The sequence below is a fragment of the Mesorhizobium sp. 2RAF21 genome, assembly GCF_052115345.1.
Taxonomy (GTDB): domain Bacteria; phylum Pseudomonadota; class Alphaproteobacteria; order Rhizobiales; family Rhizobiaceae; genus Mesorhizobium; species Mesorhizobium terrae.
This window is the reverse complement of the sequence record NZ_JBFRGM010000007.1, coordinates 168441-224764: the sequence shown is the minus strand read 5'-3', so window position 1 is coordinate 224764 and position 56324 is coordinate 168441. Positions and strand designations below refer to the sequence as shown.

The 56324-nt window shown below is 64.1% G+C and carries 54 protein-coding genes (2 of these 54 cut by a window edge); 32 read left to right on the top strand and 22 right to left on the bottom strand.

Going from position 1 to position 56324, the window contains the following annotated elements; all coding sequences use genetic code 11:
• The 8 genes from sigJ to AB4136_RS13635 form a co-directional block, all read right to left on the bottom strand.
• Positions 1–779: the 5' portion of an RNA polymerase sigma factor SigJ gene (gene sigJ / locus AB4136_RS13670; protein WP_024924750.1), read on the bottom strand. 133 nt of this gene lie to the left of the window's left edge; only the first 779 of its 912 coding nucleotides appear in the window; the start codon lies at positions 777–779; its stop codon lies off the left edge, out of view.
• Positions 772–1350 carry a hypothetical protein gene (locus AB4136_RS13665; RefSeq protein WP_024924749.1) on the bottom strand — a complete coding sequence of 193 codons (579 nt, stop codon included), beginning with the start codon at positions 1348–1350 and terminating at the stop codon, positions 772–774. Before AB4136_RS13665 ends, sigJ begins: the two co-directional genes overlap by 8 nt.
• Entirely contained in the window at positions 1350–1727 is a 378-nt protein-coding gene (locus tag AB4136_RS13660) for a hypothetical protein (protein WP_024924748.1), read from the bottom strand. Before AB4136_RS13660 ends, AB4136_RS13665 begins: the two co-directional genes overlap by 1 nt.
• Before the next feature lie 118 nt (positions 1728–1845).
• Entirely contained in the window at positions 1846–3558 is a 1713-nt protein-coding gene (locus tag AB4136_RS13655) for a SulP family inorganic anion transporter (RefSeq protein ID WP_137901153.1), read from the bottom strand.
• A gap of 103 nt (positions 3559–3661) precedes the next feature.
• The gene (locus AB4136_RS13650) at positions 3662–3913 is read right to left on the bottom strand and encodes a helix-turn-helix domain-containing protein (protein WP_024924746.1); all 252 of its coding nucleotides are present in this window, start codon (positions 3911–3913) and stop codon (positions 3662–3664) included.
• Positions 3914–4000: 87 nt separating this feature from the next.
• Positions 4001–4705 carry a phosphatase PAP2 family protein gene (locus tag AB4136_RS13645; protein WP_024924745.1) on the bottom strand — a complete coding sequence of 235 codons (705 nt, stop codon included), beginning with the start codon at positions 4703–4705 and terminating at the stop codon, positions 4001–4003.
• 67 nt (positions 4706–4772) lie between these two features.
• A complete protein-coding gene (locus AB4136_RS13640; protein WP_210271180.1) occupies positions 4773–5096 on the bottom strand; it encodes a hypothetical protein in 324 nt (107 codons plus the stop codon).
• Positions 5097–5296: 200 nt separating this feature from the next.
• Positions 5297–5485, bottom strand: coding sequence for a hypothetical protein (locus tag AB4136_RS13635; RefSeq protein ID WP_024924743.1), 189 nt, complete (start codon positions 5483–5485; stop codon positions 5297–5299).
• Positions 5486–5639: 154 nt separating this feature from the next.
• Between AB4136_RS13635 and AB4136_RS13630 the strand changes: the two genes are divergently transcribed.
• Positions 5640–6470, top strand: coding sequence for an alpha/beta fold hydrolase (locus tag AB4136_RS13630; protein WP_024924742.1), 831 nt, complete (start codon positions 5640–5642; stop codon positions 6468–6470).
• 222 nt (positions 6471–6692) lie between these two features.
• Here the strand turns inward: AB4136_RS13630 and AB4136_RS13625 are convergent, their stop codons facing one another.
• A complete protein-coding gene (locus AB4136_RS13625) occupies positions 6693–7823 on the bottom strand; it encodes a flavin-containing monooxygenase (RefSeq protein ID WP_024924741.1) in 1131 nt (376 codons plus the stop codon).
• A gap of 205 nt (positions 7824–8028) precedes the next feature.
• Here AB4136_RS13625 and AB4136_RS13620 point away from each other — a divergent pair, with 205 nt between their 5' ends.
• Positions 8029–9069: a phosphatidylglycerol lysyltransferase domain-containing protein gene (locus AB4136_RS13620; protein ID WP_024924740.1), complete on the top strand. Its 1041-nt coding sequence runs from the start codon at positions 8029–8031 to the stop codon at positions 9067–9069.
• Between the two features lie 331 nt (positions 9070–9400).
• On the opposite strand, the gene AB4136_RS13615 is transcribed toward AB4136_RS13620, so the two are convergent.
• Both AB4136_RS13615 and AB4136_RS13610 read right to left on the bottom strand, forming a co-directional pair.
• The gene (locus tag AB4136_RS13615) at positions 9401–10162 is read right to left on the bottom strand and encodes an ABC transporter permease (protein WP_024922264.1); all 762 of its coding nucleotides are present in this window, start codon (positions 10160–10162) and stop codon (positions 9401–9403) included.
• On the bottom strand, positions 10159–11085 hold the full coding sequence (locus AB4136_RS13610) for an ABC transporter ATP-binding protein (protein WP_024922265.1): 927 nt from the start codon (positions 11083–11085) through the stop codon (positions 10159–10161). Before AB4136_RS13610 ends, AB4136_RS13615 begins: the two co-directional genes overlap by 4 nt.
• A gap of 239 nt (positions 11086–11324) precedes the next feature.
• On the opposite strand from AB4136_RS13610, the gene AB4136_RS13605 reads away from it, so the two are divergent.
• From AB4136_RS13605 to AB4136_RS13590, 4 genes are all read left to right on the top strand, one after another.
• Positions 11325–11585, top strand: coding sequence for a PepSY domain-containing protein (locus tag AB4136_RS13605; protein WP_024922266.1), 261 nt, complete (start codon positions 11325–11327; stop codon positions 11583–11585).
• 133 nt (positions 11586–11718) lie between these two features.
• Positions 11719–13080, top strand: coding sequence for a cytochrome ubiquinol oxidase subunit I (locus AB4136_RS13600; protein WP_024922267.1), 1362 nt, complete (start codon positions 11719–11721; stop codon positions 13078–13080).
• A 59-nt stretch (positions 13081–13139) separates the two neighbouring features.
• Positions 13140–13661 (top strand): hypothetical protein, encoded by a 522-nt coding sequence (locus AB4136_RS13595; protein ID WP_024922268.1) that lies wholly within the window; start codon positions 13140–13142, stop codon positions 13659–13661.
• A 59-nt stretch (positions 13662–13720) separates the two neighbouring features.
• Positions 13721–14725, top strand: coding sequence for a cytochrome d ubiquinol oxidase subunit II (locus tag AB4136_RS13590; protein ID WP_024922269.1), 1005 nt, complete (start codon positions 13721–13723; stop codon positions 14723–14725).
• 138 nt (positions 14726–14863) lie between these two features.
• Here AB4136_RS13590 and msrA read toward each other — a convergent pair whose 3' ends face one another.
• From msrA to AB4136_RS13570, 4 genes are all read right to left on the bottom strand, one after another.
• A complete protein-coding gene (msrA, locus tag AB4136_RS13585) occupies positions 14864–15604 on the bottom strand; it encodes a peptide-methionine (S)-S-oxide reductase MsrA (protein WP_024922270.1) in 741 nt (246 codons plus the stop codon).
• Between the two features lie 227 nt (positions 15605–15831).
• Positions 15832–16119: a hypothetical protein gene (locus tag AB4136_RS13580; protein WP_137901152.1), complete on the bottom strand. Its 288-nt coding sequence runs from the start codon at positions 16117–16119 to the stop codon at positions 15832–15834.
• Between the two features lie 107 nt (positions 16120–16226).
• A complete protein-coding gene (locus AB4136_RS13575) occupies positions 16227–16916 on the bottom strand; it encodes a DUF1223 domain-containing protein (protein WP_036254948.1) in 690 nt (229 codons plus the stop codon).
• Between the two features lie 213 nt (positions 16917–17129).
• Positions 17130–18167, bottom strand: coding sequence for a TadE/TadG family type IV pilus assembly protein (locus tag AB4136_RS13570; protein WP_024922273.1), 1038 nt, complete (start codon positions 18165–18167; stop codon positions 17130–17132).
• A gap of 149 nt (positions 18168–18316) precedes the next feature.
• On the opposite strand from AB4136_RS13570, the gene lepA reads away from it, so the two are divergent.
• A complete protein-coding gene (gene lepA / locus AB4136_RS13565) occupies positions 18317–20125 on the top strand; it encodes a translation elongation factor 4 (protein ID WP_137901151.1) in 1809 nt (602 codons plus the stop codon).
• A gap of 327 nt (positions 20126–20452) precedes the next feature.
• The gene (locus AB4136_RS13560; protein ID WP_441931248.1) at positions 20453–22393 is read left to right on the top strand and encodes an NAD(P)-binding protein; all 1941 of its coding nucleotides are present in this window, start codon (positions 20453–20455) and stop codon (positions 22391–22393) included.
• Positions 22394–22471: 78 nt separating this feature from the next.
• On the opposite strand, the gene AB4136_RS13555 is transcribed toward AB4136_RS13560, so the two are convergent.
• From AB4136_RS13555 to AB4136_RS13540, 4 genes are all read right to left on the bottom strand, one after another.
• Positions 22472–22888, bottom strand: coding sequence for a hypothetical protein (locus AB4136_RS13555; RefSeq protein WP_137901149.1), 417 nt, complete (start codon positions 22886–22888; stop codon positions 22472–22474).
• A gap of 200 nt (positions 22889–23088) precedes the next feature.
• Complete coding sequence (locus tag AB4136_RS13550; RefSeq protein ID WP_441931247.1) at positions 23089–23910, bottom strand: endonuclease; 822 nt, start codon at positions 23908–23910, stop codon at positions 23089–23091.
• Entirely contained in the window at positions 23870–25255 is a 1386-nt protein-coding gene (locus AB4136_RS13545) for a DNA cytosine methyltransferase (RefSeq protein WP_137901148.1), read from the bottom strand. The genes AB4136_RS13550 and AB4136_RS13545 overlap by 41 nt, the downstream gene beginning before the upstream one ends.
• A gap of 9 nt (positions 25256–25264) precedes the next feature.
• Positions 25265–25777 carry a very short patch repair endonuclease gene (locus tag AB4136_RS13540; RefSeq protein ID WP_441931246.1) on the bottom strand — a complete coding sequence of 171 codons (513 nt, stop codon included), beginning with the start codon at positions 25775–25777 and terminating at the stop codon, positions 25265–25267.
• Between the two features lie 388 nt (positions 25778–26165).
• Between AB4136_RS13540 and AB4136_RS13535 the strand changes: the two genes are divergently transcribed.
• The 14 genes from AB4136_RS13535 to trmB all read left to right on the top strand — a co-directional run bounded on the left by AB4136_RS13535 (position 26166) and on the right by trmB (position 42481).
• On the top strand, positions 26166–27176 hold the full coding sequence (locus AB4136_RS13535) for an acyltransferase family protein (RefSeq protein ID WP_441931245.1): 1011 nt from the start codon (positions 26166–26168) through the stop codon (positions 27174–27176).
• Positions 27177–27281: 105 nt separating this feature from the next.
• Positions 27282–29336: a hydantoinase/oxoprolinase family protein gene (locus tag AB4136_RS13530; protein WP_024922278.1), complete on the top strand. Its 2055-nt coding sequence runs from the start codon at positions 27282–27284 to the stop codon at positions 29334–29336.
• Between the two features lie 125 nt (positions 29337–29461).
• The gene (locus tag AB4136_RS13525; RefSeq protein ID WP_024922279.1) at positions 29462–31648 is read left to right on the top strand and encodes a malate synthase G; all 2187 of its coding nucleotides are present in this window, start codon (positions 29462–29464) and stop codon (positions 31646–31648) included.
• 87 nt (positions 31649–31735) lie between these two features.
• Positions 31736–32410, top strand: coding sequence for a tRNA (adenosine(37)-N6)-threonylcarbamoyltransferase complex dimerization subunit type 1 TsaB (tsaB, locus tag AB4136_RS13520; RefSeq protein ID WP_024922280.1), 675 nt, complete (start codon positions 31736–31738; stop codon positions 32408–32410).
• Positions 32410–32901 (top strand): ribosomal protein S18-alanine N-acetyltransferase, encoded by a 492-nt coding sequence (gene rimI, locus AB4136_RS13515; RefSeq protein ID WP_024922281.1) that lies wholly within the window; start codon positions 32410–32412, stop codon positions 32899–32901. Before tsaB ends, rimI begins: the two co-directional genes overlap by 1 nt.
• A gap of 27 nt (positions 32902–32928) precedes the next feature.
• A complete protein-coding gene (locus AB4136_RS13510; protein ID WP_024922282.1) occupies positions 32929–33723 on the top strand; it encodes a lysophospholipid acyltransferase family protein in 795 nt (264 codons plus the stop codon).
• A gap of 99 nt (positions 33724–33822) precedes the next feature.
• Positions 33823–35217, top strand: a complete 1395-nt coding sequence (gene miaB, locus AB4136_RS13505; RefSeq protein WP_024922283.1) for a tRNA (N6-isopentenyl adenosine(37)-C2)-methylthiotransferase MiaB — start codon at positions 33823–33825, stop codon at positions 35215–35217.
• A gap of 26 nt (positions 35218–35243) precedes the next feature.
• A complete protein-coding gene (locus tag AB4136_RS13500; protein WP_036254947.1) occupies positions 35244–36293 on the top strand; it encodes a PhoH family protein in 1050 nt (349 codons plus the stop codon).
• 35 nt (positions 36294–36328) lie between these two features.
• The gene (gene ybeY / locus AB4136_RS13495; RefSeq protein ID WP_024922285.1) at positions 36329–36817 is read left to right on the top strand and encodes an rRNA maturation RNase YbeY; all 489 of its coding nucleotides are present in this window, start codon (positions 36329–36331) and stop codon (positions 36815–36817) included.
• A 26-nt stretch (positions 36818–36843) separates the two neighbouring features.
• Complete coding sequence (locus tag AB4136_RS13490; protein ID WP_137901146.1) at positions 36844–37923, top strand: hemolysin family protein; 1080 nt, start codon at positions 36844–36846, stop codon at positions 37921–37923.
• Between the two features lie 219 nt (positions 37924–38142).
• The gene (gene lnt, locus AB4136_RS13485) at positions 38143–39732 is read left to right on the top strand and encodes an apolipoprotein N-acyltransferase (RefSeq protein ID WP_024922287.1); all 1590 of its coding nucleotides are present in this window, start codon (positions 38143–38145) and stop codon (positions 39730–39732) included.
• Between the two features lie 141 nt (positions 39733–39873).
• Positions 39874–40293 carry a helix-turn-helix domain-containing protein gene (locus tag AB4136_RS13480; RefSeq protein WP_024922288.1) on the top strand — a complete coding sequence of 140 codons (420 nt, stop codon included), beginning with the start codon at positions 39874–39876 and terminating at the stop codon, positions 40291–40293.
• Between the two features lie 206 nt (positions 40294–40499).
• Positions 40500–41765, top strand: a complete 1266-nt coding sequence (gene metK, locus AB4136_RS13475) for a methionine adenosyltransferase (RefSeq protein ID WP_024922289.1) — start codon at positions 40500–40502, stop codon at positions 41763–41765.
• Positions 41766–41779: 14 nt separating this feature from the next.
• Positions 41780–42481 (top strand): tRNA (guanine(46)-N(7))-methyltransferase TrmB, encoded by a 702-nt coding sequence (gene trmB, locus AB4136_RS13470; RefSeq protein ID WP_024922290.1) that lies wholly within the window; start codon positions 41780–41782, stop codon positions 42479–42481.
• Here the strand turns inward: trmB and AB4136_RS13465 are convergent.
• Positions 42468–43895, bottom strand: coding sequence for a sensor histidine kinase (locus AB4136_RS13465; RefSeq protein ID WP_051504848.1), 1428 nt, complete (start codon positions 43893–43895; stop codon positions 42468–42470). The genes trmB and AB4136_RS13465 overlap by 14 nt on opposite strands.
• Before the next feature lie 24 nt (positions 43896–43919).
• Positions 43920–44585, bottom strand: coding sequence for a response regulator transcription factor (locus AB4136_RS13460; RefSeq protein ID WP_036254946.1), 666 nt, complete (start codon positions 44583–44585; stop codon positions 43920–43922).
• Positions 44586–44722: 137 nt separating this feature from the next.
• Here AB4136_RS13460 and AB4136_RS13455 point away from each other — a divergent pair, with 137 nt between their 5' ends.
• From AB4136_RS13455 to AB4136_RS13440, 4 genes are all read left to right on the top strand, one after another.
• On the top strand, positions 44723–45787 hold the full coding sequence (locus AB4136_RS13455; protein ID WP_024922291.1) for an ABC transporter substrate-binding protein: 1065 nt from the start codon (positions 44723–44725) through the stop codon (positions 45785–45787).
• Between the two features lie 320 nt (positions 45788–46107).
• Positions 46108–47052 (top strand): Bug family tripartite tricarboxylate transporter substrate binding protein, encoded by a 945-nt coding sequence (locus AB4136_RS13450; RefSeq protein WP_024922292.1) that lies wholly within the window; start codon positions 46108–46110, stop codon positions 47050–47052.
• On the top strand, positions 47049–47534 hold the full coding sequence (locus AB4136_RS13445; protein WP_024922293.1) for a tripartite tricarboxylate transporter TctB family protein: 486 nt from the start codon (positions 47049–47051) through the stop codon (positions 47532–47534). Before AB4136_RS13450 ends, AB4136_RS13445 begins: the two co-directional genes overlap by 4 nt.
• A 25-nt stretch (positions 47535–47559) precedes the next feature.
• On the top strand, positions 47560–49074 hold the full coding sequence (locus AB4136_RS13440) for a tripartite tricarboxylate transporter permease (RefSeq protein ID WP_024922294.1): 1515 nt from the start codon (positions 47560–47562) through the stop codon (positions 49072–49074).
• An 81-nt stretch (positions 49075–49155) separates the two neighbouring features.
• Here the strand turns inward: AB4136_RS13440 and AB4136_RS13435 are convergent, their stop codons facing one another.
• Positions 49156–49320: a hypothetical protein gene (locus tag AB4136_RS13435; RefSeq protein ID WP_162835313.1), complete on the bottom strand. Its 165-nt coding sequence runs from the start codon at positions 49318–49320 to the stop codon at positions 49156–49158.
• A gap of 265 nt (positions 49321–49585) precedes the next feature.
• Here AB4136_RS13435 and rimP point away from each other — a divergent pair, with 265 nt between their 5' ends.
• The 6 genes from rimP to truB form a co-directional block, all read left to right on the top strand.
• On the top strand, positions 49586–50206 hold the full coding sequence (gene rimP / locus AB4136_RS13430) for a ribosome maturation factor RimP (protein WP_024922295.1): 621 nt from the start codon (positions 49586–49588) through the stop codon (positions 50204–50206).
• A gap of 44 nt (positions 50207–50250) precedes the next feature.
• On the top strand, positions 50251–51843 hold the full coding sequence (gene nusA, locus AB4136_RS13425) for a transcription termination factor NusA (RefSeq protein ID WP_024922296.1): 1593 nt from the start codon (positions 50251–50253) through the stop codon (positions 51841–51843).
• Between the two features lie 32 nt (positions 51844–51875).
• The gene (locus AB4136_RS13420) at positions 51876–52526 is read left to right on the top strand and encodes an RNA-binding protein (protein WP_024922297.1); all 651 of its coding nucleotides are present in this window, start codon (positions 51876–51878) and stop codon (positions 52524–52526) included.
• Positions 52523–55123 (top strand): translation initiation factor IF-2, encoded by a 2601-nt coding sequence (gene infB / locus AB4136_RS13415; protein ID WP_024922298.1) that lies wholly within the window; start codon positions 52523–52525, stop codon positions 55121–55123. Before AB4136_RS13420 ends, infB begins: the two co-directional genes overlap by 4 nt.
• Before the next feature lie 205 nt (positions 55124–55328).
• The gene (rbfA, locus tag AB4136_RS13410) at positions 55329–55745 is read left to right on the top strand and encodes a 30S ribosome-binding factor RbfA (RefSeq protein WP_137901145.1); all 417 of its coding nucleotides are present in this window, start codon (positions 55329–55331) and stop codon (positions 55743–55745) included.
• On the top strand, positions 55745–56324 hold the 5' portion of the coding sequence (truB, locus tag AB4136_RS13405) for a tRNA pseudouridine(55) synthase TruB (RefSeq protein ID WP_137901144.1). 377 nt of this gene lie beyond the right edge of the window; the window shows 580 of its 957 coding nt (coding positions 1–580); it begins with the start codon at positions 55745–55747; its stop codon lies beyond the right edge, outside the window. Before rbfA ends, truB begins: the two co-directional genes overlap by 1 nt.

Here is a 56324-nt window from a genome sequence, read left to right as displayed (position 1 = left end):
TGGCCGGCGATCGAGACGACCAGCCCCGGTGCACCGTTGATGATGGCGGGCGCCACCACGGTACGCGCCGGGTCGGGGTTCTTGCGCACCACGCCGAGCATGAATTTCACGACGACATCGCTGCCGGAAAGCACGTTGATCGCCGCAAGCACCTTGCCGCCGCCATCGGCGACATATTCGACGTCGCTGGCCAGCAGCGCCTTCAGCGGCTCGACATCGCCGCCGAGGGCGGCCCGCTCGAATGCCGCCACGAAACGCGCCACGTCCTCGCCGGTGGCCGGGAAACGGTTCTGGTCTTGCCTGAGCATCTTGCGGGCGCGCGAGGCCATCTGCCGGCAGGCCGCCGGCGTGCGCTTCAGCGTTTCGGCGATCTCCTCGAACGGCACGTCGTAGAGGTCGTGCAGGAACAATGCCGCCCGCTCCAGCGGCGACAGCCGTTCCAGCGCCCGCATCACCGAAAAGGAAATGTCGAGTGCGGCGTCGTTGGCGTCCGGTTCGACCGCGCCGGCCTTTTCCACGATCGGCTCCGGCAGCCATGGCCCGACATAGGTTTCGCGCCGCGCCTGCGCCGAACGCAAACGGTCGAGGCAAAGATTGGTGACGATGCGCGACAACAGCCTTGCCGGGTGCTCGGCTTCCGCAGTCGCTGAAAACCGCAACCAGGCATCCTGCACGATGTCCTCCGCCTCGCTGGCGGAACCGAGATAACGATAGGCGAGCCGGATCAGCCGGGGGCGTTCGCCAAGATAGGCGGCCAGCCGGTCCTGTTCTTCAACCATGGGTCATCCTGGCCATTGATCTGCCCGGCACTTCGTCGGCTCTCTTCGTTTCGGCGGCAAGCCACGCCAGAACGGGCTCGCAGGTATTGCCGTGGCCGAGCCCGCGTTTCAAGAGCGGGTAGAAGGAGCCCGAAACCGTGGCCGCAGCAAGCCCCGCCAGGCCACGCTTGCCCCAGCGCGCCTCGCAGGCCCCGACGATCTGCGGCAGCGTCGGGTCGTTGGCCAAAACCGCTTCGGCATAGTGACGGGCAAGCGCCATCTCGCGCGGCGCTCTGCTTGCGTCATCCGAAAGCATGGCGCTGATGGCGGCCATCGGCACGCCGGCCTCGCACGCCCTGGCGATGGCAAGGCGCAGGCAGGAGCCGCAGTCGGTGTGTCGCACCGCGGTGATGCGGGCGGCGAAATAGGGCGCGGCCTCCAGCCCGAAGCGGTGGTCGGTGAAGTACGAGACCAGCGCCAGCTTGAAGCCGCCGCCGGCGTCGAGGTCGACGAGTTCGGTGAGATAGGCGGTGTCGTAGCCGTAGCGGGCGCCGAAGCGGCGGAAGGCGTGTTTGAGCAACGGGCCGAGCATCAGGCGGTCCTCTTTTGTGGGTCGAAGGCGGGAATGGCGGCGAGCGGCAAGAGGCCGGGCAGCACGATCAGCGCGATGTCGCGCAGCGCGTCGGCGAATGTCGTGCCGTGTTGCATCTCGGCGAGATGCAGGAGCGCATGGCCGCCGAGGAAGATCGAGGCGACGATGAGCATCCAGCGGTCGCGCTTCAGTGCGCCAATGATGAGGCCGGCAGCCGCAGCGATGAAGGCCAGCCCAATGTCGCGGATGAAATGCGGGTTGGCCGGGCCGGTGGCGGTGACGCCGGGAATGGTGACGTACCAAAGCGCCGGTGCCGCCAGCATGAACAGGCCGTTGGCGCCCTGGTAGAGGCCGATGAGGATGAGCAGGGTTCGCATGTCGTTTTTCTCCTCAGCCCATGACGGGACAGGGTGGAGAGGTGTGACATGAGGCGGGAGATTTTTTGGGGGGCGGGCGACGGCTTTCCTTCTCCCGCAAGGGGAGAAGGAAGGGCGCTCACCCCATCCTTAGCTGTGCCTTTGCGTCCTTCACTGACGCGGCAAAGGTCACCAGCGGGCGCTTGACGCCGTGGGTGATCAGCATGCGCCTGGTTTGCGGCGAGGCACCGGCGATGATGAAGCGCACGCCGGCTTTCTTGGCCTTGTGCGCGGTGCTTTCGATGACATTGGCTGCGGTGGAATCGAACAGCGGCACGCGGGAACAGTCGAGGATGAAGTTCTTGCGCTGGTCGGCGATGCGGTCGAGCACGGCGGCAACGGTCGAGGCCGCGCCGAAGAAGAAGGCGCCGGAGATGTGGTAGACGACCGTGTCGGGATCGCTGGCCTCGCTGGCGTCATAGGCGCGGCGGTCGCCATTGGTGGCGTCGGCGACATCGTCGGCCACCAGCGGCTGCTCGCTTTCGGCGATCGCCACCGCTTTCGCCATGCGGTCGATGAACAACACCGCGCCGAGTGCAAAACCGACGACGATGCCTTCGGTGAGATCGCGGAAGACGACGATCAGGAAAGTGGCGCCGAGCACCACGGCGTCGGCCGGCGAGGAGCGCAGCAGCGCGGCGATGGCCTGCTTCTCCACCATGTTCCAGCACACCACGGCCAGCACGCCGGCAAGGGCGGCCAGCGGGATGTAGCTGGCGAGCGGCGCGGCCACCAGCATGAAGACGAGCAGGAAGGCCGAATGCAGCATGCCGGAGACCGGCCCATGCGCGCCGGCCCGCACATTGGTGGCGGTGCGGGCAATGGTGCCGGTGGCGCAGATGCCGCCGAACAGCGCCGAGCCGATATTGGCGAAACCCTGCGCCACCAGTTCGCAATTGGAGCGATGACGGCGCCCGGTCATGCCGTCGGCGACCACCGCCGAGAGCAGGGATTCGATGGCGCCGAGCAGCGCGAAGGCAATCGCGTCCGGCAAGACGGCGATGGCCTTGTCGAGGCTCATCGGCGGCAGCGCCGGCAGCGGCAGGCTGCGCGGAATGCCGCCGTAACGCGAGCCGATCGTGTCGGCCGGCAGCGCCAGCAGCGCCACGACCAGCGAGGCGAGCGCCACCGCCACCAGCATGCCCGGCCAGTGCGGCCGCCATTTCTTCAACGCCACCACGGTGACGATGGAAAGAAGCGCGATGCCGGCGGCGGACGGGTTCAGCGTGCCGCCTGCCTGCCACAATGCCATCAGCTTCGGAACGAAGGGGCCAGGCTCCTTACCGGGCAGTTTGAGGCCGAGCAACTCGACGATCTGGCCGGAAAAGATGATGACGGCGATGCCGGCGGTGAAGCCGACCGTGACGGGGTAGGGGATGTATTTGATGTAGGTGCCGAGCCTTAAGTATCCGATGGCGAGCAGGAACACGCCGGCCATCGTGGTGGCCAGCAAAAGCCCGTCCACGCCCTGCCGGTCGGCGGTGGAAGCCACCAGAACGATAAAGGCGCCGGCCGGCCCGCCGATCTGGAAGCGGCTGCCGCCGAGCGCGGAGACGATGAAACCGCCGACGATCGCCGTGAACAGGCCGCGCTCCGGCGTCACGCCGGAGGCAATCGCAATCGCCATGGACAGCGGCAGCGCCACGATGGCGACGGTGAGGCCGGCCAATGCGTCGGCGCGCAGCTGCGGCAGGCCGTAGCCTTCGCGCAGCACCGTCACCAGCTTGGGCGTGAACAGTTCGGAAAATGTCGGCGCTGCTCTGTGGGCCTGCCGGCGCTGGACCTGTTCCATGGCGTGCCTTCCGCAAAAGCGGCGGCATCGTCGGCATCGCAATGATCTTGCGTAACGTCGGCGGTCGCCGTCGCGAACCAAAAAGCCGGCCCTGGCGGGAATCCTACATGGAGCCCTTGAGCCGCACGCCCCTGCCGCCGCGTTCGCTGGCCTGGTTGTCGCCGATCAATTCCACCCCGGCCTCGTCGAGCGCCTGGATGACCTTCATCAGCGTATCGACCACGCCCCGCACCACGCCGTCGCTGGCCTCCATGCGCTGGATGGTCGGCAGCGAAACGCCGGCGCGTTCGGCGAGCGTCTTCTGGTCGATGCCGGCCAGTGCCCGCGCCGCACGCATCTGAGCTGCGGTGATCACCGGTCAGAACTCCCGTCTGAGTCTGCAATATGAATGTATGATACCTTCATAGTGATGTGTCAAACATGAATATGGGTTGAAAATACCTTAACTCGGCTCTTCGTCGCCGTTCTTGCCGCGCGGCAGGAAGCGGGCCGCCAGCCAGCACAGCATGGCCCAGGCGAAGCCGGCGCACCAGCCCGCCAGCACGTCGGACGGCCAGTGCACGCCGAGATAGAGGCGCGACACGCCGACCATCAGCGTCACCAGTACGGCCAGAACGAAAACATAGATCTTGGTGACGCGGCCGGGCAGGAAGCGCGCCGCCAGCGTGCCGAGCGTCAGATAGGTGACGGCGGCTAGCATGGCGTGGCCGGAGGGGAAGGACAGCGACGTCTCGACCGCGAGCTTCGAGACCAGATCGGGGCGCGGCCGGTCGATGCCGATCTTGAGCAGGCTGGACAGGATTTGGCCGCCGCCGACCGTTGCCAGCACGAAGAAAGCGGTGCCCCATCGCTTGATGAGCAGGAAATAGATGATGGTGGCGGCGGTGATCAGTATCAGCACTACGGCGCTGCCGAGCGCTGTGATGTCGCGTACCGCACCCTCCAGCCGAGGCGAACCGATCGGATTGCTCGGGTTGCCGGCTTCGCGGAAGGCGAGCAGGATCTGCGTGTCGAATGTGTGCGGGGCGACGTCGCGGGCCACCTCCATCAGTTCGAGAAAGCCCCACAGCCCGCCGGCCACGACGATGCCGGCCAGAAGAACGGGGAACTCGATCTTGTCGAAGAGGGAAGAAAGGGTCTTTCGCATCAATCCTGCCGCTATTGCCGCGCCGGCTTTCGAGGTGGGCGGGCTTTAGCCAATCCCGGCGCTGGTGTCATCGGCCCTGCAAATAGGGCCCAAGCGTGACCAATGCCACTGCCACGATGGCGAGAGCGACACCCGCGCCCTGTATGGGGGTAAGCCGTTCGCCGAAGAAGGCCAGCGCCACGGCATTGACCGCGACCAGCTGGATAACCGCCGAGAGGCTGAGCGAAATCGACATGCCGAAGTCGCGGATCAGCTTCAGCATGATCAGGTTGCCGAGGGTGTAGAGGGCGAGCGTGATCAGGATCTTGCCGAGGCTCGGCGCCAGCGCCCAGTGCTTGGCCGCCGTCGCGGCGAGCAAAAAAATCACGGTGGAAACACCGAGTTGCGCCATGCCGAATACGTTCACCGATTGCCTCCGCCAAGCCCTTATGCCCTGCGCAAGCTTGTTTCCGAATGGTGGACGCCGGTCAAGGGGTGGGAGCGGTCCGCATGAGCGGACGAAAAGCCGAGGGTCTGGCTTTGTGCTTCGAAGGTTACGAGCCCGCGAGCGGCTGGCGCATGTCGGCGCCGACCGGTTTCCGGGCCAATGCGCTAGCGCACCAGAACCGTCTTCGGAAACTCGATCACCTGGCCCTTCGGCTTGGCGTGCTGGGCCGTGACGATGGCCTCGATAAGGATGTCCAGCGCCTCGCAGGCCTTCCTGCTGGTTTGGTCGTTGCCGCGCAGATAGTGGCTTGCCCGCTCGAGATGCAGGCGCGCGGCGGCAAAATCACTGTTCATCGAATACTCCGTTTGGCCCACCGCTCGACAAAGCATGGAACGATTCGGTTGCGGGAACAGAAATTCCCGCAGTGGCATTTGATTCAAAATTGCTGATTTTGACGGTCTCGCGGGCCCTTGCCGGCGGCGGCGCGAACGCTGCAAGATGGCCTCCATGTCGTGGAACCTTGATGAGACTGTGGCGACGTCCGCGGGAGTTGTGGCGGCGGGCCGGGCGGGCAGCGGGCCGGCCCTGGTGCTGGCGCATGGCTGGCCGTGGTCGTCCTTCTCCTGGCACCGGCTCATCCCGGCCCTTGCCAGGCACTACCATGTCCACTGGTACGACATGCCGGGCTATGGGCGCTCGGAAAAGCGGGCGGCGCAACGCACCGGGCTCGATGTGCAGGGGCAGGTGTTCGCCGAGATGCTGGCGCATTGGCGCTTGGAGAACCCGGCCGTTGTCGCCCATGATTTCGGTGGCGCGACTACGCTGCGCGCCCACCTTCTGCATGGCTGCGACTTTGATCGTTACGTGCTGATGAATGTCGTTGCCATGCGCCCCTGGGGCTCGGCGTTCTTCGACCATGTCGGCCGCCATGTCGAAGCATTCCTCGGTCTGCCGCCGCACATCCACCGGGCGGTGGTGGAGGCCTATATCAAGGGCGCGCTGGTGACCGAGCTGGCGCCGGGCGATTTCGAACGGCTCGTCGAACCCTGGTTGAGCGAGGAAGGCCGGCAGAGCTTCTACCGGCAGTTCGCCGAGGCCGACGAACGCTATACGGCCGAGGTCGAGCCGCTGTTCGGCGAAATCCGTTGTCCGGTGGCGATCATCTGGGGCGAGGACGACCCCTGGATACCGCTGGAACGAGGCCGGGCGCTGCATCGCCTCGTCCCGCAGGCATCGTTCGAAACGCTGGCCGGCGTCGGCCACCTGCCTCAGCTCGAGGCGCCGGATCGTGTGCTGGAGCGGTTGGGGGTGTTTCTCTCTGGCGGCGATGCGGGATGAGGGGCGTCATCCCGGAAGCCGGAGTGCAGCGAAGGCTATCCCGGACCCATTGGCTGCATCATCGTCGTGAACGGCCCAGTCCTTGTGCTGAGCCGTCTGCGTTTCCCTGATCGTGCCTTTCGCCGTCGACTGCCCGAACTTTGATCCCGGCCGCGCTGCTCAATGGGTTCCGGGTCGGCGCTCGCTTTGCTCGCTTGCCCGGAATGACGGGCGAGGGGCGTGCTACCCCTTGCCCGCAATCTTCGCCGCGATGGCCTTGGCTTCCTGGCCGGCGGTGTAGAAATGGCCGAGCACGCTCGGGCGCATGGAAATGAACCACAGGCCGGGCTGGTTGCCTGGCTCGGCGCCATTGGTCTTCGGCGCGCCGTTGCTGTTCAGCACGCCGAGCCCGTCCAGCATCGGCTCCAGCCCGGTGCGGTAGCCGGTGGCGGCGATGACGATGTCGGCCTCTATCGCCGAGCCGTCGGCCAGCACGATTTGCTCGGGCTCGAAGCGGGCGACGGACGTCACCACCTTGATGCGGCCGGCCTTGATGGCGGCGATGGCGCCGTCGTCGGCGGCGATCGCCACATGGTCGTCCCTCAGCCGGCTGATGGCGCCCTTCTTCACCGGCGCGAAACCGAGTTTGCGGAGATCGCCGAACATCGCGCGCTGCAGGAGCGCCACCATGAAATTGCCGATCGGCACCGGCAGCGCGTTGGTGATCCTGGAAAAGCGCTGCACGGCGATCTTGCCGATGCGCTTGGGCAGGACCGAGGGGCCGGCGCGCCCCGCCACCGTGATCGACGCCGCCTTGGCGCCGACCAAATAGTTCAGCGCGTCGAAGCCGGAATTGCCGGCGCCCACCACCAGCACGCGCTTGCCTTCATAGTCTTTCGGGCTGCCGAATTTCGCGGCATGGATCAGCCTGCCGCCGAATGTCGCCGCACCTGGCCAGTCCGGCATCCACGGCACCTGGTCGTGGCCGGTGGCAATGATGACGTTGCGCGCATGGCGCACGCCCTTGGCGGTATGGACGGCAAAGTGGTCGCCGTCGCGCGTGACACGCTCGACCGCCATGCCGAATTCGACGGCGATGCCGCGTTGCCTGGCGAACTGTTCCAGATAGGCAATGACCGCGGCCTTGGGCGGAAAGGCCGGCACGCCGCGCGGATAGGGCATGCCGGGCAGAAACGACATGTCGCGATGCGTGTTGAGCGCCAATCGCTCATGGCGCTGGTGCCACGGCTCGGCGATGCGCTGTTCGCGTTCGAACACACTGGCCTTGATGCCGTGCCGGGCGAGTGCGTCCGCCGCCGCGAGCCCAGCCGCGCCGGCGCCGATCACGATCACCGGTTCGATCGTTTCGGTCATATTTCCACCAAATCCTTCCGCGACACCGACGCCGCAACCAAGAACGAGGCAAGGCCGGACGGGTTCGACCCAACCACGTCTCGCTCTACTTGCGCTATGTGGCATGGACGGCGATATGGCAATAGATGGTTGAGGGGTGGTGGTGGCTGCTGATTCGAGGTTCGGGTCGCGCGGCCGCTAGTTGGGTATCATCTGGGCATTGACCATGGGTTCGCTCCGCAAGAGCATAGACCGCTTCCTCGACGATCGTGCACCGGCCATTCCGCGGGCCGAGCTGCCGCTCGCCAAACGCTTGGCAATGCTTGCCCAGCATGGCGATTTCTCGCTCGCCTATTCGACGGCGACGCAGCCGCTTCTTTCCTATTTCGGCGACGAAAACGGTTATGTCGCCTTCCAGACGATGATGGGCCGCCACTACGCGCTGGCCGATCCGGTCGTTGGCGAGGCTAATCGCGCTGCGCTGATTAACCGCTTCGTCGAGATCGCCGATTCGCCGTGGTTTGTGCAGATCGGCGAGGCGAGCGCGAAAATCCTGTCCGGCCTCGGCTACCAGGTCAGCCGCATCGGCTTCGACACCAGGCTGTCGCTGCCGGCTCACGATTTTTCCGGCAAGCCCAACGAGACCGTGCGCTATTCCGAGCGCTGGCTGGTCAAGAAGGGTTTTACACTGACCGAGGACAAGGGCGGGCTGGTCGATGCCGACGAGGTGCGCCGCCTTTCCGACGAATGGCGCGCCGGCCGCATCGTCAAGCGCCGCGAGATGGCTTTCCTCAACCGCCCGTTCCCGATCCTGCCCGGCCCCGGCATGCGCCGCTTCGTGCTGCTCGATCCGGACCGCAAGCTGACTGCGCTGCTCGACTTCGACCCGATCTACAAGGACGGCAAGGCCGTCGGCTACACCACCGCCTTCAAGCGCAAGCTGGCGGACGCGACGCCGCATGCCGAGATCGGGCTGACCAAATTCGCCGTCGACCAGTTCCGCGGCGAGGGTGTCGCCTCGGTGACGCTGGGTCTGTCGCCGCTCGCCGACACGGCGCCCAGCGGCTTCCCCGAAAGCACCTTCTGGCGTGGCGCCTTCGGCCGGGCGTTCGACTCCAAACTGGTCAATCGCCACCGCTTCAACCTGCAGGGCCAGGCGGCGTTCAAGCGCCGCTTCCACGGCACCGAGGAACCCGCTTACATCGCGTTCCGGCGCGGCACCGCCTCCGGAATGCTGGCGCTGCTCAGATTGCTTAAGGCGATTTGAGGTAGAGCGCCGACGCCCTATCTCCCCCCTTGCGGGGGAGAATGGATTTTCACGATCTTAGCGGCGCTCGGCCGCCAGGCCGATCTTGGCGCCACTAAGTCGTAGAAAATCCAAGAGAGGGGATATTCAGCTATGAGCGCCCCTCCGTTTATGCTCGGCTGAAGTCCAAGACGTCGATGCTCGTTCGAAGGTGAAAAGCCGCAACCTTGCGGCTGAATATCCCCTCTCTTGCGATTTCTAGCACTTAGACTGCGCCGCCCTACGGGCGTGCTCGCTAAGATGCTGAAATCGCTTTCTCCCCCGCAAGGGGGGGAGATAGTAAGGCGCCGCCCTACGTCCTCAGCCGATATCCGGTCTTGAAGATCCAGGCGACGACGCCGATGCAGACGGCGAGGAAGCCCAGCGTGATGGCGAGGCTGATCTCCACCGACACGTCGCCATGGCCGAAGAAGGCCCAGCGGAAGCCGCTGACCAGATAGACGACCGGGTTGAACAGCGAGATCGTGCGCCACACGCCCGGCAGCATGTCGATCGAATAGAACGAGCCGCCGAGGAAGGTCAGCGGTGTCACCACCAGAAGCGGGATCAGCTGCAGCTGTTCGAAGCCGTTGGCCCAGATGCCGATGATGAAGCCGAACAGCGAGAAGGTGACGGCCGTCAGCACCAGGAAGCCGAGCATCCAGAACGGGTGCTGGATGTGGAGTTCGACGAACAGCGAAGCGGTTGCCAGGATGATCAGGCCGATGCCGATCGACTTGGTGGCTGCCGCCCCGACATAGGCGATCACCACTTCCAGATAGGAAACCGGCGCCGACAGCAATTCGAAGATGGTGCCGACGAATTTCGGGAAATAGATGCCGAAGGAGGCGTTGGAGATCGACTGGGTGAGCAGGGTGAGCATGATCAGCCCCGGCACGATGAAGGCGCCGTAGCTGACGCCGTTCACCTCCGTGATGCGCGAGCCGATGGCGGCGCCGAACACCACGAAATAGAGCGAGGTCGAGATGACGGGCGAGATGACGCTCTGCATGATGGTGCGCAGCGTGCGCGCCATTTCCACCTTGTAGATCGCCCAGACGGCGCGATGGTTCATGCCTGCCTCCTCACCAGGGAGACAAAAATCTCCTCCAGTGAACTGTTTTCGGTGTTGAGGTCGCGGAACTGGATGCCGGCCTGGTCGAGGTCGCGGATCAGCGAGGCGACGCCCGGCCGTTCCGCCTGGTTGTCATAGGTGTAGGTGAGTTCGTTGCCGTTCTGGGAAAGCTCGAGATTATAGCCGTCGAAACCGGCGGGCACCGCAGTGAGCGGCGTGCGCAGCTCCAGCTTGAGCAGCTTGCGGCCGAGCTTGCGCATCAGTTCCGCCTTCTCCTCGACCAGCACGATTTCGCCCTTGTTGATGACGCCGACGCGGTCGGCCATCTCCTCGGCTTCCTCGATATAATGGGTGGTGAGGATGATGGTGACGCCGGATTCACGCAGCCGCCGCACCAGCGCCCACATGTCCTTGCGCAGTTCCACGTCGACGCCGGCGGTCGGCTCGTCAAGGAACAGGATCTTCGGCTCGTGCGACAGCGCCTTGCCGATCATCACCCGGCGCTTCATGCCGCCCGACAGCGTGATGATCTTGGAATCGCGCTTGTCCCAGAGCGACAGGTCCATGAGCGTCTTCTCGATGAAGGCCGGGTCGGCCGGCTTGCCGAACAGGCCGCGGCTGAAGGCCAGCACCGAGCGCACGGTCTCGAAGGATTCCACCGTCAGTTCCTGCGGCACCAGCCCGATCAGGCTGCGCGCGGCGCGATAGTCCTTCGAGATGTCGTGGCCGTCCACGGTGACCGTGCCGCCCGAGCGGTTGACGATGCCGCAGATGATGGAAATCAGCGTCGTCTTGCCGGCGCCGTTGGGGCCGAGCAGGGCGAAGATTTCACCACGCTTGATGTCGAGATTGATGTTCTTCAGCGCGCTGAAGCCGGTGGCATAGGTTTTCGAGACACCGGAAACGGAGATGACGGATTGCATGGGGGCAAAGGTCTGATTGGAAAGGATTTGCGATTGTGAATGCTCAATGTCGGTCAGCCGGCCGCGAAGTCAATGCCGCTGCTGACACTTCGGAACATCTCCTGACATACTGACCGGACCGCCCGTCGTCCAGGCACGATGACTGGGACGATCGTGGCGCCCGGAAATTGTGCTATAGGGGAGTGGGGCGAGGGTAAGTTCCGGCAAGCGCATGGCGCGTGCCGTCTGGAGGATTGCCCATGCGCGCCACGATGGCCGTTGCAGCCGCTGCCCTGCTTGCGTTCTCGACCCTTGCCGCCTTGGCCAAGGAGCCGCCGCCGAGCGGCGCCAAGAAGCTTTCCGAGCTCGTCGCCCTGGTCGAGCAGCGCGCGGATTTCGCCTACATCGCCGACGTCGAGTGGAGCGACAAGGGTTACGACGTCACCTACTTCACCAAGGACGGCGCCAAGGTCGAAATCAAATACGATCCTGTCACGGCAACGCCGATGAACCTGCAATAATGTGTGTGCCGGCAGCCCGCCAAACCTGCGACCTTGCGCCTCGCGTGGCGCAGAGCCGCGCGGCGGACAGCCGCTTTGACGGGCCCGTCGGGCAGGAGTAGCTTTGCCTTATTGAATACAAGCAGGAGTCGTCATGGACCCGCTCATGTTGTCGCGCATCCAGTTCGGCGCCAATATTTCGTTTCACATCCTTTTTCCTACCATCACCATCGCCCTCGGCTGGGTTCTTCTTTTCTTCAAGCACCGATACAACGTCACCGGCGACACGGCCTGGATGCGCGCCTACTTCACCTGGGTGAAGGTCTTCGCCATCACTTTCGCCATGGGTGTCGTCACCGGCATCACCATGAGCTTCCAGTTCGGCACCAACTGGCCGGGCTATATGGAAACCGTCGGCAACATCGCCGGCCCGTTGCTTGCCTATGAGGTGCTGACCGCGTTTTTCCTGGAGGCGGCCTTCCTCGGCATCATGCTGTTCGGCTTCCGCCGCGTGTCGAACCGCGTGCACACCTTCGCCACCTTCCTGGTCGCCTTCGGCACGACGGTCTCGGCCTTCTGGATCATCGCGCTGAATTCCTGGATGCAGACGCCGACCGGCTTCGAGATGCGCAACGGCCAGGCCCATGCGGTCGACTGGTGGGCGATCGTTTTCAATCCGTCCATGCCCTATCGCCTGACGCACATGCTGCTGGCCTCGGGCCTCACCGTCTCCTTCCTGGTCGCAGGTCTCTCGGCGCTGCGCTACATCTGGGGCGACCGTTCGGAATCGATGTGGAAAGCGCTGCGCACCGGCGTCTTTCTCGGCGCGGTATTGATCCCAATCCAGATTTTCGTCGGCGACCAGCATGGTCTCAACACGCTCGAGCATCAGCCCGCCAAGATCGCGGCCATGGAGGCCAACTGGAAGACCGGTCCCAACATCCCGCTGGTGCTGTTCGCGCTGCCCGACGAGAAGACCAAGGAAAACAAATTCGAGATCACCATCCCGAACGGCGCCAGCCTGATCCTGCGCCACAGCGCCGATGGCGTCGTGCCGGGCCTCGACCAGTTCGAGGGCAACCACCCGCCGGTCTTCCCGGTGTTCTGGGGTTTCCGCATCATGGTGGGCACCGGCTTGCTCATGCTGGCGGTATCGTGGGCGGCGAGTTTCTTCCTGTGGCGGCGCCAGAGCCTGCCGCAGCCCCTGGCACTCTTGATGGTGCCGATGGGTCTCTCGGGCTGGGTGGCGACGCTGGCCGGCTGGTACACCACCGAGATCGGTCGCCAGCCCTGGCTGGTGACCGGCGTGCTGAAGACCGCCGACGCGGTCGGTCCCATCGCCGGCGGTCAGGTCGCCTTCACGCTCGCCATCTATCTCATCCTCTACGCGCTGCTGCTCGTCGCCTATCTCGGCGTACTGGTGCATCTGGCGCTGAAAGCCGCCAAGGACGGCGACACCTCGCCGCTGCCTGGCGCGATGAATGCGGCACTTTCCCAGCAGGCTGCGGGGGAGTGAAACAAGGCAAGGTCGGTACCGGTAAATCGGAAGCGGTTTGAAACGAAGGGGAGTTGACGATGGCTCACAGTCGCAAGGACGAGGCGAGGGCGCTCAGCGCCGACGAACGGACGCATGTCGATCAATCCCGTCACCCGCAGGTGCAGGAACTTTCCGATACGGCTCTCGCCGATCTGATCAAACTGGTGCGCGAGCGCCGCGACAAGGCGCAGTCGGAGGCGGCCCGCCGTCGCCGCGAAATGCGCGGCAAGGCGGCGGCCAAGGGGGCACGACCCTCCGCCGACGACACGGGCTCGCGGCTGAAGGTCGAGGTGCTTGCGATGGCGATGCGCCGCCTCAATGGCGAGGCCGAACGCCGTCGCAGCAAGGCGGGTCGCGAGGCGCTGATCGCCAACGCGCGCAATGCCCTTGCCTTGCGCCAGTCGCGTGTCGCGGCCAACAAGGGCGGGTCGACCCACACCGCCGGCGAAGGCATGAGGGCCGTGGAAAACACCAAGGCCGAAAACCTGACCCGTCGCAGCGAAGTGGGTCGGGTGTCGCAAGCCACCAAGGTTGCGCAGGCCAAGCGCGATAGCCGCTGACCGGCGTCTGAAATCGGATTGTTGCCGCGGGCACGGCATCGGGAAAGGAACGCAGCGTCATGACCCTCGACTGGCCAACTCTTCTGCCCTTGATCTTTGCCGGCTTGATGGGCCTGGCCATCCTGGTCTATGTCGTGCTCGACGGTTTCGACCTCGGCATCGGCATCCTGTTCTCGCTGGCCGGCGACAAGGACAAGGATACGATGATCGCCGCCATCGGCCCGTTCTGGGATGCCAACGAGACATGGCTGGTGCTGGCGGTCGGCTTGCTGCTCGTCGCCTTCCCGATGGCGCATGGCGTCATCCTCACCGCGCTCTATCTGCCGGTCTTCGTGCTGTTGATCGGGCTCATCCTGCGCGGCGTCGCCTTCGACTTCCGCGCCAAGGTGCCGTCGGGCAAGAAGCAGCGCTGGAACCGCTTGTTCTTCGCCGGTTCGCTGATCGCCTCGCTGGCGCAGGGCTATATGCTGGGCGTCTATGTGCTCGGCCTGCAGAGCGGGCTGGCGGCGACGGCCTTCGGCGTGCTGGTGGCGCTCTGCCTTGCCGCCGCTTACGCCGCGATGGGCGCCGCCTGGTTGATCTACAAGACCGAGGGCGACCTTCAGACACGGGCGGTGCGCTGGCTGCGTTCCGCCCTGGTGCTGACGGTGCTCGGCATGGCCGCGATATCGCTGGCCACCCCGCTCGCCAGCCCGCGCATCTTCGCCAAGTGGTTCGTCTTCCCGGAGATGCTCTATCTGTCGCCGCTGCCGATCCTGTCGGCGCTGCTGTTCATCTGGCTGTGGCGGCAGACCTTCCACCTGCCAAAGGAGGGCGACCGCCACTCGCTGTTGCCGTTCCTGACGCTGGCAGCGATCTTCACGCTCGGTTTCGCCGGTCTCGCCTGGTCGTTCTATCCCTATGTGGTGCCGGACAAGCTGACCATCTGGCAGGCGGCCTCGGCGCCGGAAAGCCTGGTGGTCATCCTGGTCGGCGCCATCATCGTCTTGCCGATCATCATCTTCTATTCGTTCTACGCCTACCGGGTGTTCGCCGGGAAGGCGACGGACCTGACCTACGACTGAGAAACCGATGATGCCGGGCTGCAAATGGCGTGGCGCTGGCATGAGGCGATGCGATTTAGCGACGACCGTCGGGAATGACGGACCCAAGCCTCGAAGATCTTGCCATCACACGGGGCGACCGGGCATGCGAACCAACCCTCAACTCTTCGGGCTGGCCATGACCAGCACCGGCTTGTCGGCGTAAAGGTCCGGGAACATCGTCTTCAGGTTCTCGATCTTCGGCAGGTCATTGTAGACGATGTAGGGATAGGTCGGGTTCCGGGCGAGGAAGTCCTGATGGTAGTCCTCGGCGGGGTAGAACGCCTTACCGGTCTCCAGCGTCGTCACGATCTTGTTCGGGAACGCCTTCGTGGCTTCGAGCTGCGCGATGTAACCCTCGGCGATCTTCTTCTGCTCGGCATTGGTTGCAAAGACAGTGGAGCGGTACTGCGTGCCGTAGTCCGGCCCCTGGTAGTTGAGCTGGGTCGGGTCGTGGGCGACCGAGAAATAGATCTGCAGGAGCTTGCCATAGGTGATCTTGGACGGGTCGTAAGTGACCTCGACGGATTCGGCGTGACCGGTGTCGCCGGAGCCGACCGTCTCATATTCGGCGGTATCCTTGGTGCCGCCGGCATAACCCGAGACGGCGCCGGTGACGCCCTTGACGTGCTGGAACACGCCTTGCACGCCCCAGAAACAGCCGCCGGCGAAGACGGCTTTTTCCGTGCCGGGGGCCGATTTCTCGTCGAGCGCCGGTGGCGGGATTTTTACCGCCTCCTCGGCCGCGCGCGACGGCGCCTGCAGGAAGGTCAGCGCCGCCGCCGCGACAACGAGGCTGGCGGCGGTGCCGGTGGCAAACACTTTCCACGGCTTGCGCGAAGAATTGCGGTGTCTGGGCATGGCTTGGCTCCTTCATGGCGCCGGCGGCGTTTCCGGCACTATACGATGGCTGGTCTCGAACGGCTCTCACGATCCCGTGCTGTTGTCCGGCGGCGGATTGGGGACGGCCTCCCCCTCATCGGGCCGGCTCCCGTGCTACGCACCCTTCTCCCCGCGGGGGAAAAGGGTTTGGCGCCGACGCTGGCCGCCTCTTCTGACCGGAGAGGCCGGGTGAGGGGCTCCGAAATTTACTGCGTCTTCGGCTTCATCTTGTCGGCAGGCTTCATGGCGTCGGGTTTCATCGCGCCCTCGGATTTCATGGCACCCGCGTCCTTGCATGCCTTCATCGCCTTTTTCTTCATCATGGAATCCTTTTCCATGCCGGCCTTTTTCTTGCAGTCGGCCATCATCTTGCTGGCCGCCATCTTGTCGGCGGGCTTCATGGTGTCCATCGCGCTGGCGCCGATGGCACTGAACGCGGTCGCCGCAAAGGCAAGCGCCAGGGCCGGCAGGCTGATGGTGGAAAGACGGATCATGTTCTGCTCCTTCGAGGTTGGGCGGCGCATCTGACGGCGCCTGTTTTGCCGGGCCACGGCCCGGCAATTCCTGGACAAGGCCCGCCGCTCGGCGGGCCGGCGTTCGGCTACTCGGTGGCGGCGGCGAGGATCGGGCCGCCATGCGGCGCCTGCACCAGAACGGCGGTGGCAAGACCGCTCTTGGCCGCCGGCAGCGGCAGGGTGGTGGCCGCTCCCGTCCAGCTTCCCAGCCGGGTCAGAGCGCGCACGACATTGGCGTGCGGCAGCGTGTGGCCGCTGTTTTCGCCGCGCCCGACCGGCACCTCGACGACACCCGGCCGGTAATGGACCAGCCAGACATCCGCCCCGCCGGCCGGCGCGGTGCCGGCTCCGATGGCAGCACTACCGCCGGCGAGCGAAAGTGCTGGACCGGCGACGGGCTTGTCACGGCTGATCAGCGTCTCGATTTCGGAAAGCTGATTGCCGATCGTATCGGTGTGGCCGTTGACCACCATCTGCGGCGTGAACGGGCCGCTGCGGCCGAGGCCCGGCTCGTAGCTGACCTGCCTCTCTGTGAATTCCGGCCTGCCGAACGTGTCCTTCCAGCCGAGATAGTCCCAGTAAGTGACGTTGAAGGAGAGTGCCAGCACGCTCGGCCGGTCCTTCAGCTTGATCAGATTGGCGTTGGCGGGCGGACACGAAGAGCAGCCCTGGCTGGTGAACAATTCCACCACGGTGAGCGGCCTAGCCGTCGCTGCGCCGGTGGCCGCGAGGGCGAGGGCAATGCTGATGGCGAGGCGTTGTGCCCCGGTTCCCATGCCGCGCCTTGATCCGCTTGCGTTCATCGCCGCTCTCCCGTCTCGGACCGGTCCTGGCCGGTCACATCGGGGGTTTCGCCGGGGCGCGGCACTTCGTTACGCCGATCACCGCTTCGTGATCGAGCACCCTGTCGCGCGGCAAAAAAAGAACCCGCCGAGGACAGGGTCCGGGCGGGTTGAGCAGACGAGAGGGAACTGGAGGTTCCGGTGGAACTATTGTGTCAGCGTCGTTCCGGACGGGCGCTGCGAGAAGGCGCATTTGCCAGTGACGGAGTAGAAGAAGTCGGCGTTGACGATCGGCGCCGGTACCGGGCTGCCGCCGTCCTCCCAGGCCTGCTGGCTGGTCTGGCCGCACGGCACGGCGTTGAAGATGTTGACTTTCGTGCCGGTGGCCACTTCGACACCGTCGATATAGAGCCGGTTCGACGTCGTCGGGTCATCGCTTCTGACCTTCGTCGGATTGCCCTGGGGGACGTCCATCTGAAGGAACAATGTATCCATCTTGGTGACGTCGATGGCCGCGCCCTTGCCGCCGGTTGTGTCCAGCGTGATCGAGCAGGTCGTCATCTTGTTGCCGTTGATGATGGCGCCGGCGGGAGGGTTGTTCGTCGTACTGGTGGTCGTGCAGGTCTGCGTCTGCACCGCCTGGAAGACGCCGTTGAGGTTCGGCACCGAGATGGTGGTTGTGCCGTAACCCTTCGGGTCGCCGCCCTTGTTGTAGGTATAGGTGATCTTCATCAGCATCAGGGGAGGGTTGGTGCTGCCATAGGGCGTGCCGAACAGCGACACGGTTTTGTCCCACCAGCCCGACACCTTGGTGACGTTGAAGGTTGCCTGCACCAGCGCCGGCGGCTTGGTTGCCGACGAATTGACGTTGATGGTGACGTTGTTGATCGCGGCGACGCGCATGAAGTTGGTCGGCATGCTGTAGCTGGCCGAGGTATCGACCTTGGCGGTGCCGATATTGTCGACCGTGAAGCTGTTGAGCGTCGCGGTGCCGTCGGCGCCGTTGGCCGCGTAGAAGGCCTGCAGCTTGTCCTGCCTTTGCGCCAGCGTTGAGTCGATGGGCAGCGTGGTTATGGCCAGCGTTGCCGCGTCCAGCGCGTTCTGCATGTTGGAGCGCGTCTGCACGCCCGACGTGTAGTCGGCCGACACGCCCAGCACCGCAAACAGCGGCACCATGGAGATGGCGAACAGCGGCGTATAGGAGCCATTCTCGGATTTCAGGAAGTGCTTGAAGGACTTCAGCATGGACATATCCCAGCGACGATCTGGGCGGCAGATAGCACGCAGTCTTCAAACTCCCCGCTAACGGAACCCGTAAAGATTTAACGGTCGTGCGGATTCCCTTGGAACGCCGCCGCTTGCCCGCGCATCCGGCCCCTGATAAAGGCCGCGCCATGAGCACGCCCATTTCCAACATCCGCAACTTTTCCATCGTCGCCCATATCGACCACGGTAAGTCGACGCTGGCCGACCGCCTGATCCAGACGACTGGCGCGCTGGAGGCGCGCGAGATGACGGAGCAGGTGCTCGACAACATGGACATCGAGCGCGAGCGCGGCATCACCATCAAGGCGCAGACCGTCCGTCTCAACTACAAGGCCAATGACGGCCAGGACTATGTGCTGAACCTCATCGACACGCCCGGCCATGTCGACTTCGCCTACGAGGTGTCGCGGTCGCTGGCCGCCTGCGAGGGTTCGCTCTTGGTCGTCGACGCCTCGCAGGGCGTCGAGGCGCAAACGCTGGCCAATGTCTACCAGGCCATCGACAACAACCACGAGATCGTCGTGGTGCTGAACAAGATCGACCTGCCGGCCGCCGAGCCCGAGCGCATCCGCGAGCAGGTCGAGGAGGTCATCGGCATCGACGCCAGCCAGGCCGTGCTGATCTCGGCCAAGTCGGGCATCGGCATTCCCGATGTGCTGGAGGCGATCGTCAAGCAATTGCCGCCGCCGCGCGAGGGCGACGCCTCAAAGCCGCTGAAGGCGATGCTGGTTGACAGCTGGTACGACGCCTATCTCGGCGTCATCGTTCTGGTACGCGTCATCGACGGCGTGCTCAAGAAGGGCCAGACCATCCGCATGATGGGAACCGGCGCGAAGTATCCGGTCGAGCGCACGGGCTTCTTCACGCCGAAGATGGTGCAGGCCGAGGAGATCGGCCCCGGCGAGTTCGGTTTCATCACCGCCTCCATCAAGGAAGTGGCCGACACCCGCGTCGGCGACACCATCACCGAGGACAAGCGCCCGACCACGACCGCGCTGCCGGGCTTCAAGCCGGCGCAGCCGGTGGTGTTCTGCGGCCTGTTCCCGGTCGACGCCGCCGATTTCGAGGACCTGCGCGCCGCCGTCGGCAAGCTGCGTTTGAACGACGCCTCCTTCAGCTACGAGATGGAAACCTCCGCCGCGCTCGGCTTCGGCTTCCGCTGCGGCTTCCTTGGGCTGCTGCACCTGGAAATCATCCAGGAGCGGCTGGAGCGCGAGTTCGATCTCGACCTCATCGCCACCGCGCCGAGCGTCGTCTACCGGCTCAATCTGCGTGACGGCACGACCAGGGAACTGCACAACCCGGCCGACATGCCCGACGTGATGCAGATCCTGGCCATCGAGGAGCCGTGGATCCGCGCCACCATCCTCACCCCCGACGACTATCTCGGCGGCATTCTGAAACTCTGCCAGGACCGGCGCGGCGTCCAGGCCGACCTTTCTTATGTCGGCAAGCGCGCCATGCTGGTCTACGACCTGCCGCTGAACGAGGTGGTGTTCGATTTCTACGATCGCCTGAAGTCGATCTCCAAGGGTTACGCCTCCTTCGACTACCACCTGACCGACTATCGTGAGGGCGACCTCGTCAAGATGTCGATCCTGGTCAATGAAGAGCCGGTCGACGCGCTCTCCATGCTGGTGCACCGCACGGCGGCCGAAAAGCGCGGCCGCGCCATGTGCGAGAAGCTGAAGGACCTGATCCCGCAGCACATGTTTAAGATCCCGATCCAGGCGGCCATCGGCGGCAAGGTGATCGCGCGCGAGACGATTTCCGCCCTGCGCAAGGACGTGACCGCCAAGTGTTATGGCGGCGACGTCACCCGCAAGCGCAAGCTGCTCGACAAGCAGAAAGAGGGCAAGAAGCGCATGCGCCAGTTCGGCAAGGTCGACATCCCGCAGGCGGCGTTCATCGAAGCCTTGAAGATGGGTGACAACTGACGCTCTTTTCCTTCTCCCCGCCAGCGGGGAGAAGGTGGCCCGTTGGGCCGGATGAGGCGGGCCATCGCCCCAACCTGTTACTTCGATGTATCAACAGCATGCCGAATGGCCAGTCCGGCCATTTCCGTGCCCGCATGCCTGTCATCACTCGATCCACAGTCATCCCGCAGCGCAAATGCGTATTGCGTTGCAGCGTCGAATTGTTAGCCGCCACACGGCATCGACTGTTCTGTCGATTTACCGACACCGTGAAGATAGCTAGCCTTCCCCTCGCATTCTGCCAGAGAGAACATCATGAAATGGACTGAAAAGGACAGGAAACTGGGTATGGATCGTGTCATATCCAGGCGCGATTTCATGGACGGCGTGGCGATGGCTATCGGCGGTGCGGTGGCGCTGCGCGCCATGGGTCCCGGTCCGGCGCACGCGCAGGCAACTGCGGTTACATATCCGCCTTCGGGCAGCGGGTTGCGTGGCCAGACCGATGTCGCGCAAAACGTCATGCACGCCGTCCGCGACGGCTTTTACTGGTCCGACGCCGGCCCGGTCACATCAAGCGCCGAGAGCTATGATCTGGTCGTCGTCGGCGCCGGCCTTTCGGGCCTCGCCGCCGCTCACACCTTCCGCAAGCAGGCCGGCGCCGACAAGCGCGTGCTGGTCCTCGATCCGCTCGAGGACTTCGGCGGCCACGCCAAGCGCAACGAATTCACCGCCTCGAACGGCGCGAAACTCATCGGCTATGGCGGCAGCCAGTCGATGCAGACGCCGAGCTATTTCAGCCCCGCCGTCAACGCGCTGCTCGGCGACATCGGCATCGATCCCAAGCGCTTCGAAACCTTCTACGACCAGAAATGGTCCGAGGATCGCGGCCTGTCAGGCGCCATCTTCTTCTCCAGGGAGCAGTGGGGCGAGGACAAGCTGGTCATACGCTCGGGCAAGCCGTCCGAGTGGGTGGCGGAGACGCCGCTCAACGACAAGGCCAAGGCCGACCTGATCGCGCTGATGGAGGCGCCCGGCGACTATCTGCCCGGCCTGACCCGGGAGCAGCGTCTGAAGAAGCTGTCGGAGATCACCTACAGGGCGTTCCTGCTCGACCACGCCAAGGTCGATCCTCAAGTGGCCGACTACCTCGCCACCTCCACCAACGGCTATTTCGGCGTCGGCATCGATGCCGCGAGCGCGCTCGACGCACGCGCCAACGGCAATCCGGGCTTCAACGGCATGGACCTCGGCGACGCGGTGTCGAAATACAACAGCCCGTCCGGCCGTCTCGCCTTCACCGATCCCGACCACTACATCTATCATTTCCCCGACGGCAACGCCGGCATTGCCCGCGCTTTGGTTCGCGCGCTGGTGCCGGGCGCGCTCGCCGGCGCGACGATGGAAGAATTGGTCACCCAAACCGTCGACTACGCAGCCCTCGACAGGCCGGAAAACCCCGTCCGCATCAGGCTGAATTCGACGGTCGTCAAGGTCGCCCATGACGGCGCGGCCGATAGCGCCAAATCGGTCATCGTCACCTATGCCGATGCCGCCGGTAAGCCGGTCAGCGTCAAGGCCGGCCACGTCGTTCTGGCCTGCTGGCACCGCGTCATCCCCTACCTCACTGATGAGCTTGCCGCCGACCAGGTCACAGCCCTCAACGACCAGCAGAAGGTGCCGCTGATCTACACCAATGTGCAGCTCCGTAACTGGGAAGCCTTCGACAAGCTCAAGATCGACGGCTTCACGGCGCGCGGCGATTTCTGGAGCGGCGCCGACATCGATTTTCCGGTCTCGATGGGCGATTACAAATTCGCCGAAAAGCCGGGCGATCCCACCATCCTGCACCTCTCCAAGGTGATGACCAGCCCGGGGCTCGCGCCGCGCGAGCAGGCGCTGGCCGGTCGGCGCGCGCTGATGGTGCTGAGCTTCGAGGAGATGGAGCGCTCGATCCGGGACCTGCTTGGCCGCGCCCTTGCCGGTGGCGGCTTCGATCCTGCCCGCGATATCGAGGCCATCACCTGCAATCGCTGGTCGCACGGCTACGCCTTTGAATACATGCGTCCCGGCGACGGCTTCTGGCCCGACGGCCCGCTGCCCGTCGAAGCCGCGCGAAAATCCTGGGGCCGCATCTCCATCGCCAATGCCGACAGCGGCGCCTATGCCTACGCCCACTCGGCCATCGACCAGGGCGTCCGCGCCGTCCGCGACCTCCTCGGTACGCCGGACGGGGCACCCGACTTTGCCCGCTTCCCGGGACCGCCGGCGGAAAAGATCGGGCTCTGAGACCTGCGATCGATGCTCTCTTCTCCCCGCCAGCGGGGAGAAGGTGGCCCGGTGGGCCGGATGAGGGGCAGCGCCCCGCTATTTCTTCACGGCGAAATCCACCGTCTGCTTCAGCGTGCCATCGACGAATATCTGCACCTGATAGGTGCCGACCGGCCAGCCGGCGTTCGGCTTGGTCATGGCGGAATCGACGTGGTTTTCCAGCGCGCCGATCTCGAAGCTGACTTCGTCGATCTTGTAGTTCGCCGGCGCCGCGCCGCCGGAATCGACCGCGATCCAGCTCACGGTGAGTTTCGATCCCGAAGCCACATCGTCGGTCATGTCGGCGGAGAGGAAAATCTTCGCCGTGTCGGGCGTAAATGTCGTCTGGGTCTCCTCGGCGCCCTCGCTGTCGGACAGGACGATGTTTTCAAACCCTTCGGCCTGCGCGCGCGCAGAAAACGCCCCAACCGCCACCAGTGCCGCCGCCCCCATCATCATCGACCGAAAACGCATGCTCTTCCCCAAGATTGAACCCGCCGCCCGCGCCCGACTCATGCGATGCGCGCCAGCGGCTGCATGGTAGAACGTAAGGGCTGGGGTTTGTCTATGAGGGGGTGAGGCGCGGTCCGCGTCAGCGGATGAAAAGCCAATTGCTTGGCTTTTCAAGCGACGAACGCCCCGAGACTACGGTCGAGGATTGGGAGGCACAGTTCTTAGTATGAGCGAATTGCATCTTGATCTATTTGGTAGGCTGGGACCAGTCGATAGTGCCGTTCATCGACGATCTTGATCGCCCCCTTGTGGAGCGTTAGTTCGAACAGTGCGACGACGCCGCCGTCCATAAACTGAGCAGAAACTGCCCTGCAAGCTAAACCCGGAAATTTTTGCTCTACGAAGGTAATGTCTTGGGTTGTTTGGACAACGCCAATCTGGTCCTTGCCGCCTTTTGCCTGTACAGGGATAACATAATGGCAGCCTCTTCTGTCTAAACCTATGTAGAGTTCATCAATCTCTATTTGTCCAATTCCTTTGACGGATGTTCGTAGGTGGTTTTGCAAGCTGTAGGTGGTCAATCCAAGGAATGTATCGATCAATCGATTGTAGCGAACGATAGCTAGAAGTGCTTGTTCGTCGTCAAGAGCATAGGCGCGGATAATCTCCGGCGTTGCATCTGGGATCGCAGTCTCAACTAGGTCTTCTCGGGGAAGAATTCTCTGTGCTCTAACCAATCGAAATCGATAACGAGCACGGCCGGCTCCTTCGATTATCCATTCCCTGCCTTTGGACTGGGTCGCCAGTATGCTCTCAGGATACGAAATGCGATATCGCAGTGCGTAGGTTATATCGCCCTGATTCTTTGGAAGGGCAATTTGTAGTTCGCTTGCTGCGTCCTCCATCTCTGATCGAGCGAACTCAAAATCCGTCATTCCCTCTTCATAATGATTGAAGAAGATCTTTTCGATAACGAGCTGATAGCGGTTCAGTTTATTTGTTTTAGCCATTGACGATACGCAGTACCATTCGGCTTGCTTCAATATCAACTTGCTTGCGTTTCTTTGCGCCGCTTTTTCGATCGCGTTTGGAGGGTGGGGCCTTCACGCCGAAATGTTCTGCTGCTTCCGAGAGTTCAAGATAAAGAAGTTTGGGGTCACCAAGAGGCAATGCATGCTCAGCGAGGCCCAAGTCTCCCGAAGTCGGTCTTAGCTCAACGCCTAACGCTTTAACGACTTCGCGGCCAACTGCTCGTGCGAGTGGTGGCGGGACCGAATTGCCGATTTGTCGTGCCCCATGCCACTTGGTCGAATGAAAACGAAACCAATCGGGGAACCCGTGAAGTCGGGCCATTTCTCGAACGGTTACGCACCTATTGTGTTCGTAGTGAATGGGCCGCGGACTTGTGAACGCGCCTCTGGCTCCGTCGGTCCCGGCACGAAGCGTATTGGAAAGGCCGCTCGGGGAAAGTTTGAAGAAGCGACTGATAGGTTCAACTGATCCCGGTTCAGTTTCTGCGAAGCGTTGTTTGGAAATTTGGGTGTGAACGGTGCGAGCGCTGGAGGTCAAAACAGTGGGGTTCCACTCGCGCACGTGTCCGAAATGCCAGGCTTCGCTCGTCATGCAGCGCAGTTCTGCGGCATAGGCAGATGGCCTCTTGAACGCGCTTGTCCTGACGGCGTCGATGTCGCTCAAGGTGTCGAAGCGTTCCGCGTCAGGCAAGTCGTCTATGGCTTCCTTGCAGGTCGGACCGTTTGGTAATCCTTGAATGTGGCGTTTGCCGTCGGCTGGATTTGTTGTGGGTTGCGGATAGTCGGGGAGATCGCCGCCCTTCTTTGCGCCGAACAAAATGAGCCGCTGCCGATGCTGAGGCACACCGTAGTTTGCTGCATCTAGTACACGCCAAGGTAAGCGAACATTGTATCCGAGCTTATCGAAGGCTTCGACAAGTTCGTCGAGAAACGCTCTGTGTCTTCCGACCGTCAAGCCTTTGACATTTTCGAACACAAATGTTCTGGCGTCGAGCTCGCCAACAAGTCTCACGAAATCCATAACCAGGCTATTGCGCGGATCATCAAGAACGCGATGACCAATCATGGAGAAGCCCTGGCAGGGTGGACCGCCAAATACACAATCGATCTCTTGGTCTTCGAGGTCAGCAAGTTTGCGCAATTCATTGCCTGACAAGCCTGCTACAGAGGTTGGGATGACCTTGGTATGCGGGAAATTAAACTCGTGAACGGCGCAATGAACAGGGTCGATTTCCACCGCCGCAGCTATGTCAAATCCTGCTTGTTCGAAGCCGAGACTCATTCCACCTGCTCCGGCGAAGAGGTCTATGGCAACAGGGCGTTTCTCGAGCTTTTGATCGCGGTAACTTTGATTCATGAAAGGAGCTTAGCTGCTGGTTGTTCTTTTGTCGATCGAAATTGTAGCGCGATCCACAAAGCTCACTAGACGTTGGATCAGAACTTGCTCGTCACCCAGTTCGCATTGCCACAAGACGAGCGTTTCCCAGCCGAGTGTGTGGAGAGCCATCAAGTTCCTCTCATCTCTTGCTCGATTCGCTGCTATCTTTGCCCCCCAATATTCAGTGCGCGATTTGGGGGCACGGCCCTTTAAGCAGCCATGACCGTGCCAAAAGCAGCCATGTACGAAAATAGCCTTCCGTCTCCCTTGAAATACGATGTCTGGCGAGCCAGGAAGGTCGCGGCGATGAAGGCGATAGCGGTAACCCGATGAGAACAATAGGCGCCTGACAAGCCATTCTGGTCCGGTGTCTTTGCTCCCAACGGATTGCATTATCCGTCGCCGCTGATCTGGTGTGCGCGTATCGGTCACTGCAATAGCGTAGCCGGGTTTGTTCTCGACGTCATGACCGGCAGAGACGGTGCAATCGATTTCCTGCATTTGTCGTGTTGCCCGATATCGCCGAGATGAATTGTCCGCCGCCGTGCTGAAGTTTAAAGCTATGCCTTGAGGGGCCATCTAAATTCCCAGCAATTTGCTGTCGCGCGCTGAGTTGGAAACAACGACGGGACGCAGAAACCGTGCCACGCGCTACCTTGAGCCCCCATGGCCCTGCTCACCGGCTCCTCATAGCGTTCCAAGCGACCTGACAACAATATCGGGGGGGGGTGAGGTAGGAAAATTATCCTCTGCTGCACTCCATCCCTCCCTTCGCACCCGCACATCAATTGTTGCGATGCGAAAGGCCGTCCGCTAGGCTCCGACCATCGTCCGGTGGCTGAATGGGCTTGGGTCGCCTGCCGGGTTCTCTCTGGTCAGGGAGTTGATCTTGACGACGGCGACCATCGCGCGGCTTGGAGCCGCGCCAGCCCAGGCCGTGCACGCCCGGCTTCTTTATCTCGACGGCTGGCGCGGCCTGTCCATCGCGCTGGTGCTCATCGGCCATTTCCTGCCGGTGCCGGGCATCAATCTGGCTCTGCTCGGCGTCGAGTTCTTCTTCGTCCTGTCCGGCCGGCTGATGGCCGAGATCCTGTTCATCGAGAATTATCCGCTGAAGGCTTTCTTCAAGCGGCGTTTCTCGCGCATCTACCCGGCGTTGCTGGTGTTCGTTCTGGCCGGCATGGTGTTCTTCGCCGGCACCTTCGTCGCCTATAAATGGAAGGCGGCGCTCACCGCGCTCACCTTCACCTATAATTATGTCGGCATCCTCATCAACCGCGCCGGCGCGCTCGACCACATCTGGTCGCTCTGCGTGGAAGAGCACGCCTATGTGGCGCTGGCGCTGATCAGCGTGCTGGTCGCCCGGCGCCGGCTGGCCATCGTGCTGGCCGCGCTTGCGGTGCTTTCGATGGCGAGCGGGGCGGTGTCCTACTGGGTGTTCCAGCTCGGTTTCGAGGCCAGCTACTGGCGCACCGACACCCACATCGCCTCGATCCTGGTCTCGGCGCTTTTGTGCTGGCTGAAGACGTTTCCGCGCTGGCGCGCCGCCATGCAGCACCCGGCGATCGCGCCGGTGGCGGTTTTGTGCGGCACGCTGTTCTTCCTCGATGCGGTGCCGATGCCGCTGCACTACATGGCCGGCACGCTGTTCCTGGCGATCGCGGTCAACACGCTGGATTTCGCGCCCGTGCGGCTGACCGGCCTGTTGTCGTGGCGCCCGGCGGCACAGCTCGGCCTGTGGTCCTATTCGCTCTATCTGTGGCAGCAACCCTATTACAAGTTCGTCTATTTCAAGGGCAGCCCGGCGCTGCCGATGCTCGGCCTCACCTTCGCCTGCGCGCTTGGCAGCTATTATCTCGTCGAAAACCCGGCGCGGCGCTGGCTGAACCGCAATTGGTGAGACGGCGCTGGGTCGGTGAAAGGGCGGGGCTGGCGGTTTCCCTTCGCCGGCGGCTTGCGTTAAGGGCTTGGGCAAAGTTGCTTCCCATGCCGGACCACGCAGACCATGAACGCCAGATCCCGACCCCAATCCAACAACCCGCTGTTCCCGGGCCCGCTGTTCCTGGGCATCGACACCGGCGGCACCTATACGGACGCGGTTCTGTGGTCGGAGGGCTCGACGGGGTCCAAGGGCACCGTGGTCGCCAAGGCGAAGTCGCTGACCACCCGGCACGATCTCGCCGTCGGCATTTCGGGCGCGGTCGGCCAGGTGCTCGAAAAGACCGGCGCCGATCCGGCCTCCATCAAGCTGGTCTCGATGTCGACGACGCTCGCCACCAACGCCCTGGTGGAAGGGCAGGGTGGGCGCGTGGCGCTGATCATGATCGGCTTCGGCGAGGCCGATCTGGAGCGCGACGGCCTCAAAAGCGCGCTCGGCACCGACCCGGTGTTCTTCTGCCCCGGCGGTCATGACGTGCACGGCAATGCCGCCGCCCTCGACCTTTCCGAGCTGGAAGCGGCGCTGCCGGAGCTTGGCCGCTCCGTCTCGGGTTTTGCGGTCTGCGCCTATTTCGCCACGCGCAACCCCGCCCACGAGCTCGCCGCGCGCGAACTGATCCGCGAAAAGACCGGCCTGCCGGTCACCTCCAGCCACGAATTGTCGTCCAAGCTTGGCGGGCCGCGCCGGGCGCTGACGACACTGCTCAATGCGCGGCTGATCGCCATGATCGACCGGCTGGTGGCGGCGACGGAAGGGTTTCTGGCCGAGCGCGGCATCGCAGCACCGCTGATGGTGGTGCGTGGCGACGGCGCGCTGGTCTCGGCCGATTTCGCCCGCCAGCGGCCGATCGAGACCATTCTTTCGGGCCCCGCCGCCTCGCTGGTCGGCGCCCGCCACATGACCGGGCTGGACGATGCGGTCGTCTCCGACATCGGCGGCACCACTACAGACGTTGCCGTGCTCGACAAGGGCCGGCCGCGGCTCGATCCGGAAGGCGCCACCGTCGGCGGCTTCCGCACCATGGTGGAGGCGGTGGCCATGCGCACCTTCGGTCTCGGCGGCGATTCCGAAGTGGCATTGGAAGAGGGCGGGCTGTCGCCGAAGATCCTGCTTGGGCCGCGCCGTGTCGTGCCGCTGGCGCTGGCCGGCCTTGCCCATGGCGAGGCGGTGATCGCCGAGCTGGAACGGCAGCTGCGCGCGCCGAACCCCGGCCGCATGGACGGACGCTTCGCCGTGCGCACTGGTGTGCCGGAGCGGCTGGCGGCGGGGCTGACCACGCCGGAGGCCAAGCTCTACGAGGCAATCGGCGCCGTGCCGCTGCCGATCGACCGGCTGCTGACCTCCAACGCGCAGAACGCGACGCTGAACCGGCTGGTGGCGCGCGGCCTGGTGCATGTCTGCGGTTTCACCCCGTCGGATGCCGCGCACACTCTGGGCAAGCAGGCGAACTGGGATGCCAAGGCCGCCCGGCTCGGCGCCGAACTCTTCGCCCGCCGCAAGGACGGGCGCGGCCAGCCCATAGCGGCCTCGCCGGAAGAGATTTCGGAACGCGTGCTGGTGGCGCTCACCCGATTTTCGGCTGAAGTCATCCTGGAAACCGCCTTCGCCGAGGACGGGCTGGATGGCGCCGCCACAGTGGCACACGCGCTGGTGCAGCGCGCGGTCGACGCCCATCCCGGCATCGCGCGGCTGACCGTGGCGCTCGACCGGCCGGTGATCGGCCTCGGCGCCTCGGCGCCGTTGCACTACGCGGCGCTGGCTCCGCTGGTCGGCAATGAATGCGTGGTGCCGGTCGACACCGATGTCGCCAACGCGTTGGGCGCGGTAGTCGGCCAGGTGCGGGTGACGGCGGAAGCCCGCGTCAGCCAGCCGAAGGAAGGTCTGTTCCGGGTTTCCTCGGGCGAGGGCGTGCGCGACTTCCTCAATGAGGCGGATGCGCTCGCCAAGGCCGAGGCCGATGTCAGGAAGCTGGTCGCCAGCCGCGCCAACGAGGCCGGCACCGACACCGCCGAGATCGATGTGGCGCACGATATCCGCGCTTCCGTCGTCGAGGGCCAGCGCATGTTCATCGAGGCGCATATCGTGGCAACGGCCGCCGGCCGGCCGCGTATCGCTGCGTAACCGGGTTTGCTCCCCCGCGACACCGGCTTTGCGACTGACGACGAATTGACCGGGCAGCGCTGGCGTGCCAAAGGCCGCGCATCCTACCCGCCCTTCTCCCGGGGCGGCATTTCTGGAGACTGTAGATGACCGATCGGATCGAGATCGCCGGATTGCAGATCGCCCGCGAACTCCATGACTTCGTCGCCAACGAGGCTGTTGCCGGCACCGGCGTGAACGCCGCCGACTTCTGGGCCGGCTTTTCCAAACTGGTGCACGATCTCGCGCCGACGAACCGCGCGCTCCTGAAGAAACGCGACGATTTCCAGGACAAGATCGACCGTTGGTATCGCGACAATGGCGCGCCGGTCGATGTCGCCGTCTACAAGGATTTTCTCAAAGAGATCGGCTACCTATTGCCTGAAGGCCCTGCCTTCAGCGTCTCCACCGACAATGTCGATGCCGAGATCGCGGTGGTGGCCGGCCCGCAGCTGGTGGTGCCGGTGATGAATGCGCGCTACGCGCTGAACGCCGCCAATGCCCGCTGGGGTTCACTCTATGACGCGCTCTATGGCACCGACGCCATTCCCGAGACCGACGGCGCCGAAAAGAGCAAGCACTACAACCCCAAGCGCGGCGAGAAGGTGATCGCCTGGGCGCGCAATTTCCTGAACGAGGTTGCACCGCTGGATGGTGCACTGTGGCAGGATGCGCGCTCCTTTTCGGTCAATGCAGGCGCGCTGCGCGTGTCGCTCGCCGGTGGCCGCACCACCGGCCTCAAGCGGCCGGACCAGTTCGCCGGCTATCTCGGCGAGGCGGCCGCGCCCGGCCAGTTCCTGCTCGCCAACAACGGCCTGCATATCGAGATCCTGATCGATCCCAGTTCGACCATCGGCAAGACCGACGCCGCCCACATTTCCGACGTCTGGCTGGAATCGGCACTCACCACCATCATGGACTGCGAGGATTCGGTCGCGGCCGTCGATGCCGAGGACAAGGTCGTCGTCTACCGCAATTGGCTCGGCCTGATGAGGGGCGACCTCCAGGAGGAGGTGGTGAAGGGCGGCAAAAGCTTCACCCGCAAGCTCAATCCCGACCTCGATTACACCGCGCCCGACGGCTCGACCTTCCCGCTCAAGTGCCGCTCGCTGATGCTGGTGCGCAATGTCGGCCACCTGATGACCAATCCGGCCATCCTGTTGTCCGACGGTTCGGAAGTGCCCGAAGGCATCATGGACGCGGCCATCACCGGCCTGATCGCGCTGCACGATGTCGGCGAAAACGGCCGCCGCGCCAACTCGCGCGAGGGTTCGGTCTATGTCGTCAAGCCGAAGATGCACGGACCGGAGGAGGTCGCCTTCGCCGTCGAGATCTTCGGCCGCGTCGAGAAGCTGATCGGCATGAAGCCCAACACGATCAAGATGGGCATCATGGACGAGGAGCGGCGCACCACCGTCAACCTCAAGGAATGCATTCGTGCTGCCAGAGAACGGGTTGTGTTCATCAACACCGGCTTCCTCGACCGCACCGGCGACGAGATTCACACCTCGATGGAAGCCGGCGCCATGCTGCGCAAGGGCGACATGAAGCAGGCGGCCTGGATCTCGGCCTATGAGAACTGGAACGTCGACACCGGGCTGGAATGCGGCCTCGCCGGCCATGCCCAGATCGGCAAGGGCATGTGGGCGATGCCCGACCTGATGGCGGCGATGCTGGAACAGAAGATCGCCCATCCCAGGGCCGGTGCCAACACCGCCTGGGTGCCGTCGCCGACGGCCGCCACGCTGCATGCCACGCACTATCACAAGGTGGACGTGCACGCCGTGCAGGAAAGCCTGAAGAGCCGGCCGAAGGCCAAGCTCGACGACATCCTGACCGTGCCTGTGATCAAGCGCCCGAACTGGACGCCGGACGAAATCCAGCGCGAGATCGACAACAACGCGCAAGGCATACTGGGTTATGTCGTGCGCTGGATCGACCAGGGCGTCGGCTGCTCCAAGGTGCCCGACATCAACGATATCGGCCTGATGGAAGACCGCGCCACGCTGCGCATCTCCTCGCAGCACATCGCCAACTGGCTGCATCACGACATCTGCTCGCACATCCAGGTGCTGGATTCGCTGCAGCGCATGGCCGTCATCGTCGACACCCAGAATGTCGGCGACCCGAACTACCGCCCGATGGCGCCGGACTTCGACCAGTCCATCGCCTTCCGCGCCGCCTGCGACCTGGTGTTCAAGGGCCGCGACCAACCGAACGGCTATACCGAGCCGGTCCTCCACAAGCGCAGGCTCGAGCTCAAGGCGAAACTGAACGGCGGCGCTGGCGCTTAGTCCAGATGGCGCCATCGCGCTGCCCGTGCCCGGCTAAGCATCGAGTCCGCTTGTAGGCAGCGCGGCGATCGGTTAGGCGAAGCTGGGATGAAACTGCTCGCCATCGATTGTTCCGCCAGCCTGTGCGCCGCCTGTGTCTACGACGCGGCGACCGACACGATGCTGGGTCGGCATGTTCTCGATCTCGGCAAGGGCCATGCCGAGCATTTGATGGCGGTCATCGACAAGGCACTTGGCGAGGCTGGCGTCACCTATGCCGATCTCGGTGCCATCGCCGTCTCCGTCGGGCCCGGGTCTTTCACCGGCATCCGCGTCGGCGTCTCGGCCGCGCGCGGGTTGGCGCTGGCGCTGAAAATCCCGGCGATCGGCGTCACCACGCTGGAGGCGCTCGCCGCGGAAGTGGCCACAGCCTTCCCGAACCGCACCGTCCTGGCCGTGCTCGATGGTGGGCGCGGCGAAATCCATGCCGCCCTGTTCGGCGCCGATGGGGCTGCCGTTCATGGTCCTGCCATCGCCACGCTGGCCGAAGCGGCGGCAATCGCCAACGAGAACAAGCCGGTGCTTGCCGGCAACGCGGCTCGGACGGTCGCCGAGGCGGCTGGCGGCGCCTTCGATTTCGGCCCGCTTGCCGCCACCGCCGACATCGCCACCTATGCGCGCCTGGCTGCCCGCAAGGGGCCGGGCGACAAGCCAAAACCCGTCTATCTGCGCGATGCCGATGCTAAGCCGCAGGCCGGCTTTGTGCTGCCGAGGGCGGGCTGATGCGTATTCCTTTTCTCACCTCGCGCCGCGACTATGCGCTGGAACCTTTGTCGGTCGCCGATGCCGCCGCCATCTCGGCCCTGCATCGCGAGGATTTCGTGCGGCCCTGGACCGACGGCGAATTCGCGACGTTGCTTTCGCAGGACACCGTCTTCGGCTTCACGGCGCGTGAAGTCGGCCAGGGCGCCAAGCCGCCGGTCGGCTTCGTGCTGGCGCGGCTCGCCGCCGGCGAGGCCGAAATCCTGACCGTGGCGGTTGCCCGAACGCATCGCAGGCAAGGGCTCGGCTGGCAATTGATGGATGCGGTGCTGCGCAACCTGCACGCCGAACGCGCCGAGGCGCTGTTCCTGGAAGTCGATGAGACCAATGTCGCGGCGCTGGCGCTCTACCGCCGGCTTGGTTTCCGCGAAGTCGGCAAGCGGCCGAATTATTATCGCTCGCCCGAGCATGGACCGACCGGCGCGCTTGTCATGCGCCGCGATCTCCGCTAGCGCCGTTACGCAGCGCCCGGGGGCAGGATGATCGGAAAAATCAGGACAGTTCTGGCTTTTGGATGTGTCGTTGCGGCGACCGTCGTGCTGGTGCCGCTGCAGCTCATTTCGATGAAGACGCGATTGTGGCCCGAAACCTTCATCCTGAAGATCTGGCACCGCGCCGTGACGCGCGCGCTCGGCATCAGGGTGCACACCCACGGCACGCTGTCCAATCAGCGTCCGCTGCTGGTCGCCTCCAACCACATCTCCTGGACCGACATCCTCGTGCTCGGCTCGCTGGTCGATGTGAAGTTCATCGCGCGCGCCGACATGGAAAACTGGCCGGCGATCGGCAAACTGTCGAAGCTGCAGCGCACCGTCTTCATCGAGCGCGAACGCAAGCGCAGCTCGGGGGATCAAGCCAACGAGATCGCTTCGCGGCTGGCCAAGGGCGATGCCATGGTGCTGTTCGCCGAAGGTACCACCGGCGACGGCAACATGGTGCTGCCGTTCAAGACCACGCTGTTCGGTGCCGCCTCGATGGCCATCGCGGAAGGCGCGGCGGAAGAAGTGTTCATCCAGCCGGTGGCGATCGCCTACACCCGTCTCCACGGCGTGCCGCTCGGTCGGCGCTGGCGCCCGGTGGCGTCGTGGATCGGCGACCAGGATCTCGGCCCGCACCTCAAGCAGCTGCTTGCCGAGGGTGGGTTGGACGTCGAGGTGCATTTCGGCGAACCGATCGCCTTTTCCAAACGCTCCAACCGCAAGGAGACGGCGCGGGTGGTGGAAGCCCGTGTGCGCGAGATGATGCAGGCAGCACTCGGCGAGCCGGTCAAATAGGGCATCTTCCCTTCTCCCCTTGTGGGAGAAGGGACGCGGGCGCAGGGTCGCGCCTCGAACCCCTGTCCTTCAATGCGGAAAAGCGTTAGAAGCCGCCGCATGGAACTGGAAACGCTTTCGCTGAACACCGAAAACGGCGCCGAAACGGCACCGGCGCCGAAGAAGGTCTTCGTCAAGACCTATGGCTGCCAGATGAACGTCTACGATTCACAGCGCATGACCGACGCGCTGGCCGCCGACGGCTATGCCGCGACCGAAATCATCGAAGACGCCGATCTTGTGCTGCTCAACACCTGCCACATCCGCGAGCGGGCGGCGGAGAAGGTCTATTCTGAGCTTGGCCGGATCCGCGAGCTGAAGCAGGAAAAGGCGGCGGCGGGTCGCGAAATGCTGATTGGCGTCGCCGGCTGCGTGGCGCAGGCGGAGGGTCGCGAGATCATCCGGCGGGCGCCGGCGGTCGATCTGGTCATCGGACCGCAGACCTATCACCGCCTGCCGGACGTGCTGCGCCGGGTGCGTGGCGGCGGCCGTGTCGTCGAGACCGAATACGCTGTCGAGGATAAGTTCGAGCATCTGCCGCAGCCGAAGCGCGCCGACGTGGCCAAGCGCGGCGTTGCCGCCTTCCTCACCGTGCAGGAAGGCTGCGACAAGTTCTGCACCTTCTGTGTGGTGCCCTATACACGCGGTTCGGAAGTCTCGCGCCCGGTTACGCAGATCGTTGCCGAGGCCGAGCGCCTGGCCGAGGCCGGCGTGCGCGAGGTGACGCTGCTCGGCCAGAACGTGAATGCCTGGCACGGCGAGGGGGCGGACGGCGCCGAATGGGGGCTTGGCCGGCTGCTCTATCGTTTGGCGGAAATCCCCGGCATTGCCCGCCTGCGCTATACCACCAGCCATCCGCGCGACATGGACGACGAACTGATCGCCGCCCATCGCGATCTGCCGACCTTGATGCCTTATCTGCACCTGCCGGTGCAGTCGGGCTCCGACCGCATCCTCAAGGCCATGAACCGCCGCCACAAGGCTGTGGATTATCTGCGCCTGCTCGATCGCGTTCGCGCCGCCCGTTCCGATATCGCCCTGTCGGGCGATTTCATCGTCGGGTTCCCCGGCGAGACCGATGCGGATTTCGAGGACACGATGCGACTGGTGCGCGAAGTGGGCTACGCGTCGGCCTTTTCGTTCAAATATTCGCCGCGCCCCGGCACGCCGGGCGCCGAAATGCCGGACCATGTGCCGGAAAAGGTGAAGGATGAGCGCCTGCATACGCTGCAGGCTCTGCTCGTCGAACAGCAGCAGGCCTTCACCCAATCCATGGTCGGTCGCACCATGACGACGCTCATCGAGAAGCCCGGCCGCCAGGCCGGCCAGAAGGTCGGCCGATCGCCATGGTTGCAGCCGGTGATTGTTGATGAAAAGGCCGGCGAAATCGGTGACATTATCGAGGTGCGAATCACGCATCCGGGCTTCAACAGCCTGTATGCCGAACCTATCTGAATGCCTGATCAGATGAGGAGAGACGTTTGAGCGCCACTGAATTGAAGAATGCGCCCCCAAGCACTGCATCCGGGGCCTCGGATATGGCGCATATCGTCCTGACCTTCGACAACAACAAGCTGGCCAGCGCGCTGTATGGCCAATTCGACGAGAACCTGGCGCGGCTTGAACAGAAGCTCGGCGTCGACATCCGCTCGCGCGGCAACCAGCTGACCATCAAGGGTTCGCCCACGGCTGCAGAACAGGCGCGGCGCGCTTTGGACAACCTCTACGACATTTTGCAGAAGGGCGTCGATATCGGCCAGTCCGACGTGGACGGCGCCGTGCGCATGGCGGTGGCCGCCGACGATCAGCTCGTGCTGCCGACGCTTGAGCGCAAGGGCAAGGTGTCGGCCGCCCAGATATCGACGCGCAAGAAGACGATCTATGCCCGTTCGCTGAACCAGGACGCCTATATGCGCGCGCTGGAACGCTCGGAACTGGTTTTCGGCATCGGTCCCGCCGGCACCGGCAAGACCTATCTGGCCGTCGCCCATGCCGCGATGTTGCTTGAGCGCGGCATGGTCGAGCGCATCATCCTGTCGCGGCCCGCGGTGGAAGCGGGCGAACGGCTCGGCTTCCTGCCTGGCGACATGAAGGAAAAGGTCGATCCCTATCTGCGCCCGCTCTACGACGCGCTCTACGACATGATGCCGGCCGACAAGGTCGAACGTGCCATTGCCGCCGAGGTCATCGAGATCGCGCCGCTCGCCTTCATGCGCGGCCGCACACTGGCGCATGCCGCCGTCATCCTTGATGAGGCGCAGAACACCACCCCGATGCAGATGAAGATGTTCCTGACGCGTCTGGGCGAAAATTCGCGCATGATCATCACCGGCGACCCGACCCAGATCGACCTGCCGCCGAACACGCGTTCGGGCCTGGTCGAGGCCCTGCGCGTGCTGGACGGGGTGCCCGGTGTTGTTACCGTGCGTTTCAACGAGGGCGACGTCGTTCGCCACCCGCTGGTGGCCGAGATCGTTAAGGCTTATGATCGCGACGGCAAGGTTGCACGCGGCCTGGGTGCCGAGAACTGAACCAGCGTGTCTTTTGCCCATCAGGACAAGGTCCGATGACATCGCCTGATCTGCCGCTGGATATCGACCTTGCGGTCGAGGAAGGCGCGTGGCCGCCGGAATCCGTACTTGAGGCGCTGGTCGGTCGCGCTGCGGGGGCAGCCTTTGGCGAACTTGGCCTTGCCGATAATGGCCGGGCGGAACTCAGCGTGGTCTTCACCAACGACGCGGCGATCAAGACGCTGAACGCCGAATGGCGTGGCAAGGACAAGCCTACCAACGTCTTGTCCTTTCCTGCGTTTCCCACAGCCAAAGGTGGCCCGCTGCCGCCGATGCTGGGCGATATCGTGCTGGCGGCCGAGACCGTGGCGCGGGAGGCGGACGAAGAAGGCAAGCCGCTCGAAAACCACATCAGCCATCTCGTCATCCACGGCCTGTTGCACTTGCTGGGTTATGATCACGAGACCGACGACGAGGCGGAAGAGATGGAGGCTGTCGAGCGCCTGGCGCTGGCAAGACTTGCCATTCCCGATCCGTATGCGTAACTAAACGATCAATTGACCGGAAGACGATGAACGAGAAATCAGAGACTGCCGCCCCCACGGACGCCGGCAGTGCCGTAAAGGCTTCCGCGAAGACGGAAGAAGCTCCCAGTCCGAGTACCAGCGCCGGCAGCGTAGCGAGCGAGCCTTCTCCTGCCGGGCCTTCCCTGTTCGAGCGTGTTATCGGCCTGTTCAGGCAGCGCAACGGCACCTCGCTGCGCGAGGAAATCGCCGACGCGCTGGCCGAGACCGAAACCGGTGCGGAATCCTTCTCGCCTGGCGAGCGCGCGATGCTCAACAACATCCTGCGTCTGCGCGAAGTGCGTGTCGAGGACGTCATGGTGCCGCGCGCCGACATCGAGGCCGTGGAGATTTCGACCCGGCTGGGCGATCTCCTGGTGCTGTTCGAGCAATCCGGCCATTCGCGCATGCCGGTCTATTCCGAGACGCTCGACGATCCGCGCGGCATGGTCCACATCCGTGACGTGCTGGCTCACATCACGCGGCTTGCCCGCGTCAAAAAACCGGGCCGCGCCAGCCGCAAGACCCCGGCGGCCGCTTTGTTCGACCTGACCCAGGTCGACCTTGCCCGCACGATTGGGGATCTGAACCTGATCCGACCGGTACTGTTCGTGCCGCCGTCGATGCTGGCATCCGACCTGATGGGCCGCATGCAGGCCGCCCGCACGCAGATGGCGCTGGTCATCGACGAGTATGGCGGCACCGACGGCCTCGCCTCGCTGGAGGACATTGTCGAGATGGTGGTCGGCGACATCGAGGACGAGCACGACGAGGACGAACCGATGATCACGCAGGCTGGCGACGGCATCTATGTCGTCGACGGCAAGGCTGAGATCGATGAGGTCGCTAAGATGATCGGCGGACATTTCGCCGCCGGCGAGCATGGCGAGTCCGTCGACACCATCGGCGGCATGATCTTCAACACGCTGGGCCGCGTGCCCGCGCGCGGCGAAGTGGTGCAGGCCATTCCCGGCTTCGAGTTCCATATCCTTGACGCCGATCCGCGCCGCGTGAAGCGCGTGCGCATCGTCGAGAGCCAGAAGGCGGCCGAACGCCGCCGTCGCGCGGTCCGCACCGAACAGGCCTAGGCCCTCGGGTTTTCGGCGGGCTGCCGCGTTTTGCGGCGGCCGCCTGTGTTGCGAGACCTCTTTCCAGGCAACTGGACCGTTTCGACGGCGACTGGATGCACGCCATTCGCCAGTCCCCGTATGGGGCGCCCCCTCCTGTCTGCGACCGCGCGTCCATTTGGAGCCGAAGCCGCGGCCTGATACATCTTCCGCCATGATTCTCGCGACTCGGAAGACCGCATGGAGCGCCTCGCCGGCCGGATAATTCTGCTTTGGGGTTGGCGACGCGCATTGGCGGCCTTTCTGGCCGGTGCGCTGGCGGTTCTTGGTCAGGCGCCTTACGATTTCTTCGCCGCTTGCTTTGTCTCTTTCCCCGTCCTGGTGTGGCTGCTTGATGGCACGACCGGCGAGGCTTCGCGAGGGCTTTTCAGGCGCCTGCGTCCCGCCTTCGCGGTCGGCTGGTGGTTCGGGTTCGGTTACTTTCTGGCCGGCCTCTGGTGGATCGGCCAGGCATTGCTGGTCGAGGCAGACGACTATGCCTGGGCGATGCCTTTCGCGGTGGTCGGCATCCCGCTTTTGCTTGCCTTTTTCTACGGGTTCGCGGCGGCACTTGCCCGTCTGTTGTGGAGCAGCGGCATCGGTCGCATCGCGGCGCTCGCCTTTGCCTTCGCTTTGGCGGAATGGCTGCGCGGCTTTTTGTTCACCGGCTTTCCGTGGAATGCAGTCGGCTACGCCGCGATGCCGGTGCCGCTGTTGATGCAGAGCGTTTCCGCCATTGGCATGAGCGGCATGAATGCGCTCGCCGTGTTCGTCTTCGCCATGCCGGCGCTGCTTGCCGGCCGTCGCGACCTGGTGGTCGGGGCTGCAATCGCCGGCATCCTCGTGGCGGTGCATCTCGGTTTCGGTTATTACCGGCTTACCACGCCGGTCCAGGTTGCCAAGACGCTCGATGTCCGCATCGTGCAGCCGGCGGTCGACATGCGCGAGAAATGGGACGCTTCCGTTCGCGACCGTATCTTCGCCACGCTGCTCGGCATGTCGTCGAAGACGCCGGCATCGGGCAAGCCCAAGCCGCAACTGATCCTGTGGCCGGAAACCTCGGTGCCGTTCCTGTTCACCGAGCGGCCGGACGCCTTGACGGCACTGGGCGAGATGCTGACCGACGGCCAGATGCTGGTTGCCGGTGCGGTGCGGGAGGAGGGGGCTTCGGCCAATGCCGCCACCCGCTATTACAATTCCGTCGTCGCCATCAACGACAAGGGCGAGATCGTCGACGCGGTGGACAAGGTCCATCTGGTGCCGTTCGGCGAGTATCTGCCCTTCGCCGACTGGCTGCGCCGCGTCGGTATCGAACAGTTGGTGGCAGGGCCCGCGATGTTTGCCGCGGGCAACGAACGGCACCCGATATCGTTGCCCGGCGCAATCAGCGGGTTACCTTTTGTTTGCTATGAGGTGATTTTCCCTGACCTGGTGTCTGTTGACGCAACGTCAAGTCAGCTTATTGTGAACCTTACCAATGATGCGTGGTTCGGGGATACCCCAGGCCCCTATCAACACTTCCGTCAAGCTCAGATACGCGCGGTGGAGAATGGCTTGCCTCTGTTACGTGCGGCTAACAATGGCATTTCCGCGGTCGTCGATGCGCGGGGCAGGATCGTCGATGCGCTCGCCATCGACGCCCGCGACACCATCGACGCCCGTGTCGCCGTGGCGACGTCTCAGGACGTCGTTTCGGCCGCCCAACGGCGCGTTAACGGATACCTGCTTATGCTCGCCCTCGCCCTGATTGCTTTCGTCTTATGCGTAAGGCACAAGCTACCGGCGAATTGACAGCCAATATATTAGGAACCCATATTGTAGAGGGTTGGCATCTTTCGCACTTAGTCGCGCTTTATCGGGTGAGGGGGTCGTATAAACCACAGGGTAGGCGTCAAAAAACACGAACAGCCGGAAGAATTCGGCGAGGAAAAAATGGTAGAAGAAAACAAGAAAAAACCAAACCCAATTGACACCCACGTCGGTAGCCGCATCAGACTTCGGCGTAATATGCTTGGAATGAGCCAGGAAAAGCTTGGCGAGAACCTTGGCATAACCTTTCAGCAGATTCAGAAGTATGAGAAAGGCACGAACCGTGTCGGCGCCAGTCGCCTGCAAGCGATCGCCTCGATCCTGAGCGTGCCGGTCGCTTTCTTTTTCGAGGATGCGCCTGGCCAGGATGGTGGCCCGCCGCGCGGTTTCGCCGAGGACAGCGCCATGGCGCTGGCAGCGGAATTCTGCTCCACCCCCGAAGGGCTTCAGCTCAATCGTGCCTTTGTGAAAGTAGCGGATCCGAAGGTTCGCCGGCGGATCATCGACCTTGTCAAATCCCTCGCCGGCGACGAGGCCAACTGACGGCGAAATCGGCCTGTTCGGCTCGTATTTAGAGTGGAGTGGGATGTTTCGGCCCAATCTCCTCTTTGTCGGGAATATTCTTCCGTCACGCCGCCGGGCTTTGATATCCGATACCCTCCAATCGTCTTGACGAGACTGGCGCGCCCCCGCTAACACGTGGCGCGCCAGATCGGCAGCCTGCCGGTCTTTTTCAAGAGGGGACACCCGTGTCGCGGCAGAACTACCTTTTCACCTCCGAATCCGTTTCCGAAGGCCACCCCGATAAGGTGTGCGATCGAATTTCCGACGAAATCGTCGATCTCGTCTACCGCGAGGCCAAGAAGGCCGGCATGAACCCCTGGGACGTGCGTGTCGCCTGCGAGACGCTGGCCACCACCAACCGCGTTGTCATCGCCGGCGAAGTTCGCGTGCCGGACACGCTGCTGAAGAAGGCCAAGGACGGCTCGATCCTGACCGACGCGGGAGATTTCCCGGTCATCAACCCGGCCAAGTTCAAGTCGGTCGCCCGCAAGGCCATCCGCGCCATCGGCTACGAGCAGAGCGGGTTCCACTGGAAGACCGCCAAGATCGACGTTCTGCTGCACGGCCAGTCGGCTGACATCGCCCAGGGCGTCGACAACGCTTCCGACAAGCAGGGTGAAGAAGGGGCAGGCGACCAGGGCATCATGTTCGGTTATGCCTGCCGCGAGACGCCGGACCTGATGCCGGCGCCGATCTATTACAGCCACAAGATCCTCGAATTGCTGGCCGACGCCCGTCACAAGAACAATGGCGATGCCGGCAAGCTCGGTCCGGACGCCAAGAGCCAGGTCACGGTCAAGTATGTCGACGGCAAGGCCGCCGAGGTTACGCAGATCGTGCTCTCGACCCAGCATCTTGAAGAGAGTTGGGATTCGAAGAAGGTCCGCAAGGTGGTCGAGCCCTATATCCGCGAGGCGCTGGGCGACCTGAAGATCGCCAACGACTGCAACTGGTACATCAACCCGACCGGCAAGTTCGTGATCGGCGGTCCCGACGGCGATGCCGGCCTCACCGGCCGCAAGATCATCGTCGACACCTACGGCGGTGCTGCTCCGCATGGCGGCGGCGCGTTCTCCGGCAAGGACACCACCAAGGTTGACCGTTCGGCCGCCTATGCCGCGCGCTACCTGGCCAAGAACGTGGTTGCCGCCAAGCTTGCCGACCGCTGCACGATCCAGCTGTCCTACGCCATCGGCGTCGCGCAGCCGCTGTCGGTCTATGTCGATCTGCACGGCACCGGTTCGGTCGACGAGGCCAAGCTGGAAGACGCCCTGCGCAAGGTCATGGACCTGTCGCCGTCGGGCATCCGTAAGCATCTCGACCTCAACAAGCCGATCTATGCCAAGACTTCGTCCTACGGCCATTTCGGCCGCAAGGCCGGCCGCGATGGCTCCTTCTCCTGGGAGAAGACCGACCTGGCCAAGGCGCTCAAGGACGCCCTGGCTGCCTGACGGCGGATCGGACCATGGAAGAGCAGGGCAGGCGCAGCCGGACGAGCGAGGCTTTCTTCGGCCGGCGGCGCGGCAAGACCATCCGCCCCGCGCAGGCGGTGGCGCTGGAGACTGGACTCCAGCGCTATCGGCTGAACCTCGAGCAGCCGGCACCGGCTGCTCTCGGCGGCCTGTTCGAGGCGCCAGTCTCCTCGATCCGCCTCGAGATCGGCTTCGGCGGTGGCGAGCATTTGCGTCAGGAAGTCTCGACACACCCGGCAACCGGCTTCATCGGTGCCGAACCCTTCGTCAACGGCATGGCCAAGATGATGATGGCGTTGACGCGGGAGCCTGCCGGCAATCTCCGCGTCTTCGACGATGATGCGGCGCTGCTGCTGGATTGGCTGCCCGAGGCGTCGCTCGACTGGATCGACCTGCTTTACCCGGACCCCTGGCCGAAGAAGCGGCATTGGAAGCGGCGTTTCGTCAGCACCGTCAATCTCGACCGTTTCGCCCGGGTCCTGAAACCGGGCGGTAAGTTCTGCTTCGCCTCCGACATCGACACCTATGTGAACTGGACGCTGCAGCATTGCCGCGCGCATGCCGCCTTCGAATGGCAGGCGGATGAGGCGACGGACTGGCATACGCCTTATCCGGGATGGCAGAGCACGCGTTATGAGGCGAAAGCCATCCGCGAGGATCGGCGTACCGCCTACCTGACCTTTACCCGGCTGTAGCGGCGGTCTCTTCGCCGGCTTTCGCGGTCGCTGCGTATGCCAAAGGCAGCGTCACGCGGGCGCAAAGGCCCTTGCCGGTAGCCGGTGTCTCCAGCGCCAGCCTGCCGCCGAACAGTCCGGCGATTTCCTCCACGATCGGGAGCCCGAGCCCGCTGCCCGGCTTGTCCTGCACGGCACCTCGCGAAAAGCGCGCCCGCACCGCGGCCAGCTGTCTGGGCGGAATGCCGGGCCCATTGTCCTCCACCTCGAACACGGCTTCGCTGTTGGCAAAGACACGCACCGTGATTTCCGCCCCATCGCCGGCATAGGCGATGGCGTTGTCGACCAGATTGCCGACCAGTTCGCCCACCAGCAGCGCCTCGCCATGGATGACGACCGGCTGACCGCCCTCGAAGCCGAGATCGACGCCTGCCGCGCTCGCCTTCACCACCCTATCCGCCACGCAGTCCATGGCGATGGCTGCAAGGTCGACCGAGGTCGTCTCGATCCTGTTCGAGGCGGCGGCATCGATGCGGGCAAGCAGCAAAAGTTGCGCGAGAATACGTTCGGCGTGAACCACCGCCGCGTCGGCCGTTTGCGCGGCCGCCCGTGCCTCACTGAGTGACTTGGCGCGTCCGGCGAGCGCAAGCTGCGTGCGCACGATGGTCATCGGCGTACGCAATTGGTGGCTGGCATTGCCGGTGAAGTTGCGCAGGCCTGACAGCGCGCCACCCAACCGCACCATGAAGGAATTCATCGTATCGACCAGACCGCGCACTTCGCTGGGCACCCGGTCGTCGATGGGGTGCAGATCGTCCGGACTGCGTTCGGCGATCGCCGCGCGCAACCGGTAGAGCGGCTGCAGCGCGGCGTTGACGGCAAACCAGGCGATCAGCGCGGCGCCGCCAATCAGGATGGTCAGGCGCAACGCCGAATGCAGCAGGATGGTGCGGGCCAGCTGGGTGCGAGCGATGGTCGTCTCGGCGACGGTGACGACAAAGGGAATGGAATCGACGCCGGTCGAAGCTGAACGCGCCAATGCCGCCAGCCGGATCGGCTCGCCACGGAAGCTGGCGTCGGAGAATTGCGGTTTCTCCGGCACCGGCGACGGCATGATCGGCAATCCGTCATAGCCGGTGATGAAGGTGCCGGGCGGTCCGTCGACGCGATAGAAAACGCGGTCCTGCGCCGCCGAGGTCAGCATCTCCAGTGCCACATAGGGAATGTCGACCTCCAGCGTTCCTTCCTCGGAAACCACGACGCGCTCGGCGATCGCCAGCGCTGAACCCGCAAGCACCCGGTCCGACGCGGCATTCGCCGTGTCCACCGCCTCGCGCCAGGTGTCGACCAGTGCGATCAGGCCGATCGAGATCAGCGGCACCAGCAGCCAGAACAGCAGCCTGCGGCGCAGGGAATGAGGTGCCGCGACGACCATCAGCGGGCCAATTCCATGGTCCGGCTACACTTTTTCAAGGTAGTAGCCGATGCCGCGAGCGGTGCGCACCGTCACCCCGTAAGGCGCAAGGCGCCGCCGCAGCCGGCTGACATATTGTTCGATGGCGTTGAAGGAGAGCTCCTCGTCGAAGCCGGCCAGCGATTCGAGAATGGACTGTTTCGGCACCACCTTGCCGGCGCGCAGGAACAAGGTTTCGAGCAGGCTCACCTCGCGGGCCGGCAGATCGAGCAGCGCGCCGCCGCCGGCAAAGCTGCGCGAAGTGAGGTCGAAGGTCACTTCGCCGAAGGTGACGGTGCTCGATTTCAGGCCGGCATGGCGGCGCAGCAGCATGCGCACGCGCGCTTCAAGTTCGTCGACGTCGAAAGGCTTGGTCATGTAGTCGTCGGCGCCGAGGTCCAGCCCCTTGATCTTGTCGTGCAGGTCGGCGCGCGCGCTGAGGATGAGCACGCCTGGTCCATCCTGGCGCGCCCGGATGCCGCGCAGCACCTCCAGGCCGTCCATACGCGGAAGGTTGAGGTCTAGGATGACGAGGTCGAAATGCTCGGCCGAGAGCACGGCCAAAGCCGAAGGGCCGTCAGTGACATGATCGACGGCATAGCCGCTGCCTTTCAGCACGGCCACCAGCCCATCCGCCAGCGTTTGCGTGTCCTCCACAACCAGTATGCGCAACCGGAGCTCCTTGCCGGGTCTTTTTCCCGGCGACCAGATTAGCAGGTCTTCCCAGTGGGCCAAACCATCGCGCGGCGCTATCCACGCCACTGTGCCGCGACTTGTGGAGCGGGTACCGGTCATGCAATTTGGCCGCCATGCGTTTTGTCGTCCTCGTCATCGCGGCCTTGCTGCCGGCCCCGGCCGTCGCCGAGACCACCCTGTTCCCTGCGCTCGACGGAGAAGCCGGCGCGCGCACCTTGGTCGTCTATTCGGCGCTCGACGTTCCGCTCGCCAAGGGCATGATCGAAGGTTTCCGGCGCGCCAATCCGAGTATCGCCGTGCGCTACGAGGAACTGCTGACAGGCGATATCTACAGCCGCATCGTCGAAGAGACCAACGCCGGAGGGAAGACAGCCGACATGGCCTTTTCCTCGGCGATGGATCTGCAGGTGAAGCTCGCCAATGACGGTTATGCGCAGGAGAGCACCTTGCCGATGAGCGCTCGCTGGCCGCGCTGGGCGAACTGGCGCAACACCGCCTATGCGCTCACCTTCGAACCGGCGGTCTTCGTCTATCACAAGCCGAGTTTCAGCGACGCGCCGCCGCCGGCGACCCGTGGGCAACTGGTCGACTATATCGAACACAACGCCGATACCGTTCAGGGGCGGATCGCCACCTACGACATCGAACGTTCGGGCGTCGGCTTCATGTTCATGGCACGCGACCAGGAGCAATTTCCCGACATCTGGTCGATCGTGCGCACCATGGGCAAGGCCGGTGTGAAGCTCTACTCCAAGAGCTCGGCGATCCTCGAGCGCATAGCCGATGGCCGCGCCATCCTGGGCTACAACATCCTCGGCTCCTATGCAGCGGACTGGGCGGCGCGCAATCCTGATGTCGGCATCGTCATGCCGAAGGACTACACCATCGTCATGTCGCGCATCGGCCTGGTGCCGAAGGCTGCCGGCTCGCCGGATCTCGGCCGCGCCTTCCTCGCCTATTTCATGTCGGCGGAAGGCCAGACCATCATGGCGCGCGATCTGCACATCGCCGCCGTCAATCCCGATGTGTCGGGCGAAAACACCGCCAACGCCATCCAGGCCACGATGGGTGCGCAGTTGAGGCCGGTCCCGGTCAGTCCGGGCCTGCTGGTCTATCTCGACCAGGTCAAGCGCAACCGTCTCGTTGAACGCTGGAACAACGCTTTGCAGGGCCGCTGACAGCGGTTCGGCGGCAAAACCATGGCGTTTTGACCCTCATTCCGGCCTTTCCGACACGATGTCAGTCAGATGTCAGCTTGTTCGGCTAGGGTCCGCGCCGGTCCGGCTGTTGGAGGCGGCCTGGCCAACAGGTCTGGGAGGAGAGGACCACGCGGGTTAGCACCTGGCCACGAAGGCGAGACCTTCGGTGGCGATCGTGGCGGGACGCACTCATTTCTCCCCGGTTTGTCTCATCGCGATGTCGTTCGTTCGGCAACGCGAACCAATGCCAACACGGCGCCGCGTTGCCCCAACGACCGGCGTCCACAGGGAGAGAAACAGTGAAGAAATTCCTTCTGGCGACTGTTCTGATGGGCGCGATGGCAATTCCCGCCTTCGCCGCCGATTACAAGATCATGGCGCCCGCCGCCCCCGGCGGTGGTTGGGACCAGACCGCCCGCTCAATGCAGACCGCGCTGCAGGACGAGAAAATCTCCTCCAGCGTCCAGGTCAACAATGTTCCCGGTGCCGGCGGCACCATTGGCCTCGCCCAGTTCGTCAACCAGGCCAATGGCGACCCGGCGCAGCTCATCGTCGGCGGCTATGTCATGGTCGGCGCCATCCTCACCAACAAGTCGCCGGTGACGCTGGACCAGGTCACGCCTATCGCACGCCTGACCGGCGAATATGAGGCGCTGGTCGTACCGGCCGCCTCCGACATAAAGGACATGGCCGGCCTCGTCGCCAAGCTGAAGGCCGATCCGGGCTCGGTGTCCTGGGGCGGCGGCTCGGCCGGCGGCACCGACCACATCACCGCAGGCCTGATCGCCAAGGCGGTGGGTGTCGATCCGACCAAGGTCAACTACATCGCCTTCTCCGGCGGCGGCGAGGCGCTGGCGGCTCTTCTCGGCAACCAGGTCACGGTCGGCATTTCCGGCTATGGCGAGTTCTCCGAACAGGTGAAGGCCGGCACGCTGCGCCTCATCGGCATCTCCAGCGACCAGCCTGTGGCTGGTATCGAGGCGCCGACCTTCAAGCAGGCCGGTGTCGACGTCTCCATCCAGAACTGGCGCATGGTCGCGGCGGCGCCCGGCATCAGCGCCGAGCAGAAGGCAGCCGTTCTGGCCGACGTCGACAAGATGGCGAAGTCGGCAGCTTGGCAGAAGATCCTGGCCGACAAGGGCTGGGCCGACACTTATCTCGCCGGCGACGACTTCGCCGCACAGCTCAAGAAGGAGGCCGAAATCACCGGCGGCATCCTGAAAGAGATCGGTCTGGTCAAGTGAGCGAGAACGCTCCCAACAAGACGACGCGCCGCCCTGATTGGGCGGCGCTTGTCATCGCCGCGGGGCTGGCGATCGTCGCCGCCGTCATCGTCTGGAGCACGGCGAACCAGAGTGGCACGGCGAGTTATGCCCGGATCGGCCCGACGACCTTTCCATATGTGATCGCCGGCGCTCTGTTCGTGTTGTCGTTGTGGACGGCTGTCGAAGCATGGCGCGGCGATTTCCCGGAGCGCGAGCAACAGGAGATCAGCCCGATCCTGTGGATCGTCGGCGGTTTGGCCGCGCAGATGTTGTTGCTCAAGACAGCCGGGTTCTCGATCGCCACCGGGCTGCTTTTCGCCGCCACCGCCCGCGCATTCGGGCGCGGTCCTTTGTGGAAGACGATCCCGCTGGGCATCGTGCTCGCCTTCGTCGTCTGGTTCATCTTCGCCAAGGGTCTGCAGCTTTCGCTGCCCGCCGGCCCGCTCGAACAGCTGTTCTGAGCGTTATGAGGGAGCGAGGCTTTTCATGACTACGTTCGAACTGCTGGCGCATGGGCTTGTGATCGCCCTGCAGCCAGCCAATCTGCTCTATGCGCTGATCGGCGTCACACTCGGCACCGCCGTCGGCGTATTGCCCGGCATCGGCCCGGCGCTCACCGTCGCGCTGCTGTTGCCGGTTACCTACAAGCTCGATCCGGCCGGATCGCTCATCATGTTCGCCGGCATTTATTATGGCGGCATGTATGGCGGCTCGACCACGTCGATCCTGCTCAACACGCCGGGCGAGAGCGCGTCGATCGTCACGGCGCTGGAAGGCAACAAGATGGCGCGGGCCGGGCGCGGCGGACCGGCACTTGCCACCGCGGCAATCGGCTCTTTCGTCGCCGGCCTCATCGCCACCATCGGCCTCGCCTTCATCGCGCCGACCGTCGTCAAGCTGGCGCTGTCTTTCGGTCCGGCCGAATATTTCGCGCTGATGGTGCTGGCCTTCATGACCGTTTCGGCGGCCTTCGGCGAATCGACCCTGCGCGGGCTGACCTCGCTGTTCCTCGGCCTGATGCTCGGCCTGATCGGCATCGACCTGCAGACCGGCCAGGCCCGGCTTGCCTTCGGCATTCCCGATCTGCTCGACGGCATCGAGGTGACGACGTTGGCCGTCGCCCTGTTTGCCATCGGCGAGGCGCTTTCGGTCGCCGCTTCAAAGGGCGGCGATTCGACCATCCAGGCGATCAAGGGCTCGGTGTGGATGACGCGCGAGGACTGGCGCCGTTCATGGAAGCCGTGGCTGCGCGGCACCGCGATCGGTTTTCCGATCGGCGCCATGCCGGCCGGTGGCGCCGAAATCGGCACTTTCCTGTCCTATTCCGTGGAAAAGCAGATGGCGGAAAAGCCGGAGGAATTCGGCAATGGCGCCATCGAAGGCGTCGCCGGACCTGAGGCCGCCAACAATGCCTCGGCGGCCGGCACGCTGGTGCCCTTGCTGACGCTCGGCCTGCCTACGACGGCGACCGCCGCCATCATGCTGGCCGGTTTCCAGCAGTTCGGTCTGCAGCCGGGCCCGTTGCTGTTCACCAGCAATCCGCAACTCGTCTGGGGCCTGATCGCCAGCCTGCTGGTGGCCAATCTGATGCTTCTGGTGCTGAACCTGCCGCTGATCGGCCTATGGGTGAAGCTGTTGACCATCCCGACGCCCTGGCTCTACGCCGGCATCCTGATGTTCGCGACGCTTGGCACCATCGGCGCCAATCCGTCGACCTTCGAACTCGGCATGCTCCTGGCGTTCGGCCTGCTCGGCTATGGCCTGCGGCGTTTCCACTATCCGATCGCGCCAGTGGTGGTGGGCTTGATCCTGGGGCCGCTGGCGGAACAGCAGCTGCGCCGCGCCGTGGCCATCAGCCAGGGTGATCCGTCGGTGCTCTTCCATTCCTGGATCGCGGTGGTTCTGTGGTTGCTGGCGGCTTCGGCCGTCCTGGTGCCGCTCTATCTGCGCTGGCGGGGCAGGGGGCAGATGCTCACCCAGCTCGCCGGCAACGAGGACTGACCAACACGGGAGGTCGGCGGGTGATCGCCGGCCCACATAAACAAAGCGGAGGCATTTGCCTCCGCTTTTCACTCACTGCCGTCAGCTGCGGCGGATCTTGGCGAATTCGACCGGGTCGATGCCGAGGCGGCGCAGGTCGCGGCCCTTGGGCGCGTGATGGCCTCTAACGGCGCCCGCGGCGTTGATCGCGCTGCCGAACACGTTGAACAGGCTGTTGAGGGCCGCAACGGTTCTGCTGGTACGCATGGGTCTGCTCCATCTGGTTGCCACAACGTTTATGTTGCAGTGCAACAAAGATAGGAATGGACAGACGCCGTTAACAGAGGGGCTTAGGCAAGGCTGCCATGCGGCTGGCGCATGGATGCCGCTGTTTTCCCCAGCCTTGCATTTTGCCGCCGCCATTGTTATATCGGCTTCAAATTCTTGGTCGGTATGACGAAGAGTGGGTCCACCCGGTCCCGCTCTTTTTTGTTACCGGCCGGCGCCTAGAGATTCGAGCGACAGAGACCGGATGACCTTGACCGAGACCGACGGCGACGACCGTATCGTCCGCGAAAGCGGCATCGATGCCCGTATCGCGCTGATCGTGCAGCCTGTGCTGCGCGGCGCGGGTTTCCGCCTCGTGCGGGTGCGTCTGTCCGGCCAGCACGGCCTCACCTTGCAGGTGATGGCCGAGCGCGAGGACGGTACGATGACGGTCGAGGACTGCGAGGAAGTCAGCCGCGCGATTTCGCCGGCGCTCGACGTCGACGATCCGATCGAGAAGGCGTATCATCTGGAAGTGTCCTCGCCGGGCATCGACCGCCCGCTTGTGCGCAAGTCGGATTTCACCACCTGGGCCGGCCATCTGATCAAGATGGAGACCTCGGTCATGATCACCGACCGCAAGCGCTTCAAGGGCAAGATCGCCGAAGCCGACGATGATGGCATTCTGCTCGAGCGCGACAAGGCGGCCTATGGCGAGGAGCCGACGGTGCGCATTCCTTACGACGCGATCGCCGAAGCGCATCTGGTGCTGACCGACGACCTCATCCGCGAAGCCCTGTCGAAGGACAACCGGGCGCGCAAGGATGCCAAGAAACATCGCGGCGACAATGACGACGCCGCAGACGAAACTGAAATCGAGAAGTGATTGAACGGCCGCCGATGCCGGCGGCCCCGTTCAGGGAGACAAAAATGGTTGTAAGCGCCAACAGGCTCGAACTGCTGCAGATCGCCGACGCGGTCGCCCGCGAGAAGTCGATCGACAAGTCGATCGTCATCGCCGCCATGGCCGACGCGATCCAGAAGGCCGCGCGTTCGCGTTACGGCCAAGAGACCAACATCCGCGCCGACATCAACCCGAACACCGGCGAGATGAAGCTGCAGCGTCTGATGGAAGTTGTCGAAAAGGTCGACGACTACGCCATCCAGATCGCGCTATCCTCGGCCCGCGAGCGCAATCCCGACGCCCAGCTCGGCGACTTCATCGCCGAACAGCTGCCGCCGATGGATTTCGGCCGTATCGCCGCGCAGTCGGCCAAGCAGGTCATCGTGCAGAAGGTGCGCGAGGCCGAACGCGACCGCCAGTATGACGAATACAAGGACCGCATCGGCGAGATCGTCAACGGCACCGTCAAGCGTGTCGAATACGGCAATGTCATCGTCGATCTCGGCCGTGGCGAGGCGATCATCCGCCGCGACGAGCTGATCCCGCGCGAAAACTACAAGTATGGCGACCGCGTCCGCGCCTACGTCTACGACGTGCGCCGCGAACAGCGCGGCCCGCAGATCTTCCTGTCGCGCACGCATCCGCAGTTCATGGCGAAGCTGTTCACCATGGAAGTGCCCGAGATCTACGACGGCATCATCGAGATCAAGTCGGTTGCCCGCGACCCCGGTTCGCGCGCCAAGATCGCCGTCATCTCGCGCGACTCGTCGATCGACCCGGTCGGCGCCTGCGTCGGTATGCGCGGTTCGCGCGTCCAGGCGGTCGTCGGCGAGCTCCAGGGCGAAAAGATCGACATCATTCCGTGGTCGCCTTCGGCAGCCTCCTTCATCGTCAACGCTTTGCAGCCGGCTGAAGTCGCCAAGGTGGTGCTGGACGAGGATGCGGAACGCATCGAAGTGGTGGTGCCGGACGACCAGCTGTCGCTGGCCATCGGCCGCCGCGGCCAGAACGTGCGCCTCGCCTCGCAGCTGACCGGCTGGGACATCGACATCCTGACCGAACAGGAAGAGAGCGAGCGCCGCCAGAAGGAATTCGTCGAACGCTCCAACCTGTTCATGGAAGCACTCGACGTTGACGAGATGGTCGGCCAGGTGCTGGCTTCGGAAGGCTTCACCTCGGTCGAGGAAGTGGCCTATGTCGATGCCGGTGAAATCTCCTCGATCGACGGTTTCGACGAGGACACCGCCACCGAAATCCAGAACCGCGCCCGCGATCATCTGGAGAAGGTCGAGGCCGAACACGACGCCGCCCGCAAGAAGCTGGGCGTCAAGGACGAACTGCGCGAGATCTCCGGCATCACCACCGCCATGATGGTGACGCTTGGCGAGGACGGCGTGAAGACGATCGAGGACTTTGCCGGCTACGCCGCCGACGACCTCGTCGGCTGGAAGGAACGCAAGGACGGCGAGACCAAGGTGTTCCCGGGCGTGCTGGCCGCGCACGGCGTCTCCAAGGCCGACGCCGAGCAGATGGTTCTGGCAGCACGCCTCAAGGCGGGTTGGATCACCGAAGAAGAAGCTCAAGCCGAGGCTGCTGAAGCCGAAGCCGTCGGCGAATAAGATGAGACCGGCTGGAGCAACCCTTGCCCGAGATGAACGATCGCACCTGCATCGTCACAAGGAAGACCGCCGAAACGGATGAATTGATCCGTTTCGTCGTCGGCCCGGATTCGGCCGTCGTTCCAGATCTCAAAAGGGTTCTCCCAGGCCGTGGCTGCTGGGTCAGCGCCGATCGCGCCACGATCGACAAGGCAGCGGCCAAGGGGCACTTCGCCCGCGCGTTCAAGAAACAGGTAATCGTCCCGCCGGAACTCGGCGCGATGATCGATGGGCTGCTCGTAAGGTCGGCGCTGGGTTCGCTCGGCCTTGCCCGCAAGGCCGGCGCCGTGGCGCTTGGCGCGGCCAAGGTGGACGGCGCTGTGCGCTCGGGCAAGGCATTGCTCGTCCTTCATGCATTCGAAGCCTCCGACGACGGCGTGCGCAAGATCACCCAGGCGCGCCGTGCAACTGTCCATCTCGGTGGGCCCGCCATCCCCGTTTACAAACTTTTCCCTGAAGCGGATTTGAGTTTGGCAATGGGGGGGGCAAATGTGATACATGCTGCCGTTCTCGCGAGCGACGCGGGTAAGGCGGCCGTGAAGCGCATGGTTGCGCTCGACCGTTACCGGGGCGGTTCTCCGGACGATCTGGCAATGATTGCGGCTGTTGCCGGCGATGATGATGCCGCAGAGGATATGGAATGAGCGATACGAATTCGGGCGATGACAAGACGTTGAACGTTACGCCCAAGAAGACACTGACGCTGAAGCGCCCGGGCATCGAGCAGAGCACGGTGCGCCAGAACTTCTCGCACGGCCGCACCAAGTCGGTTGTCGTCGAGACCAAGCGCAAGTTCGTCAAGCCCGGCGAGCAGGCGGCACCTGCTGCGCAGTCCGTGTTCACGCCCAAGCCAGCAGCGCCGGCGCCGCAGCCGCAGCCACAACCGCAGCAGGCCGCGCCTGTCGTGCAGGAGCCGCGGCGCCCGCCGCCTCAGCCCGATCGCGGCGGCATGGTGCTGAACGAACTCTCGCGCGGCGAGATGGAAGCCCGTCGCCGGGCGCTCGAAGGTTCCCAGGCGCGCGAGGTTGAAGACCGTCAGCGCGCCACCGAGGAAGCCAAGCGCCGCGCCGATGAAGAAGAGCGCCGCAAGCGCGAACGCGAAGACTCCGCCCGTCGCCAGGCCGAGGAAGAAGCCCGTATCAAGGCCGAAGCCGAAGCCCGCCGCCGCGCCGAGGAAGAGGCGCGCCGCCGCGCGCCGCAGACCGCCGAACAGGTGGCCGCCGAAGAGGAAGAAGAAGCAAAGCCCCGCAGTCGCGGCGCTACGCCTTCGACCGCCTTGCCGCCGCGCCGTCTCGCCACGCCCGAACTGGCGCGCCCTGCCAAGCCGACCAAGGCCGAGGAAGACCGTCGTCGCGGCAAGCTCACGCTCAACACGGCGCTGTCCTCGGAAGATGGCGCCGACCGTGCGCGCTCGCTGTCGGCCATGCGTCGCCGTCAGGAGAAGTTCAAGCGCGCCATGCACAATGAGCCGCGCGAGAAGGTCGTGCGCGAAGTGACGGTGCCTGAAACCATCACCATCCAGGAACTGGCGCAGCGCATGTCCGAGCGCGCGGTGGATGTGGTCAAGTACTTCATGAAGCAGGGCCAGATCCTGAAGCCGGGCGATGTCATCGACGCCGACACCGCCGAGCTGGTGGCTTCCGAATTCGGCCACACCGTCAAGCGCGTTGCCGAGTCCGACATCGAGGAAGGCCTGTTCAACATCGCCGACCACGCGGAAGATCTGGTGACGCGGCCGCCGGTGGTGACCATCATGGGTCACGTCGACCACGGCAAGACCTCGCTGCTCGACGCCATCCGTCACGCCAATGTCGTTTCGGGCGAAGCCGGTGGCATCACCCAGCACATCGGCGCCTATCAGGTCGAGAGGAACGGTCAGAAGATCACCTTCATCGACACGCCCGGCCACGCCGCCTTCACGGCCATGCGTGCTCGCGGCGCGCAGGCGACCGACATCGCCATCCTCGTGGTGGCGGCCGACGACAGCGTGATGCCGCAGACGATCGAATCGATCAGCCATGCCAAGGCGGCTGGCGTTCCGATCATCGTGGCCATCAACAAGGTCGACAAGCCTTCCGCCGATCCGCAGAAGGTGCGCACGCAGCTGCTCCAGCACGAAGTGTTCGTCGAATCGATGGGCGGTGAAGTGCTTGACGTGGAAGTGTCGGCCAAGACCGGTGCTGGTCTCGACAAGCTGCTGGAAGCCATCCTGCTGCAGGCCGAAATCCTCGACCTCAAGTCGAACCCGGACCGTACTGCCGAAGGCGTGGTCATCGAGGCGCGTCTCGACAAGGGTCGCGGTCCGGTCGCCACCGTGCTGGTTCAGACTGGTACGCTGATGCCAGGCGAAATCCTGGTGGCGGGCAACGAATGGGGCCGCGTGCGTGCCCTGGTCAACGACCGTGGCGAACACGTCAAGGAAGCGCCGCCAGCCATGCCGGTGGAAATCCTCGGCCTCCAGGGAACGCCTCAGGCCGGCGACCGTTTCGCGGTCGTCAACAATGAGGCGCGTGCCCGCGAGATCACCGAGTATCGTCAGCGTCTGGCCCGCGACAAGGCGGTCGCCAAGCACGCCACGCAGCGTGGTTCGCTGGAACAGATGATGTCGCAGTTGCAGGCGAGCGGGCTGAAAGAGTTCCCGCTCATCATCAAGGGCGACGTGCAGGGTTCCATCGAGGCGATCGTTGCGGCACTGGACAAGCTTGGCACCGACGAGGTCCGGGCGCGCATCGTCCATGCCGGGGCCGGCGCCATCACCGAAAGCGATATCACGCTGGCCGAGACCTCGGGCGCCGCGATCATCGGCTTCAACGTCCGCGCCAACCCGCAGGCGCGCGCCGCGGCGGAAGCCGCGGGCATCGAGATCCGCTACTACAACATCATCTACAACCTCGTGGATGACGTGAAGGACGCGATGTCGGGCCTGCTGTCGCCGGAGCGTCGCGAAACATTCCTCGGCAATGCGGAGATTCTCGAGGTCTTCCACATCACCAAGGTCGGCAAGGTCGCTGGCTGCCGTGTCACCGAGGGCCGCGTCGAGCGTGGTGCGGGCGTACGCCTGATCCGCGACAACGTGGTTATCCACGAAGGCACGCTGAAGACGCTGAAGCGGTTCAAGGACGAAGTTCCGGAAGTGCCGGTCGGCCAGGAATGCGGCATGGCCTTCCAGAACTACGAAAACATTCTGGCTGGCGACATCATCGAGTGCTTCCGCGTCGAGATGGTGACCCGGAAGCTCTAGGCCTTAAGAAAACGATGGGAGAGCGGTTTCGCCGCTCTCCCATTTTGACAGCCGTGATTGCGGTCCAACCCCGCAAACGGGATCGTTTTGAACCATGTCCGGGCTTTCCCGGACCTTGTTCTGGTAGTTCGGCTTTGGCGAGACAATCCGGCATCCATGAACCGGCCGAACCGGTATGGGCAACGATCCTGACTGAGAGATCGAGATGAGCAGACAACAATCCAATGCCCCTTCTCAGCGCATGCTGCGCGTCGGCGAACAGGTGCGCCACGCCCTGTCCGAAACGCTGCAGCGCGGCGAGATCATCGATCCGCTGATCGAGAACGCGGTTATCTCCGTGTCCGAGGTGCGCATGTCGCCCGATCTGAAGATCGCCACCGCCTTCGTCGCGCCGCTCGGCGCCAAGGACGAGGCGGCCGTGGTCGAGGCACTCAACAAGCATGCGAAGTTCGTACGCGGCCGCGTCTCGGGTGCGCTGCGCCAGATGAAATACATGCCGGAATTCCGCTTCCGGCTGGATACCAGCTACGACAATTTCTCGAAGATCAATGAGTTGTTGCACTCGCCGCAGGTGGCGCGCGACCTCGGTCATGGCGAGAGCGACGAAGGGAACGACAAATAATGGCGCGTCGCGGCAAGAAGAAGGGCCGTTCGATCTCCGGCTGGCTGATCCTGGACAAGCCGGTCGGCATGGGCTCGACCGAGGCGGTGTCCAAGGTCAAGTGGCTGTTCCAGGCCGAGAAGGCCGGCCATGCCGGTACGCTCGACCCGCTGGCGTCCGGCATGCTGCCGATCGCGCTGGGCGACGCCACGAAAACCGTTCCCTATGTGCAGGACGGCGCCAAGATCTACCGTTTCACGGTTGCCTGGGGCGAGGAACGCTCGACCGACGACCTCGAGGGTCCGGTGACAAAGACCTCCGAGGCACGCCCTTCCGAGGCCGACATCCGCGCGTTGCTGCCCAACTACACCGGTATCATCATGCAGACGCCGCCGCAGTTCTCCGCCATCAAGATCGCCGGCGAGCGCGCCTATGACCTCGCTCGTGAAGGCGAGACCGTCGAGATACCGGCGCGGGAAGTGGAAATCGGGCGTCTGGACATCGTCGAGCATGGCGCCGACCGCACCATCTTCGAGGTCGAATGCGGCAAGGGCACCTATGTGCGGTCGCTGGCGCGCGACATGGGGCGCGACCTTGGCT

Coding starts and splice junctions, on each gene's coding strand:
- lnt (WP_024922287.1), top strand. CDS start 38,143: ATGGAGCGCCTCGCCGGCCGGATAATTCTGCTTTGGGGTTGGCGACGC.
- rimI (WP_024922281.1), top strand. CDS start 32,410: ATGCGTATTCCTTTTCTCACCTCGCGCCGCGACTATGCGCTGGAACCT.
- AB4136_RS13440 (WP_024922294.1), top strand. CDS start 47,560: ATGACTACGTTCGAACTGCTGGCGCATGGGCTTGTGATCGCCCTGCAG.
- AB4136_RS13600 (WP_024922267.1), top strand. CDS start 11,719: ATGGACCCGCTCATGTTGTCGCGCATCCAGTTCGGCGCCAATATTTCG.
- AB4136_RS13625 (WP_024924741.1), bottom strand. CDS start 7,823: ATGACCGAAACGATCGAACCGGTGATCGTGATCGGCGCCGGCGCGGCT.
- AB4136_RS13480 (WP_024922288.1), top strand. CDS start 39,874: ATGGTAGAAGAAAACAAGAAAAAACCAAACCCAATTGACACCCACGTC.
- AB4136_RS13420 (WP_024922297.1), top strand. CDS start 51,876: ATGAACGATCGCACCTGCATCGTCACAAGGAAGACCGCCGAAACGGAT.
- AB4136_RS13665 (WP_024924749.1), bottom strand. CDS start 1,350: ATGCTCGGCCCGTTGCTCAAACACGCCTTCCGCCGCTTCGGCGCCCGC.
- AB4136_RS13605 (WP_024922266.1), top strand. CDS start 11,325: ATGCGCGCCACGATGGCCGTTGCAGCCGCTGCCCTGCTTGCGTTCTCG.
- AB4136_RS13610 (WP_024922265.1), bottom strand. CDS start 11,085: ATGCAATCCGTCATCTCCGTTTCCGGTGTCTCGAAAACCTATGCCACC.
- AB4136_RS13660 (WP_024924748.1), bottom strand. CDS start 1,727: ATGCGAACCCTGCTCATCCTCATCGGCCTCTACCAGGGCGCCAACGGC.
- rbfA (WP_137901145.1), top strand. CDS start 55,329: ATGAGCAGACAACAATCCAATGCCCCTTCTCAGCGCATGCTGCGCGTC.
- msrA (WP_024922270.1), bottom strand. CDS start 15,604: ATGCCCAGACACCGCAATTCTTCGCGCAAGCCGTGGAAAGTGTTTGCC.
- AB4136_RS13510 (WP_024922282.1), top strand. CDS start 32,929: ATGATCGGAAAAATCAGGACAGTTCTGGCTTTTGGATGTGTCGTTGCG.
- AB4136_RS13580 (WP_137901152.1), bottom strand. CDS start 16,119: ATGATCCGTCTTTCCACCATCAGCCTGCCGGCCCTGGCGCTTGCCTTT.
- miaB (WP_024922283.1), top strand. CDS start 33,823: ATGGAACTGGAAACGCTTTCGCTGAACACCGAAAACGGCGCCGAAACG.
- nusA (WP_024922296.1), top strand. CDS start 50,251: ATGGTTGTAAGCGCCAACAGGCTCGAACTGCTGCAGATCGCCGACGCG.
- AB4136_RS13655 (WP_137901153.1), bottom strand. CDS start 3,558: ATGGAACAGGTCCAGCGCCGGCAGGCCCACAGAGCAGCGCCGACATTT.
- AB4136_RS13575 (WP_036254948.1), bottom strand. CDS start 16,916: ATGGGAACCGGGGCACAACGCCTCGCCATCAGCATTGCCCTCGCCCTC.
- AB4136_RS13490 (WP_137901146.1), top strand. CDS start 36,844: ATGAACGAGAAATCAGAGACTGCCGCCCCCACGGACGCCGGCAGTGCC.
- AB4136_RS13595 (WP_024922268.1), top strand. CDS start 13,140: ATGGCTCACAGTCGCAAGGACGAGGCGAGGGCGCTCAGCGCCGACGAA.
- tsaB (WP_024922280.1), top strand. CDS start 31,736: ATGAAACTGCTCGCCATCGATTGTTCCGCCAGCCTGTGCGCCGCCTGT.
- AB4136_RS13545 (WP_137901148.1), bottom strand. CDS start 25,255: ATGAATCAAAGTTACCGCGATCAAAAGCTCGAGAAACGCCCTGTTGCC.
- rimP (WP_024922295.1), top strand. CDS start 49,586: ATGACCTTGACCGAGACCGACGGCGACGACCGTATCGTCCGCGAAAGC.
- ybeY (WP_024922285.1), top strand. CDS start 36,329: ATGACATCGCCTGATCTGCCGCTGGATATCGACCTTGCGGTCGAGGAA.
- AB4136_RS13645 (WP_024924745.1), bottom strand. CDS start 4,705: ATGCGAAAGACCCTTTCTTCCCTCTTCGACAAGATCGAGTTCCCCGTT.
- AB4136_RS13530 (WP_024922278.1), top strand. CDS start 27,282: ATGAACGCCAGATCCCGACCCCAATCCAACAACCCGCTGTTCCCGGGC.
- AB4136_RS13560 (WP_441931248.1), top strand. CDS start 20,453: ATGGATCGTGTCATATCCAGGCGCGATTTCATGGACGGCGTGGCGATG.
- AB4136_RS13635 (WP_024924743.1), bottom strand. CDS start 5,485: ATGAACAGTGATTTTGCCGCCGCGCGCCTGCATCTCGAGCGGGCAAGC.
- AB4136_RS13435 (WP_162835313.1), bottom strand. CDS start 49,320: ATGCGTACCAGCAGAACCGTTGCGGCCCTCAACAGCCTGTTCAACGTG.
- AB4136_RS13570 (WP_024922273.1), bottom strand. CDS start 18,167: ATGCTGAAGTCCTTCAAGCACTTCCTGAAATCCGAGAATGGCTCCTAT.
- AB4136_RS13630 (WP_024924742.1), top strand. CDS start 5,640: ATGTCGTGGAACCTTGATGAGACTGTGGCGACGTCCGCGGGAGTTGTG.
- lepA (WP_137901151.1), top strand. CDS start 18,317: ATGAGCACGCCCATTTCCAACATCCGCAACTTTTCCATCGTCGCCCAT.
- trmB (WP_024922290.1), top strand. CDS start 41,780: ATGGAAGAGCAGGGCAGGCGCAGCCGGACGAGCGAGGCTTTCTTCGGC.
- AB4136_RS13640 (WP_210271180.1), bottom strand. CDS start 5,096: ATGGCGCAACTCGGTGTTTCCACCGTGATTTTTTTGCTCGCCGCGACG.
- AB4136_RS13620 (WP_024924740.1), top strand. CDS start 8,029: ATGGGTTCGCTCCGCAAGAGCATAGACCGCTTCCTCGACGATCGTGCA.
- AB4136_RS13615 (WP_024922264.1), bottom strand. CDS start 10,162: ATGAACCATCGCGCCGTCTGGGCGATCTACAAGGTGGAAATGGCGCGC.
- AB4136_RS13465 (WP_051504848.1), bottom strand. CDS start 43,895: ATGGTCGTCGCGGCACCTCATTCCCTGCGCCGCAGGCTGCTGTTCTGG.
- AB4136_RS13590 (WP_024922269.1), top strand. CDS start 13,721: ATGACCCTCGACTGGCCAACTCTTCTGCCCTTGATCTTTGCCGGCTTG.
- AB4136_RS13525 (WP_024922279.1), top strand. CDS start 29,462: ATGACCGATCGGATCGAGATCGCCGGATTGCAGATCGCCCGCGAACTC.
- AB4136_RS13455 (WP_024922291.1), top strand. CDS start 44,723: ATGCGTTTTGTCGTCCTCGTCATCGCGGCCTTGCTGCCGGCCCCGGCC.
- infB (WP_024922298.1), top strand. CDS start 52,523: ATGAGCGATACGAATTCGGGCGATGACAAGACGTTGAACGTTACGCCC.
- AB4136_RS13540 (WP_441931246.1), bottom strand. CDS start 25,777: ATGCAGGAAATCGATTGCACCGTCTCTGCCGGTCATGACGTCGAGAAC.
- AB4136_RS13555 (WP_137901149.1), bottom strand. CDS start 22,888: ATGCGTTTTCGGTCGATGATGATGGGGGCGGCGGCACTGGTGGCGGTT.